Origin of the sequence: Tomitella fengzijianii (assembly GCF_007559025.1) — a bacterium.
GTDB classification, from domain to species: Bacteria; Actinomycetota; Actinomycetes; order Mycobacteriales; family Mycobacteriaceae; genus Tomitella; species Tomitella fengzijianii.
On the sequence record NZ_CP041765.1, the window covers coordinates 2,579,706 to 2,637,376 of the forward strand.

Here is a 57,671-nt window from a genome sequence, read left to right on the forward strand (position 1 = left end):
CACCAGCTCGACGTACTCGCCGCCGTGGGCACGGATGCGGTCGCGCTTCTGCTTGGGGGTGTTGGTGGGCACGTAGATCCGGCCGCGGATGCCCAGCGACCGGCACGCGTAAGCGACGCCCTGCGCGTGGTTTCCCGCGCTGGCGGCCACCACGCCCGACGCGCGCTCGTCCTCCTCGAGCTGCACCATCAGGTTGAACGCGCCGCGGATCTTGTAGGAGCGGACCCCCTGCAGGTCCTCCCTCTTGAGGAACACGCGGGCGCCGGTCGCCGCCGACAACCGCTCGCAGTACTGCAGCGGCGTGCGCACGACGACGTCGGCGATGCGCGCGGCGGCCGCCTCGATGTCGCCCGCCGCGGGCAGCTCGCCCCGCCCGCCGCGCACCCCGGAACCTGCCTGCATCTGCTCGTTGGTCGTCACAACCCCCGATTGTCGCACCACCCGCGGGCGCCGCGGCAGTCCGGTCTCAGGCGCCCAGGCAGCTCGCGCCGAGCAGCGCCTTGAGGTCCCCCATCAGCGCCGAGGTGGGATCGACTCGCAACCGCTCGTCCAGGCGGAACAGGCGCACCTTGCCGCCGTCGCCGCTGACCAGCCGCAGGTGCACGTCCGAGGTGCCGGGGTGCCGGGTGAGCACCTGACGCAGCGTCTCGACCTTGTCGGGCGTGCACATGCGCGTCGCCATCGTGACCGCCAGCGGCCGCGCCACGCCCACCGAGGACAGGTCCGGCACCGCCAGGTCGTTGACGATGAGCGACCGTCGCTCGTCGCGCTCGGAGATGCGCCCCTTGAGCAGGACGATCGCGTCGTCGGCGACGTCCATGCCCAGCACCGAGTAGGTCTTGGGGAAGAACAGCACCTCGATGCCGCCGGTGAGGTCCTCGAGCTGTGCCGACGCCCACGGCAGGCCCTGCTTGTTCACCCGCCGGTTCACCGACGAGAGGATGCCGCCCACCGACACCTGGGTGCCGTCCTTGACCTTGCCCTCGAGGATCGCGGGGATCGACGTGTCCGACTGGGCCGCCAGGACATGCTCCACGCCGTTGAGCGGATGGCCGGTGACGTACAGCCCGAGCATCTCGCGCTCGAGCGCCAGCCGGTGCTTGGTCTCCCACTCCTCGTCGGGTACGGGGATGTCGAACACCGACGAGTTCTCCTCCGCGGCCCCCGCCCCGCCGAACAGGTCGAACTGGCCGATCGCCTCGGCCTTCTTGGTGCCCATGACGGAGTCGACCGCGTCGGCGTGCACGAGCAGCAGCCCCTTGCGCGGATGCCCCAGGGAATCGAATCCGCCCGCCTTGATCAACGACTCGATGGCCTTCTTGCCGCACGCCGCCGCGTCCACCTTGCCCAGATAGTCCGAGAACCCGGTGAACGCGCCCTTCTCCTCGCGCGCCGCGATGATCGAGGCCACCACGTTGGTGCCGACGTTGCGCACCGCCGAGAGGCCGAAGCGGATGTCCTCGCCGACGGAGGCGAAGTAGGTCCCGGACTCGTTGACGTCCGGCGGCAGCACCGTGATGCCCAGGTGGCGGCAGTCCGCCAGATACACGGCCGCCTTGTCCTTGTCGTCGCCCACCGAGGTGAGCAGACCCGCCATGTACTCGGCGGGGTAGTTGGCCTTGAAGTAGGCGGTCCAGTACGACACGAGCCCGTAGCCGGCGGCGTGCGACTTGTTGAACGCGTACCCGGCGAACGGCAGGATCGTGTCCCACAGCGCCTTGATGGCCTGCTTCGAGTAGCCGTTGTCCTGCATGCCCTTCTCGAAGCCCTCGAACTCGGCCTCGAGCACGGACGCCTTCTTCTTGCCCATGGCACGGCGCAGGATGTCCGCTCGGCCCAGCGAGTACCCGGCCACCTTCTGCGCGATCTGCATGATCTGCTCCTGGTAGACGATCAACCCGTAGGTGTCTGCCAGGATCTCCTTGAGCGGTTCCTCGAGCTCGGGGTGGATGGGCGTGACCTGCTGGCGCCCGTTCTTACGGTCGGCGTAGTCGTTGTGGGCGTTCATGCCCATCGGCCCGGGGCGGTACAGCGCCAGCACCGCCACGATGTCCTCGAACCCGGTCGGCTGCATACGGCGCAGCAGGTCGCGCATCGCCACGCCGTCGAGCTGGAAAACGCCCAGCGTCTCGCCGCGCGCCAGCAGCTCATAGGTCTTGGCGTCGTCCAGCGGCAGGGTGTCCAGGTCCAGCTCGACGTCGCGGTTGGCCTTGAGGTTGTCCAGCGCGTCGCCGAGCACCGTGAGGTTGCGCAGCCCCAGGAAGTCCATCTTGAGCAGGCCGATCGCCTCGCACGACGGATAGTCCCAGCCCGTGATGATCGCGCCGTCCTGCGCGCGCTTCCACAGCGGGATCGCGTCCATGAGCGGTTCCGAGGACATGATCACCGCGCAGGCGTGCACGCCCGCGTTGCGGATCAGGCCCTCGAGTCCCAGTGCGGTGTCGTAGATGGTGCGCACGTCGGGGTCCGTCTCGACGAGTGCGCGCACCTCGGCGGCCTCCGCGTACCGCTCGTGCTCCGGGTCGGTGATGCCGGCGACGGAGATGTCCTTGGCCATGACCGGCGGCGGCAGCGCCTTGGAGATCCTGTCGGCGATCTGGAAACCCGGCTGGCCGAAGTGCACGCGGGCCGAATCCTTGATGGCTGCCTTGGTCTTGATGGTGCCGAAGGTGATGACCTGGGCCACCTTGTCCTCGCCCCAGCGATCGGAGGCGTAGCGGACCATCTCGCCGCGGCGGCGGTCGTCGAAGTCCATGTCGATATCGGGCATCGACACGCGCTCCGGGTTGAGGAAGCGCTCGAACAGCAGGCCGTGCGGCAGCGGGTCGATGTTGGTGATGCCCAGCGCGAAGGCGACCAGCGACCCGGCGGCGGACCCGCGGCCCGGCCCCACGCGGATGCCCACCTCGTGCGCGTGCCGCACCAGGTCCCCGACCACGAGGAAGTAGGCGGGGAACCCCATCTGCTCGATCACGCCGATCTCGTAATCGGCGCGGTCCAGGTAGGCCTGCGAGGGCCCGGACGGGAAGCGGCCGCGCAGCCCGGAGGCGACCTCCTCGCGCAGCCACGAACCCTGCGTGTGCCCCTCGGGCACCGGGAAGATCGGCATCCGGTCGTGGTGGGCCCACACCTGCTCGTAGGACTCCACGCGCTCGGCCACCAGCAGGGTGTTGTCGCAGGCGCCGGGGACCTCGTCGTCGAACAGCGCCCGCATGTCGGAGGCGGGCTTGAGGAAGTAGCCGTCGCCGTCGAACTTGAACCGCGTCGGATCGTTGAGCGTCTTGCCCGTCTGCAGGCACAGCAGCGCCTCGTGCGTCTGCGAGAAGTCCTGTTTGACGTAGTGGCAGTCGTTGGTGGCCAGCGGCGGGATGCCGAGCTGCCGGGAGATGTCCATCAGCCCCGAGCGCACGCGGCGCTCGATCGACAGTCCGTGGTCCATGACCTCCATGAAGAAGTTCTCTTCGCCGAAGATCTCCTGCCACTTCGCCGCGGCCTCGAGCGCCTCACGCTCGTGCCCCAGGCGCAGGCGGGTCTGCACCTCGCCCGACGGGCAGCCGGTGGTGGCGATGATGCCCTCTGCGTGCTCGGCGATGATGTCGGCGTCCATGCGGGACCACTTGCCCAGCTGCCCCTCGATCGAGGCCAGCGAGGACAGCTTGAACAGGTTGCGCAGGCCCGTCGCGTTGCGGGCGACCATCGTCATGTGCGTGTAGGCGCCGCTGCCGGAGACGTCGTCGGACTTCTGGGACGGGTCGCCCCACTTGACGCGCTTGGTGTTGAAGCGGGACTCCGGCGCCACATAGGCCTCGATGCCGATGATCGGCTTGATGTCCGCCTTGACGGCCTGGTTGTAGAAGTCGCTGGCGCCGAACATGTTGCCGTGGTCGGTCATGCCGACGGCCGTCATGCCGAGCCGGTGCGCTTCCGCGAACAGAGCGTCGGTCTTGGCGGCGCCGTCGAGCATCGAATACTCGGTGTGGTTGTGCAGGTGCACAAACGAGCTGGAATCCCCCGACTTCACCGCATCCGCCACGTCCTGCCCGGTCCTTTCGCCGACTGCGCCCGGCCGACGGAGACCACCGCCGGCTTCCGCCGAGTCTAGGCCGTCGGCGACGGCGGCGTCCCACCCTGTCCTCGCGGCGGATGGGCCTCCGCGGTCACTGCAGGTACTGCACCGTCGGGCGCACCGCGAAGCTGCCGAACACCGCGTCCGCGGGCAGCGCCTCCACCGCCAGGACGCCCGGGCGGGCGGACACCGCGCGCAGTTCCTCGAGGTCCGCGAGCACCACCAGGGCCACCACGCACGCGCACCCCCCGCGCAGCCCGTCCACCACCGCCGCCGCGATGTCCCCCCGCGCGGCGGTGTCCCCCCGTGCTGCGGTGTCCCCCCGTGCTGTGGCGGGATCCGTACGCGACTCGACGATATCGGCCGCCCGGGACTGGGCACGCTCGACCATCGCCGCCGGGTCGTCTGTGGCCGGAACCTGCACGGTGGTCACGGGGGTCTGCGCACCGTCCACGGGTACGTGGCCGAGCACCTCCGAAATGCGCACCGGCGCGACCACGCTCGCCGCCGTGTCCGGGACCATTCCGTGGCCGAACGAGACCAGCGCCCAGTGTTCAGCGTCCGGCGGGCTGTGTTCGGCGTCCGGCGGGCTGTGTTCAGCGTCCGGCGGGCTGTGCGGCTGAAGGGTCTCCGCCGCGCGTGCGGAGTACTCCTGGGCGGTCTCGCCGCTGTCGGGACCGAGCGAATCGGTCGTGACGGGCGGCGGCGGGATCGGGTTGGCCCGGCCCAGCAGGAACACCGCGATGATCACGGCGACCACGACGAGCACCGTCCACGCTTCCGCGGGGAGGCGCCGCAGCACCGTCACGCCGCCTCGCGCAGCACGTCCAACCCGTACTGCAGGTCCTCCGGGTATTCGCTGGTGAACTCCACCCAGCGGCCGTCACCCGGGTGGGTGAACGCCAGCGAGCGGGCGTGCAGCCACTGGCGCTCCAGGCGCAGCCGCCGGGCCAGGGCCGGGTCGGCTCCGTAGGTCGCGTCACCGCAGCATGGATGGTGCAAGGCGGCGAAGTGCACCCGAATCTGATGGGTGCGTCCCGTCTCCAGGTGCACGTCCAGCAGGCTGGCCGAGCGGAAGGCCTCCACCGTGTCGTAGTGGGTGACGCTGTGCTTTCCGTCGGACCGCACCGTGAACTTCCATTCGTTGCCACGGGCATGCCCGATGGGCGCGTCGATGGTGCCGCTGGACGGATCCGGGTGGCCCTGCACCAGGGCGTGGTAGCGCTTCTCCACGGTGCGCTGCTTGAACGCCCGCTTGAGCAGGGTGTAGGCAAGTTCCGAGGTGGCCACCACCATGACCCCCGAGGTGCCCACGTCCAGCCGGTGCACAATCCCCTGCCGTTCGTGCACGCCGGAGGTCGAGATGCGGAACCCCGCCGCGGCCAGGCCGCCGACCACAGTGGGGCCCGTCCAGCCGACGCCCGCGTGCGCCGCGACGCCGACGGGCTTATCGACGACGACGATGTGCTCGTCCGAATACAGGATGTCCATCCCCGGGACCGGCTCGGCCTCCACGGCGAGCGGGCGTTCCGGTTCCGGCATGTCCACGTCCAGCCACACGCCCGCGCGCAGCCTCTCCGACTTGCCGCAGACGGTCCCGTCGATCCGTACCGAACCGGACTCGGCCAGGTGCGCCACAACCGTGCGCGAAAGCCCGGTCAGGCGGGCGAGCGCGGCATCGAGCCGCATCCCGTCCAGCCCGTCCGGCACGGGGATCGTGCGTGTGTCAGGCATCGCGCCGCAGGTCCTTTCCCTCGGTGGTGTCGTGAGGCCCGGTGGTGTCGTCAGGCCCGGTGGTGTCGTCAGGCCCGGTGGTGTCTGCACCGGAGGGCTCGTCTTCACCGGGCGGCTCGGCGGACGCGGCGGATGCCGCGCCGTCCTGCGCGGCGGCGCCGTCGCCGGCGGGATCGTCCGCGGGCCGCTGCTGCGGCTCCACCCCGAACAGTGCCAGCGCGGCCAGCAGGATCGCGCCGACGGTGATCCCTGAATCGGCGAGGTTGAACACCGGGAACGAGCCCACCGCGATGAAGTCGACCACGTGCCCCTCGAGCGGGCCCGGCGCGCGGAAGATCCGGTCGACGAGGTTGCCGAGCGCACCGCCGAGCACCAGCCCCAGGCCCACGGCCCACCACGCCGAGGTGAGCCTGCTGCCGTACCGGATGATGCCGGCCACCACCAGCAGCGCCACTATCGTCAGCACCCAGGTCATGCCGGTGGCCATCGAGAAGGCGGCGCCGGGGTTGCGGATCAACGCGAAGCGGATGTCGTCGCCGATCAGCGGCACCGGCCGCCCTGGCGTCATCTCCGCGACGACGATCACCTTGGTGATGATGTCGAGCGCCAGGACGACCACCGCGATCACGGCGAGGATCAGCGTGCGGTTGACGCGGCGGCCGCTCCCGTCCCCGGGGCCGCCGCCCTGGCTACGGGTCCGCTCGCCGGTCATTGTCTGCACGCCCCGTTCACCCGATGTTCCCTCGCTCACCGTTCCATCATCCCCTACCCCGCGTTCCGCGCCCGTGCACGGCCTCTTCCGGACTCCGCCCCGCACATGCCACGGTGGCGCCGCCCGCGCGGGCGGCGCCACCGTGACTGCTGCGATGTTCCGGGATCAGGCCGGGCAGGCCGGGCTCTGCACGCCGACCACCGTGGCGAGGCCGCAGACGAAGTTGCCGTCGAGGCGCCACTGTCCATCGACCGCGATCAGCGTCGCCTCGCCGGTGTTGGTCTGGCCGTCGAAGTTCGCGCTGAACGGCACCGAGAGCACGTCGCCGTTGGGCGGCAGGATGGGGCCGACGACAGCGATGTCCTTGAGCGAGCCGTCCGCCTTGGCCGCCTCGACCTTGTCCGAGAGGGTCTGGATCAGCTGGGGGTCGGCCTCGAGCCCGGTCACCAGGTCCTGCTTCTGTTCGACGGGCACCGCAGGGTCCAGCGCGGTCTGCAGCTGCGCGTTGAGTTCCTCGACCGTCGGCGTGGGCGGCAGCGCGCTGTCCTGGGCGCCGTCCGCCGCGCCGGTGGTCTGCTCCGCCGCCGCGGTGGTGGTGGGCGTGGTCGTGTCGCCGCCGTCCGAGCCGCAGGCGGTCAGGGTCAGGGCGATGGCGGCACCCGCACCGAGTGCGGCAGCGGTTTTACGGAGTTTCACAGGCGAGTCCTCGAGGTAGTTCGACCGGGTCGTTTCCGGTCCTGCGAGCAGGTCCACCCGACGCGCGCCCGCACGGGCGGTGGCCGACGCCGACCCCCGCCGACCCGGCACGCGCGTCGGAATACTCGTACCACTATGCCAAATCGGTCCCGGTGCCCGTCGGATCCGTGTCGTCCGCCACAGTCCACCGCTCCGGCCAGTCCAGGCTGGCGACCGGATCCGCGGCGACGAGGGAGGCGTCCGACTCGGGCAGCGTGACGACCGGGCCCGGCCCGGAGCTGCGGGTTTCGAACCGGACGGTGACGACGCCGTGGCCACTCCCCTGCACCCAGCCGTGGCCCCGATCCGCGTGTCGGACATCGTCACCGGCGCTCAGCGGCCGCCGGGCCGCGGCGCGCGCAGCCCCCATGTCGCCGCCACCGTCGCCGAGCACGGCTCCGTCGCCATCGCTGTCGCTGTCACTGTCACCGCCGCCGTCACCCGGCTCACCGGCTTCCGCGGAGTCGAACTGCGGGAACAGGACCGTCTGCTGCAACGCTGTCAGGCCGGCGAAGCCCACACCCACCAGGCGGATCGGCCCCACCTCACCGGGGTCGACGGCCGCCTTCTGCGCGGCGGCGATGAGCACCGCCCGGTCCGTCGTCGCGTAGCCGAGGGTCTTCGAACGGGTGACGGTGGACATGTCGGACTTGCGGAACTTGGCGATGACCGTCCGGGCGCCCCGCCCGTCGTGCAGCAGCCGCCGATGGGCCGCCTCACCCGTCTTCTGGACCGCATCCCGGATCTCCCGACGGGTGAGCAGGTCCGCCGCGAACGTCGTCTCCGCGCTGACCTGCTTGGCCTCCGCGCGCTCGGCGACGGGCCTGTTGTCGACGCCGCGCGCGAGCGCGTGCAGCGCCGGCCCCACCGTCGACCCCAGCAGCGAGACCACCTCCGCACGGCCGAGCGCGGCGAACTGCCCGATCGACTCCACCCCCACCTTGCGCAGCCGCTCGTCTGCGACCGGCCCGATGCCCCACAGACTGCGCACCGGCAGCGGGTCCATCACCTCCCGTTCCCGGGCCAGCGTGATCACCTTCTGCCCGCGGGGCTTGGCCAGGCCGGACGCGATCTTCGCCACCTGTTTCCCCGAGCCCGCCCCCACCGAGGCGACGAGGCCCGTCTCGTCGAGGACGGCGTCGCGCAGGCGGGTGCAGAAGCGTTCGACGTCGTCCGGGTCCGCGCCCTCGAGCTCCCCCGGCTCCGCGAAGGCCTCGTCCAGCGAAAGCTGCTCGATCACGGGGACGAGTCCGCGCACCACGGCGAACACCCGTCGGCTCGCCAGCCTGTAGAGCCTGCCGCGGGGCGGCACCACCACGGCACGCAGGCCCACGAGGCGCCGCGCCTGATGCATGGGCATCGCGGAATGCGCACCGTAGGCACGCGCCTCGTAGCTGGCCCCCGCGACGACCCCGCGCGGGCCCGCACCGCCGACGAGCACCGGACGACCACGGAGCGTGGGCCGTGTCAGCTGCTCGACGGAGGCGAAGAACGAGTCCATGTCCATGTGCAGCACCCAGCGCTGCGGGCTGGCCCCGTCACCCGTCACCACTCGATCATCGCCGCCGATCGGTCATCGCCGCCTGGCGGCCGGCCCGCTCAGGCCCTGACCAGCACGGCCCGCACGCCCTCGCCCAGTTCCACCGCCGAGTCGACGCCGTCGACCCCGCCGAAGACCAGCTCCGTGGCCAAGACCTCACCCGCGATGAGGTCGCCGTGGATGCGGGCGCGCTCCGCGAACCGCGCGGGCACGTCCAGGGTGAGGCGGATGCGATCCGAGATCTCCAGGCCCGCGCTGCGCCGTGCGTCCTGCAGCTCGCGGATGCGGTCCTTCGCCCAGCCCTCGGCCTCCAGCTCCTCGGTCACCTCCGTGTCCAGCACCACGAGCCCGCCGCCAGCGGGCAGCGCGGCGGTGGAGTCTTCCTCGGCGGCGACGAGCCTGCTCGTGTACTCGCCCTCGGCGAGATCGATTCCCGCCGCCACGACCGTGCCGTCAGGCCGCTCGGTCCAGTCGCCGGACTTGACCGCCTTGATGGCCTTCTGCACATCCTTGCCCAGGCGCGGGCCCGCCGCCCGAGCGTTGACGACCAGCTCGAACCTGCCATGCGTGTCGACGTCCGTGGTGAGCTCGACGTTCTTCACGTTCACTTCGTCCGCGATGAGGTCCGTGAACGGCCGCAGAGCCTCGGCCCCCTCGGCGGCCACGGTCAGGGTGCGCAGCGGCAGGCGCACGCGCAGTCTGTTGGCCTTGCGCACGCCCAGCGCCGCCGAACACACGCCGCGCACGTCGTCCATGGCCGCCACCAGCTGCGGGTCCGCGGGTAGAACGCCCGGCTCCGGCCAGTCGGTGAGATGCACCGAGCGCCCACCGGTGAGTCCGCGCCAGATCACCTCCGAGGCGAGCGGCAGCAACGGCGCCGCCAGCCGGGTGAGCACTTCGAGCACGGTGTGCAGCGTGTCGAACGCGTCGGGCTCGGCGTCGCTGCCCGCCCAGAATCGCGGCCGCGAGCGGCGCACGTACCAGTTGGTGAGCGCATCGCAGAAGCCCCGCAGCAGATCGCACGCGCGTGCGACGTCGAAGTCGTCGAGCGCGGCCGTCATCTCGTCCCGGCACAGCGCGAGCTTGGCCAGGATGTACCGGTCCAGCATGTGCTGCGAGTCGGTGCGCCACTCGCCCGGGCGCTCCGCGTAGAGCTGCAGGAAGCCCCACGAGTTCCACAACGGCAGCAGCGCCTGCCGGACGCCCTCGCGGATGCCCTGCTCGGTGACGACGAGATTGCCGCCGCGCAGGATCGGCGACGACATCAGGAACCAGCGCATCGCGTCGGAGCCGTCGCGGTCGAACACCTCGGAGACGTCCGGGTAGTTGCGCTTGGACTTGCTCATCTTCTGGCCGTCGTCGCCGAGCACGATCCCGTGCGAGACGCACGTGCGGAACGCCGGCCGGTCGAAGATCGCCGTCGACAGGACGTGCAGGGTGTAGAACCAGCCGCGGGTCTGCCCGATGTATTCGACGATGAAGTCGCCCGGGAAGTGCGAATCGAACCATTCGCCGTTGTCGAACGGATAATGCACCTGCGCGTACGGCATCGACCCGGAGTCGAACCAGACGTCGAGCACGTCCGGGATGCGGCGCATCGTCGAGCGTCCCGTCGGGTCGTCCGGGTTGGGCCGGGTGAGCTCGTCGATGTACGGACGGTGCAGGTCGGCCGGCCGCACCCCGAAGTCGCGTTCCAGCTCGTCGAGGCTGCCGTACACGTCCACCCGCGGGTGCTCGGCATCGTCGGACACCCACACGGGGATCGGCGTGCCCCAGTACCGGTTCCGCGAGATCGACCAGTCGCGCGCGCCCTCGAGCCACTTGCCGAACTGCCCCGGACCGATGTGCTCCGGATACCAGGTGATCTGCTCGTTCAACTCCACCATGCGGTCGCGGAACTCGGTGACCTTGATGAACCAGGACGACACCGCCCGGTAGATCAGCGGGTTCCCGCAGCGCCAGCAGTGCGGGTAGGAGTGCTCGTAGGTCTCGTGCCGCACCAGCCAGGCGCCGTTGCGGCCGGTCGGCCCGGAACCGGCCTTCAGGTCGCGGATGATCCGCGGGTTGGCGTCGAACACCAGCTCGCCCGCGTAGTCGGCCACCTGCGCGTCGAAGCGGCCGCGGGCGTCCACCGGCGTGACCGGCGTGATGCCGGCGGCGTCGGTCACCACCTTGTCGTCCTCGCCGTAGGCCGGGGCGATGTGCACGATCCCGGTGCCGTCGTCGGTGGTGACGTAGTCCGCCGCCAGAACGCGGAACGCGTTCTCGGCGCCCGTGAAGTACGGGAACGGGGGCAGGTAGCGCAGCCCCAGGAGCTCCTCGCCGGCGAAGCGGGCGAGCACCTCGGGCTCCTCCCCCAGTTCCTTCGCATACGCGCCCACGCGCGCCTCCGCCAGCAGTGCGCGCCGCCCCTCCGGCCCCGCCACCAGCACGTAGCCGACCTCCGGATGCACGGCGGCCGCCATGTTGGACGGCAGCGTCCACGGCGTCGTCGTCCACACCAGCAGGTGCGCGCCGTCGAGCTCCTCGAATGCGCCCGCGCCATTGCCGTCGATCCGGAACCCCACGGTGATCGCGGGATCCTGACGCGACTTGTAGACGTCGTCGTCCATCCGCAGCTCGTGGTTGGACAGCGGGGTCTCGTCGCGCCAGCAGTACGGCAGCACCCGGTAGCCCTCGTAGGCCAGGCCCTTGTCGTAGAGCTGCTTGAACGCCCAGATCACCGATTCCATGAAGGTGACGTCGAGCGTCTTGTAGTCGCGCTCGAAGTCCACCCAGCGCGCCTGCCGCGTGACGTACCGGCGCCATTCGTCGGTGTACTTGAGCACCGACGTCCGGCACGCCTCGTTGAACGCGGCGATGCCCATGGTGTCGATCTGCGACTTGTCCGTGATGCCCAGCTGGCGCTCCGCCTCCAGCTCCGCCGGCAGGCCGTGGGTGTCCCATCCGAAGCGCCGGTCGACCAGCTTGCCGCGCATGGTCTGGTAGCGCGGCACGATGTCCTTGACATACCCCGTGAGCAGGTGGCCATAGTGCGGCAGCCCATTGGCGAACGGTGGGCCGTCGTAGAAGACGAACTCCTCGGCTCCCGCACGCCTGCGCATGCTCTCCTGGAACGTGCCGTCCGCGGCCCAGAACGCGAGCACGCGCTCCTCCATCGCCGGGAAGTCGGCGGAGCCCGTGCTGTGACCGCCGGTGAGGTCGACACGCGGGTAGGCGGCGCCGGCGGGGGCGGGATGGACGGGATCGGTCACTTTCAGGCTCCCTACGTGCCAGTTTCCTCGTGTACCCGCGTTGCGGGCCACCTTGACTCGGCACGGGGACGACGCTGTTACGCCGCGGTACCACCCCGCTTACCCGTCCGTGCGGGGCACGGGCGGGTCGCTCTTCAGGGGCTGTGACGGGCCCGCCCGTCCGGGTCTACTGGGCGGCCGACGCCGACCCGCAGCGCGGGCCGGCGTGCATGCCACTGTTCTTCCGGAGGCTCCCCGGTGATGGCCGGATCAACGCCGCGACCCCCTGCAGGGAGCCGGTCTTCCGCCGACTCTAGTCGGTCTCGTCCTGCGCTCCGTGGCCGGCCGGGACTTCGTCACCGTCGTCGTCGGCGTCCTCGCGCGCATCCCGGCCCGCACCGTCGTCCGCCGAGTCGGCGTTCGTGGCGCGCCTGCCGCGGACGATGTCGACCACCAGCAGGACGAACCCGACGATGCACACGCCGATGCACGCCCACGCGAACGCCACTGAGCTGATCACCAACGCGACGACCAGGAGGACGAACCCGACGAGGGTGACGACCAGGGCTGCGATCAGCATCGGATCCTCCTGAATCTCCGGCGGCGCAGAACGGGCGTAGGACTACTTGCGGTCACGGACCTCGGACGAGTTGCCCACCGGCGCAGCGGAACCGCGCTGGTTGAGCTCCTCGAGCTGTCCCTCCAGGTAGGTCTTCAGGCGGGTCCGGTACTCGCGCTCGTAGGTGCGCAGGGACTCGATCTCACCCTCGAGCTTGGTGCGCTGCTCGTTGATGGTGCCCATGACCTCGGTGTGCTTCTTCTCCGCGTCGGCCTGCAGCGCGGTGGCCTTGTCCTGGGCCTGCTTGAGCTGGTTCTCGGACCTCGTGCGCGCGTCGGCGAGCAGCGCCTCGGACTTCTGCCGGGCCTCGGCCAGCATGGAGTCCGCCTTGGTGCGGGCCTCGGTGACCATCTTCTCCGAGTTGGCGCGGGCGTCGGAGACCAGCTTCTCCGACGTGCTGCGCGCATCGGAGAGGGTCTTGTCCGACTCGGTCTTCGCGTCGCCCGTGAGCCTGTCCGCCGTCTCCTGCGCCAGCGCCAGCAGCTTCGCGGCCTGCACGTGGGCGGCCTCGGTGGCGGCGGCGGCCGAGGCGCCGGATGCGGCGCCGGACGACGTGCCCGACGAGGAATCCTTGACGTCGGCGGTGACGCCGGACGAGGAGGACCCCGTCGAGGCGGGCGTGGAAGTCGAGGCGGGCGCAGGCGTCGGAGCCGGCGCCGCAGCAGCCGACGTGCCCGACGTCCGGGCGGCCGACGAGGCCTTCTTCTCGGACTCGGCAAGCTCGGATTCGAGCTCGGAGACCCGCTGCGACAGGTCCGAGTTCTCCTCTACGAGCCGGGACAGCTCGGCCTCGACGAGGTCGAGGAATTGATCTACCTCGTCCTCGTTGTAGCCACGCTTGCCAATGGGCGGCTTGCTGAACGCCACATTGTGGACGTCGGCCGGAGTAAGCGGCATTGGAGTGTTCCCCTATCGCATACATGGGCAGCCGAGAGAGTCCCGGCCATCGCAGTTCACTGCCGCCCATCCTGTCACATCAGGTCACGATCGTGCATCACGAACACCGCTCATGCGTACATGAAACGGCCCACGACGCTGATGAGGACGAACAGGATCAGCATCAGCACGAGGATGGACAGGTCCAGCCGGACCTGCCCCATGCGCACCGGCGGGATCAGCTTGCGCAACAGTTTCACCGGCGGGTCGGTGATCGTGAAAAGCAGCTCGAGCAGCACCACGAGGATCCCCTTGGGATGCCAGTCGCGCGCGAACGAGCGGATGAACTCCACGATGACGCGGCCGATGAGACAGAACCAGAAAATATAGAGCAGGACGTAGACGACCTCGAGCGCAGCCATGCCCATCACTCTGCCCGAACGGGCCCGCGCACCCCTCGCCGGGTGACCGGCGAGGCCGCCCCGCGCCCGGTGCGGGCGCCTCTCCGGGGCACGACGCGCGGCACCCCCGCCGCGCGTACGCGACGGGGGTGCCGGCGGGCGGATCTCACTTGGAGTAGAAGCCCGTCTCCACGAGACGGCGGCGATCCTCAGCCGAGACATCGATCTCCGCGGGTGAGAGGAGGAACACCTTCGTGGCCACCTTGTCGAATGAGCCACGCAGGGCGAATGCAAGGCCTGCAGCGAAGTCGACGAGCCGCTTCGCGTCCGCATTGCTCATCTCGACGAGGTCCATGATGACGGGCACGCCGTCACGGAACTGCTCGCCGATCGTGCGCGCCTCGCCGTAATCGCGCGGGCGGAGCGTCGTGATCTTCGCCATGCCGCCGGACTCGTCGAACAGCGACGCGGCCCGCCGCGTCTCCACACGGGGCTCCGGCCGCGAGTCCATCGCCAGCGCGCCGCGGGTCCCCGCCATCGGTGCCGGCCGGGGGCCGCCGCGCGCCGGGACCGGCTCGAGCCGCCCGCGCCCCGGCGCATAGCGGTCGTCGTCGTAGCCGCGGGGACCGGCGGGGTAGTCGCCGCGCATGCCGTCGTAGTCCCGCTCGTACTCGTCGTAGCCGTCGTCCAGCCCCCGCCGCGGACCGCCCGGCTCGTCGAGGTAGTCGTCGTCGAAGTCCTCCAGCGGCACCATCCCGAAGTACGCCTTGAACTTTTGCAGGCTGCTCATCGAATAGACCTTCCTTGCTGCGGCGGATCGTGGCTGGGCTGTGGACTGTCGTGTTCTGTGGACGGAACGCCCCGCGGTCTGCTGGGAAGGCCGGGCTCTCCGTCGTTCATGGCGAGACTATCGGCCGCGCGCCCATGATCGCGGTACCGACACGCACACAGGTCGATCCGTGCGCGATGGCCGATTCGAGGTCGCTGGACATGCCCGCGGACAGCCCCGCGGCCTGCGGATGACGTGTGGTGAACGACTCCCGGATCCCGGCCAGACGGGCAAAGGCGGCGTCCGGCCCGGCCTGCCGCGGCGCCACCGCCATGAGCCCGGCGAGCCGCACGGATTCCGCCGCCGCCACCTGGTCCGCAAGCTCGTCGAGGCCTGCGGCGGGCACGCCGCCGCGCGCCGGGTCGCCGTCGATGCTCACCTGCAGATAGACCTCCAGCGGCGACGTCCGCTCGCCGGCGTCCAGCGCTGACGCCGCCGCGCGTGCCAGCGCGTGCGCAAGCCGGACCGAATCGACCGAGTGCACGGCATGCGCCCAGCGGGCCACCGCCCGCGCCTTGTTCCGCTGCAACCGTCCCACCATGTGCCAGCGGGGCGCCGCGACCGCGTCGCCTTCTCCGTCCCCGGCCAGCAGCCTCGCGCAGTCCGCCGCCTTGGGGCCGGCCTCCTGCTCACGCGATTCGCCGAGGTCCGTCGCCCCCGCCCGCGCGAGCATCGCGGCGTCCGAGGCCGGGAAGTATTTCGTCACCGCGATCAGCGCCACCGAATCCGGTGCGCGGCCGGAAGCCGCGCACGCCCGCGCGATCCGCTCCCGCGTCGCGGTGAGCGCCCCGGCCAGTTCCGCAGCGCGGTCGGCGGGCCCCGTCGGCGCGGTCACGACGCCCCGCCCGCGGACGGGCTCCAGACCACCCCGGCAAGGCGCCCCGTAGGCGCGCCCCGCCGGTGGCTGAAGAGTGTCCGTTCCTCGATGGTGCAGCGCGGGTCCACGACCACCGACTCGACGCCCGCCGCGCCCAGCTGCCGCGCGACCCCGGCGCGGATGTCCAGCCCCGTCGTCCCCTTCCGGGTCCGGCAGGCGCTGCCCGGCAGATGCTCCTCCACATCCGCCTGCATGTGGGGCGGCACTTCATAGCACCCGCCGCACGCGGCAGGCCCCAGCAGCGCCCCGATCCGTTCCGGCCGAGCGCCGAGACCGACCATGGCCTCGATCGCCCGGGGGACGATGCCGATGCGCGCGCCGATCCGGCCCGCGTGGACCGCCCCGATCACGCCCGCGTCCTCGTCCGCGAGCAGCATCGGCACGCAGTCGGCCGTCAGCACCACCAGTGCGAGATCCGGCACGGAGGTGACCAGCGCGTCCGTGACTTCCACCGGACCTTCCACGGGCCCGTCCACCACCGTGACGTTGCGGGAGTGCACCTGCTCCATCCACACCAGACGCGGCGGCCGGAGACCCAGCGCGCCCGCGAGCCGCGCACGGTTCGCCGCGACCGAACGCGGGTCGTCCCCGACGTGCTCGCCCAGGTTGAACGACTCGTAGGGGGCCGCGGAGACCCCGCCGGCGCGCGTGGTGAAGACCATGCGCGCCGGCCGGCTCTCGGGTGTCGCTCCGGTAACCGTCCTCACCTCCGCATGAACGGCGGGACGTCGACGTCGTCGTCCAGGTCGTCGATCACCTCGCGCTCCGACCCGCCGCGCTCGGACCCGCCGCGCGCCGCCCCCCCGCGGGGACCTGCGTCCGAACCGGACGCATGCGCGGGGAAGGTCACCGGCTGCGGGCGGTCCGACCCGTCGGCGGCCGCCCCGGCACGCGTCTGGCCGATCTGCCCGGCGCGGCCCGCGTCGATCGTCGTGCGACCACGCGACTCGACCCCGGCGTCGATCTGCTTGTTCTGCGGTGCGCCGCCGTCGAACCCCGCGGCGATGACCGTCACCCGGACCTCGTCGCCCAGCGAATCATCGATCACCGTGCCGAAGATGATGTTCGCCTCGATGTGCGCCGATTCCTGGACCAGCGAGGCGGCCTCGTTGATCTCGAACAGGCCCAGGTCGCTACCGCCGGCGATGGAGATGAGCACGCCGTGCGCGCCGTCCATCGACGCCTCGAGCAGCGGAGAGTTGATCGCGGACTCCGCCGCCTTGAGGGAGCGGCCCTCCCCCCGCGATGAGCCGATGCCCATCAGCGCGCTGCCCGCCCCCGACATCACCGACTTCACGTCCGCGAAGTCGACGTTGATCAGGCCCGGTGTGGTGATGAGGTCCGTGATGCCCTGGACGCCGTTGAGGAGCACCTCGTCGGCCGACCGGAAGGCGTCCATCAGGCTCACCGCCGCGTCCCCGAGCTGCAGCAGGCGGTCGTTGGGGATGACGATCAGCGTGTCGCAGGACTCGCGGAGCGTCGTGATGCCGGCCTCGGCCTGCCCGCCCCGGCGCTTGCCCTCGAACGAGAACGGGCGGGTGACGACGCCGATGGTCAGCGCACCGAGCTTGCGCGCGATGCTCGCCACCACGGGGGCGCCTCCGGTGCCGGTGCCGCCGCCCTCGCCGGCGGTGACGAAGACCATGTCGGCACCCTTGATGAGTTCCTCGATCTCGTCCTTGGCGTCCTCGGCCGCCCTCCGCCCCACCTCGGGGTCGGCGCCGGCGCCGAGCCCGCGCGTCGAGTCGCGGCCGACGTCGAGCTTGACGTCGGCATCGCTCATGAGCAGGGCTTGCGCATCGGTGTTGATGGCAATGAACTCCACCCCCTTCAGTCCCTGCTCGATCATCCGGTTGACAGCGTTGACCCCACCGCCGCCGATTCCGACGACCTTGATGACGGCGAGGTAATTGTGCGGGGGCGTCATGTGCTCTCGCCTTCCATGTTGCTCGATCTACGTCAGTCTTCCCGAAGCGTCCGGCGCTGCGACTGCGAACTCCGCGTGGCGGCGATTCGCACATCCGACCCGAAAACCCTCAACCTGAACCAAAGGGTTAGAGTTATGTCAAGTACCGAACTATGCGCAGACGCTATGCATCACCGACCGCTGTTGCCAGGAGGCGCGCCGAACACTCCGGAGTTTGCGTCCCGGACCATCGCCGTGCGCGGCCCGGCGCTCACTTCGTGGTGGGCAGATTGGGACTCGACACGTCGATCGTCTGCCCCGGCTGATGCAACACCGCGAGCGCCACCGGGGCCTTGAGCCCGCTCCGCTCCACACTCCCCCACACCAGCGTGCGACCGTCCGTCAGACCGAAGGAGATGTCCGACGGCGAACCCACGTCGATCGACGTGATCTGCCCGCGGAGCTCCGGCGGCAGCCCGCCGACCGTCTGCAGCACCGCACGGAGCAGCTCCGCGTCGCCGGGATCGGCCATCGTGATCTTCGGCAGCCCCGGCGGCGGCGGTTCGGCGGCGAAGTCGACCCCGAGCTTGTCCAGCAGGTGCGGGCCGTCGCCGGAGTCCCGGTATGCGACGGGGACCCGCTCCATCACGTCGACCCGGATCGTGGACGGGAACTCCCGGTGCACGCTCACCTCGGCGACGCGCGCGATCCCGGCCACCCTGTGTGCCGCGGCGGACGTGTCCACCTGCATCAGCGGAGTCCCCTCCGGCACCGCGAGCGCCGCGACCACCTCGGGCTCGGACAGTCGATCCGTCCCCGTCACCTCGATCGCGCCGACCGACATCACCGGGGTGAGCCACAGCACGCCGACGGCGGCCAGCAGCACGGTCAACGTGGCGGCCGCGGCCAGCAGCACCCGGTTGCGGCGACGCGCCGGCAGACGCGGGCGACGCGGCACACGCCTCACGGGCGCCCCCGGCTCCCGGCGGAATCGTCACGCGCCGCCGACCCCAGGGCCGTCAGGATCTCGGGGCCCGTCATCGTGACGTCCCCGGCGCCCATCGTGATCACCAAGTCGCCCTCACGCGCCAGCTCCGCGATCTGCGCGGGCGCCGCGGACAGGTCGGGCTGGAAGTAGGCGGTGGTCGTGATCTTCTCGGCGATGAGCAGGCCGCTGACCCCGGCCACCGGCCGCTCCCGCGCGCCGTACACATCGAGCACGACGACGATGTCGGCCAGGCTGAGCGCGGCCGCGAACTCCGCCGCGAATGCCGCCGTCCGCGAGTACAGATGCGGCTGGAACGCCACGATCACGCGGCCGCCCGCATCGCTTCCGGCCGGCCCGACCATGTCGCGCGCCGCCCGGAGGACGGCCTCGACTTCGGTCGGATGGTGGGCGTAGTCGTCGACCACGCGCACCCCGGCGGCCTCGCCGCGAAGCTGGAAGCGGCGGTGGACACCGCCGAAACCGGCCAGGCCGTCGAGCGCCCTGTCCAGCGACGCGCCCGCCTCCCGCGCGGCGAGCAGCGCGCCCACCGCGTTGACCGCCATGTGGCGGCCCGCCACGGCAAGCGTCATCGCCCGCGGATGGTCTTCGCCCGCGACCCGCAGCTCGCCGACGCCGCCCGCCCCTGTCGCCGACCACTGCGCCAGGTGGGCCGCCACCGGCACCGGGCCGGTGTAAGGGGTGTGCGCGAACTCCGAGCTGTAACCGAGGACCCGGACCCCTTTGGAGAGCGAACGCTCGGCGAGGGCCGCCGCGCCGGGGTCGTCGAGGCAGGCGACCAGCACGCCGCCCGGCACGATGCGCTCGACGAAGTCGTCGAACACCTGACGGTAGGCCTCGAGCGAGCCGTAGTGGTCGAGGTGGTCGACGTCCACGTTGGTCACCACCACGATGCGCGGCCGGTACTGCAGCAGCGATCCGTCGCTTTCATCGGCCTCCGCGACGAACACCTCGCCCGTGCCGTGGTGGGCGTTGGTGCCGGACTCGTTCAGCTCCCCGCCGACGACGAACGACGGGTCCATCCGGCAGTGCTGCAACGCGACCACGACCATCGACGTGGTCGAGGTCTTCCCATGGGTGCCGGTCACCAGCAGCGAACGGTATCCGCGCATCAGCGCCGCCAGAACCGCCGGCCGCAGGAGCACGTCGATGCCCCGCGCCGCCGCCGCCACGAGCTCGGGGTTGTCGCGCGGGATCGCGCTCAACGTCGAGACGACCGACGTGGGCCCGCCGGGAAGCAGGTCCAGGGCCTCGGCCGAATGCCCTATCCGGATGCGGGCTCCGCCGGCGCGCAACGCCAGCACGCCCCGCGACTCCTTGGCATCGCTCCCCGACACCTGCCCGCCGCGGGCGAGCAGGATCCGCGCGATCCCGGACATTCCGGCCCCGCCGATCCCGATCATGTGCACGCGTTCGAGGTGCGGGGGAAGCGCCGCGCGCTCCGCGGCCTCGTCCGCCGCGAGCGGGTCCGTGTCCCTGTGCACCGGTCCTGCCCCTCCGCTCACCGGTCCTGCCCCTTCAGGTAGCGCCCACCGGATTCGCCCTCGCCCACGGAGGCTCCACCCCTTCGGTCCCCGTCTGCGGCGACGTCACCGTCCGGCACCTCACCGGCCGCGCCGCCGCGGGCGGTCTCGACGACGATCCGGGCGATCCGCCGGGCGCTGTCGCGGTGACCGGCATCGCCCGCCGCGTCCGACATCGCGGAGAGACGCGACCGGTCGCGCAGCAACGGCACCAGGCGGTCCAGCACCGCCTGCGCCGACAGCTCGGAGTCCCGCATCAGCATCCCGCCGCCCGACTCCACCACCGGAAGCGCGTTGAGCTCCTGCTCCCCGTTGCCGTGCGGCAGCGGTACGTACAGGGCCGGCAGCCCCACCGCGGACACCTCGGCGACGGTCATCGCGCCTGCGCGGCAGATCACCGCGTCCGCCGCCGCGTAGGCCAGGTCCATCCGCGTGATGTACGGCACCGCGACGTAGTCCGGGCCGCCCTCGGCGCGCTCCACGCTGACGGAGTTCTTGGGCCCGTGCGCATGCAGCACGCCGATGCCCGCGGCCGACAGGTCGCGGGCCGCCTCCGTTACGGCCGTGTTCAGCGAATGCGCCCCCTGCGAGCCACCGAAGACGAGCACGGTGGGAGCATCCGGATCCAGCCCGAAGCTGGCCCGTGCCTGCGCGCGCAGTGCGCCGCGGTCCAGGTCGGTGATGGCCCTGCGCAGGGGGATCCCCACGACCTCCGCGCGCGGCAGGCCCGAGCCGGGGACCGCCGCGAGCACGCGGTCCGCCCCGCGTGCCCCCACCTTGTTGGCCAGGCCCGCGCTCGCGTTCGCCTCGTGCACGATGACGGGTGTGCGCCGGCGCCCGCCGACGAGGCCGGGCCGCGCCGCCAGATAGGCGGGCAGAGCGACATATCCCCCGAAGCCCACGACCACGTCGGCCTGGCAACTGTCGAGGACGGCGCGCGTCCTGCGCACCGATTGCCGCAGCCGCCCCGGCAACCGGGCGAGATCGGCGCTGGGCTTCCGCGGCAGCGGGACCGGCGGGATGAGCTCGAGGGGGTAGCCGCGCTCGGGCACCAGCGTGGTCTCCAGACCGCGTTCGGTACCGAGCACGGTGACCCGCGTCCCCGGGGCGAGTTCGGACACCGCATCCGCCACGGCGAGCGCGGGCTCGACGTGGCCGGCCGTCCCGCCGCCCGCCACCACGACGGACAATCTGGCATCCGATCCGGTCACCACCGGTCTCCTCGCTTCCTGCTTTCAGGGCCGCCGCGCTGGAACTGCGACGGCGCACCCTGCGGCCTGCGTGCACCCGCACCTGTGCGGCCGGGATCGCCGCGCCCGGGCGTCCCCGCTCCGCCGTGCTTGGCCGACGATCCGCCGGGCGCCGCTCCACCCCGACGATACGGTGTTCCGCCGACCGGACGGCCGTGGGTGCCGCGGGCCTGGCGGGCCCGCGACTCCCTCGCAGCCTGGGACCCGCGCACCTGACCGGACCGGGGCCCGCCGGCGCGCGCCGCGGCCTCGGCCCGCTGCCGACGCATGTGCTGCTGGGCGCGCTGTGCCCGCTCACCCCGGGTCGCGGCGCCGACAAGTCCGCTGCGCTCCGGCCGGTACGGCTCCGGCAGCGGCAGCCGCAGCAGCTTCGGCAGCCGTGATTCGCGGCCGGACCGCAGTGCGGCGACCGCCTCCGGCTCGTGCCTGGCCGCGTTGGCCATCAGCCCGAACGCTGCGAGGGTGACGGTCGTCGACGAACCGCCGGCCGAGATCAACGGCAGCTGCAGGCCGGTGACCGGCAGCAGGCCCACCACGTAGCCGATGTTGATGAACGCCTGCGAGATGGTCCACGCGGTGACGCCGGCGACGAGCAGCCGCAGGAACGGGTCGGCCGAGCGGAGCATGATCCGCAATCCGGCGTACGCGAACAGCACGAACAACGCGATGACGACGAGGCAGCCGATCAGACCCAGTTCCTCGCCGATGATCGCGAAGATGAAGTCGTTGTGGGAGTTGGGCAGGTAGTTCCACTTGGAACGGCTCTGGCCCGGCCCTCTGCCGAACAGGCCCCCGTCCGCCAGGGAGAACTTGGCCTGCAGCGCCTGATAGCCGCCGTGCTGCGGATCCGAACTCGGGTTGAGGAAGGACTGGATGCGCTCGACGCGGTACCCGGCGGAGAGCCCCAGCACCAGTGCCAGCGCGCCGCAGATCGCGGCCAGGACCGCGAACGACTTGACGGACAGCCCGGAGAACCAGAGCAGCGCGCCGACGATGATCGCCAGGGCGATCGTCGTCGAGAGGTTCGGCTGCAGCATCACCAACGCGAACGTGAGCACCGAGACGAAGCCGAGCCGCAGCCGCGGGTCGCCGAGCAGGCCCGGCATCGTCTTGCCGCGCGTGAGGATGTGCGCGCCCCAGATCACCAGGACCAGCTTCATCACCTCGGACGGCTGGAGCGAGAACGGCCCCAGGTCGATCCAGCGGCGGGCTCCCTGGACCTCGACGCCGATGCCGGGGACGAGGACCAGCACGAGCAGCAGCAACGCGATGCCGATGCTCGGCGTGGCGAGCCTGCGCACCCAGGACACGGGAAGACGCATCGCCAGGTAGAACAGCATCGCCCCGATGATCGAGTACATCAGCTGGCTGTTGAACATGCTGTACGCCGAGCCGTCCTCGGTGTACGAGGCCACGCTGGACGCGGAGAGCACCATCGCCAGGCCGGACAGGGTCAGCAGAGCCGTGACGGTGACGACCAGGTGGAACGACATCAACGGGCCGCTGAGCCACACCGCGATCCCGCTGCGGCCTTCTGCGGCCTTCCCGCCGGACACGGCCTTCCCGCCGGACACGGCCTTCCCGCCGGACACGGCCTTGCCCGCGGCGGCCTTGCCGCCCGCAGGTCCGGCCGCGCGGTCCTTCCGTCCTCGTCGCGCGGCCGCTCCGGATCGCCCTGATGCCACGGGGCCGCTCACCCGCCCGGGTGGAGTCGCGTCACGGCGGCGGCGAACCGATCGCCGCGATCGGCGTAGTCACGGAACATGTCCATCGAAGCCGCGGCCGGCGCGAGCAGGACCGTGTCCCCCGCGCGCGCGTATCCGGCGGCGGCGGAGACGACTACGTCCATCACATCGGAGTCCGCAGCGGGAGGTCCCGTCACGACGGATCCCGTGCCCGCGCGGGACGGGTTGCTCGAACCGATCACCTCGTCATCTTCGCGCGCCAGGACCTCGGTGACGGGGACGTCGGGCGCGTGTCGCGAGAGGGCGTCCGCGATCACAGCGCGGTCACGGCCCATCAGCACGACGCCGGCGAGCCGCGGCGCCACAGCGGCGACCAGATCGTCCACGGACGCGCCTTTGAGCAGGCCGCCGGCGATCCACACCACACTGCGGCGCCCGGCGATCGAGGCGAGGGCGGCATGCGGGTTCGTCGCCTTCGAATCGTCGACGTATTCGACGCCGCCGACGGTGGCGACCAGGGCGGCGCGGTGCGGACCGACCGTGTGCGCTTCGAGCCCCGCGGCGACCGCGTCCCGTCCGACGCCGGCGGCCCGGGCGAGGGCGGCCGCCGCCAGCGCATCGAGGACGCCCGCGGCTCCGCCCGGCACTATGCGGTCCGCGGCGACGAGCACGACGGGGTCCTCGGATCCGCGGGCGGCGAACGCGCAGTCCACGAGCACTCCGTCGCGCACACCCAGCTCCCCGGGGGCCGGCGGCCCGAGCCGGAAACCGACCGTCCGCCCGGCCGTGGACACGCCGCGCAACCCGGCCGCGACCGGGTCGTCGAGTCCCACCACTGCGACCCGACCGCGCAGCACCTGCGCCTTGGCGTGCGTATAGGCGTCCATGCCTCCGTGCCAGTCGAGGTGATCCTCGGCGATGTTGAGCACCACTGCGGCGTCCGGCACCACCGACGGCGCCCAATGGAGTTGAAAGGACGACAGTTCGACGGCCAGCACGTCCACCCGGCGCTCGGCGGCCAGCGCGTCCAGGATCGGAAGTCCGATGTTCCCGCAGGCCGCGGACGGGACGCCCGCCGCCTGCAGGATCGAATGCAGCATCGACGTGGTGGTGGTCTTGCCGTTGGTGCCGGTGACCGCAAGCCACCTGCGCGCGGGCCCGTACACCTGCGCCCGGTCGCAGCGCCATGCCAATTCGACGTCGCCCCACACCGGCACGCCCGCGCTCTCGGCCGCGGCGGCCAGCGCGTTGCCCGGCCGCCAACCGGGACTGGTCACCACCAGTGCGTGGCCGGACACCGCCGCGGCGGCGTCGGCGGCGCTGTGCACGCCCGGCTCCGCCACGGCGCCGTCGTCCACCAGCGTCACGGACGCCCCGAGAGCGTTCAGGGCCCGCGCGGCGGACCGGCCGGAGACGCCCGCACCCGCGACGAGGACGGAACGTCCCGCCAGCTCCCGCGGATCCGCCGGCCCGCCCGCGTGGTGGACGGGCGCCGTCACGAGCCGACCGCCGTCAGGTACTCGCCGTAGAACAGCGCAAGCCCGACCGCACTTGCGATGCCCGCGAGCAGCCAGAAACGGATGATCACCGTGGTCTCCGGCCAACCGCCCATCTCGAAGTGGTGGTGGAACGGAGCCATCCGGAACACGCGGCGCCCGCTGGTACGGAACACCGCGATCTGGATGACCACGGATGCGGCCTCCGCGACGAAGAGCGCGCCCAGTACGACGGCGAGAAGCTCGGTCTTGGTGGTCACCGACAGTCCGGCGATGAGGCCGCCGAGCGCCAGCGATCCGGTGTCGCCCATGAAGATCTTGGCCGGCGCGGCGTTCCACCACAGGAATCCCAGGCAGGCGGCGCCCGCGGCGGCGGCGATCAGCGCCAGGTCCAGCGGCTGATCGACGTGGTAGCAGCCCACCGCGGCCTCGGCGTCGCTCCGCGAGCACGCATTGCGGTACTGCCAGAACGTGATGATCACGTAGGCGCCCAGCACCATGGACATGGCGCCCGCCGCGAGGCCGTCGAGGCCGTCGGTGAAGTTGACCGCATTGGACCACGCGCTGACCAGCACCAGGCAGAAGACGACGAATACGACGCTGTTCATGGTGACCGTGTCGATGTCCCGGACGTACGACAGTGCGGCGTCGCCTTCGGTGTACACCCAGCGCAGGACGAGCACCGCGAAGATGACGGCCGCGATCAGCTGGCCCACGGTCTTGGCGGTCTTGTTCAGGCCGAGATTGCGCTGGTTGCGCACCTTGAGGAAGTCGTCGAGGAAGCCGACGATACCCAGCACCGTCGCCAACCCGAGCACCAGCAGCCCCGACGCGGAGGGTCCTTCGGCCTCCAATGCGATGCCGACCAGGTGCGCGCACCCGTAACCGGCCCACATGCCGACGATGATCGCGACGCCGCCCATCGTCGGGGTGCCCCGCTTGGCCCTGTGGCTCTCCGGGCCCTCCACCCGGATCTCCTGGCCGAAGCCCTGACGCGAGAACACCTTGATCAGCAGCGGCGTCAGAAGTATCGCGACCAGCAGCGCGACGCCGCCGGAGATGAGGATCAGTCTCACCGGTGCTCCCCCTCCTGCGCCAGCAGCGACTCCGCGACCGACCACAATCCGACCGCCTGGGATGCCTTCACCAGCACGATGTCGCCGGGCTCCACCTCGGCGCGCAGCAGAGCGAGCGCGGCGTCGGCGTCCGCGACCAGCATCGCCTCGTCGCCCCAGGACCCCTCCATGACGGCGCCCTTGTGCAGCGCCTCCATGGTGCGGGACGAGCCCACCGCCACGATCTTCGACACGTCGAAACGCACCGCGGCGCGCCCGATCGCATCGTGCTCGACGATCGCGTCGTCGCCTAGCTCCGCCATCTCGCCGAGCACCGCCCAGGTGCGCCGTTTGCCGCGCGGCGGCATCGGCACGCCGTGTTCGGGCGCGTTGCGCGACATCGCGGCGAGGGCGCGCAGCGCCGCCCGCACGGAGTCGGGGTTGGCGTTGTAGGAGTCGTTGATGACCGTGACCGCGTCCGGGCGGGTGCGCACATCCATCCGCCGGGCCGAGGAGGCGTGGGCTGCGCTCAGCGCCGCCGCCACCTGCGGCACGCTTGCGCCGCATTCAAGGCCGACGGCCGCCGCGGCCAGCGCGTTGCCCACCTGGTGCTCGCCGTGCACCGCGAGGGTCACGGGCGCGGACCCCGCCGCGCATTCCAGGGTGAACGCGGCCCGCGCCTCACCGTCGAGGACGACGTCGGCGGCGCGGATGTCGGCGGACGCCGACAAGCCCACGGTGACCACCCGGGCCGCAGTCCGCGAAGCCATCGCGGCGACGCGGGTGTCGTCCGCGTTGAGTACTGCCACTCCCCCGTCCGCCGCGGCCGGCAACGACTCGACCAGCTCGCCCTTGGCCTGCGCGATGGCCTCGCGGGAGCCGAACTCACCGAGGTGGGCCGTGCCGACGTTGAGCACCACGCCGATCCGCGGCGGCGCGATCTCCGCGAGCCTGCGGATGTGCCCGACACCGCGTGCGGACAGTTCCAGCACCAGCGACCGGGTGGACTCGTCGGCATGCAGCGCGGTCCACGGGTGCCCGAGTTCGTTGTTGAAGGACCCGGGCGGCGCCACGACCGGGCCGAGCGGCCGGAGCACGGCGGCGATGAGGTCCTTGGTGGAGGTCTTGCCCGACGAGCCGGTGACGCCGATGACGTCCAGTCCCGCCGCGGCCAATTCCGTCACGCTCCGCCCCGCGAGCCGCCCCAGCGCGTCGAGAACCGCGGCGGCCGAACCGTCCACATCGTTGTCGAAGGTCGCCGCGCCGGCGACGACGAGGTCGGGGCGCGGTTCCACGACTATGGCCGGCACCCCCACCGCGCGCGCAGCAAGCACCGCGACCGCCCCCGCTTCGGCGGCGGCGGCCGCGTGATCGTGGCCGTCGGACCTGGCCCCGCGCAGGGCGAGGAACAGCCCGCCCGGCGTCACCTTGCGGGAGTCGAACTCGACGGTGCCCGTCACCTTCGCGTGCGGGTCCGGCACATCGGCCAGCCGCCCGCCCACTGCATCGGCGACCTGCGCCAGCGTCATCGGAATCACTCGTCGCCCTCGTTCTCCGCCATCGTGTTCGACCGTCGCGCCGGATCGCCGGCGCCGTCCATTGCGGCCGGCGGCGCGTGCCGCCCGATCGCCGCCGCCACCACGTCCCTGTCGTCGAACGGGTGGATCAAGCCGGCCACGTTCTGACCGGCCTCGTGCCCCTTGCCGGCGACCAGGATCGTGTCACCCGCCCGCGCCCAGCCCGCGACCAGGTCGATCGCCGCGGCGCGGTCGCCTTCCTCTCGGACCTCGGCACCGCCGCCGTCCCGCGCTGCCTCGCGCGCGCCCTCGAGCAGCGCGGCCCGGATCGTCGCCGGGTCCTCGCCTCGCGGGTTGTCGTCGGTGACCACGACCAGGTCCGCCCCCCGGGCCGCGACCGCGCCCATGAGCGGCCGCTTGCCCGCGTCGCGATCTCCGCCCGCGCCCACCACCACGGCGAGCCTCCCGGACGTCTGCGCCCGCAACGTGGCGATCACGGCCTCCAGCGCTCCGGGCTTGTGCGCGTAGTCGACCACGGCGAGGAAGGGCTGGCCGCGGTCGATGCGCTCCAGCCTGCCGGGTACCGCGACCGACGCGAGCCCCCCGGCGGCCGTTCCCACGCCGACACCGACCGCGTCGAGGATCGCGAATGCCACGAGCGCGTTGGCGACGTTGAACCGGCCCGGCAGCGGCAGCGTCACGGCGGACTCGCGGCCGCCGGGCCCGCGCACCGCGAAGTGCTGCGCACCGGTCCTGTCCACGGCGGACTCCCCCGCGTACCACTCGGCGGCCACGTTGGTCTGCGACTCCCCCGCCGCCTCCGACTCCGTGCACACCGTCGCCGTGGACACGGGCGGCTCGGACCGTGCCAGTTCCGCCATGCGGCGGCCCCACCGGTCGTCCACGCACACGACCGCCGCAGCTGCGCGCACACCGGAGCCGGGGGCGAACAAGCGCCCCTTGGCCGCGAAGTAGTCCTCCATGTCGCGATGGAAGTCGAGGTGGTCCTGCGACAGGTTGGTGAACCCCGCGACCGCGAAGGAGCAACCGTCCACGCGCCCCAGCGCCAGCGCGTGGCTGGACACCTCCATGACCACCGCATCCACCCCCTGCTCGACCATCACCGCCAGCAATGCCTGCAGGTCGGGAGCCTCGGGGGTGGTGAGCGAACTCGGCGTCCGGCGGCCGTCGATCCGGGTCTCCACCGTGCCGATCAGGCCCACGCGGTGTCCGGCGGCCATCAGGCCGGCCTCCACCAGATAGGAGGTCGTCGTCTTGCCTGCCGTCCCCGTCACGCCGATGAGGGCGACGGCATGCGACGGATCGCCGTAGACCGTCGAGGAGACCGCCCCCAGCACTGCACGCGGATCCTCGTGCACCAGCAACGCGACCGCGTCCGCGGCACCGGCGTCCTCGATCATCCGCGCGCCCGCAGGGTCGGTCAGCACCGCGGCCGCGCCCCGGGACACGGCCTCCGCAACGAAGGCGGCCCCGTGCACGCGACTGCCGGGAAGTGCGGCGAAGAGGTCTCCCGCGGCCGTGTCCTGCGCACGCAGTCCCACGCCCGTGACCGTCACCCGCGCCGGGTCGCCCGGCGTGGCGCCGGCGACCGGAGCGATCGTCGCGGGGTCGATGCCCGCCGCCGCGCACACATCCGCCAGCGCCGTACGCGGCGGGTGCGCGGGGCGCAGCCGCCCTGAACCCAGTTCCTCTGCCACCGAGGGCGGCCTCCCTTCTGTCTCTCGCAGCCGTCGTCCGGCCCCTGCATCCAACGTCGCGCCCGCATCGGGTGCAGGCGCCCGACCGTTCCCGTGGACAGGCCCGATCCGGACGCGCCGCCGGCCCGGGGCCGCTCGGAGCCCGTCAGGGCGGCGAGGGCGATTCCGCCGCGCGCGTACGACGACTCAGATTACCGGCACGCGGCCACCGCCCCGACCGCGCCGCACCGGTCGTCGCCGGGATGTGATCCGCAGCGCATCCGCCGCGACGCCGACGGCGCGCGGTCATCCGGCCTGCAGGATGAGCTTGGGCGCCGGCGGTGACAACGGCACCTGCTCCCGCTGCAGCAGCCACGAGGCGATGTCGTGGAACAGCGGCGCAGCGGACATGCCGCCGGAACCGTCCGCGCTGCGTCGCGGCCGGTCCATCATCACCGCCACGACGAACCTCGGATCCTGCGTAGGAGCCATACCTGCAAAGGTGATCCAGTATTCGGAGTTGGAATAGCACCCGCAGTCCGGGTCGATCTGCTGGGCCGTGCCCGTCTTCCCCGACACCTGATATCCCTCGACCGCAGCGGGCACGCCCGTACCGCGCTGGTTTCCGCCGTCGTCCTGGACCACGGCGCGGAACATGTCGCGCACCGTGCTCGCCGTCTCCGGGCTGACCACGCGGACCGGATCCGGAGCCTCGGGCGTCGTCACCTGCCCGTCGGGCCCGACGACCTTCTCGACGATCCGCGGCGGCACGCGAAGCCCGTCGTTGGCGATCGTCTGGTACATGTCGGCCATCTGCAGCAGCGTCATCGACAGGCCCTGGCCGATCGGCAGGTTCGCGAACGTCCCCGCCGACCACTGGTCCTCCGGCGGCACGGAGCCGGCGCTCTCGCCGGGCAGGCCCACCCCCGTGCGCTGACCGAGCCCGAACTTCTTGACCATCTCGGCGAAACGATCCTGCCCGACGCGTTGCGCCAGCATCAGGGTGCCGACGTTCGAGGACTTGCCGAAGATGCCGGTGGTCGTGTAGGGCGCTACACCGTGCGGCCACGCGTCCGCCACGGTGACCCCGTCCATCGTGATCGAGCCCGGCACCTGCAGCACCTCCTCCGGGGTGGTGAGCCCGTACTCGATCGCCGCCGACGCCGTGATGATCTTATTCACCGAGCCCGGCTCGAACGGAGTGGTCACGGAGATGTTGCCCAGTTCGGCGTGGTCGTTGGCCGGGTCGCCCACGCCGATCGACGGATCGAACGTGTTGTCGTTCGACATGGCGAGCACCTGCGCGGTATCGGCGTCGAGCACCAAGGCGGAAACGTTCTGCGCGCCGGAGGCGTCCTTGGCCTTCTGGACGGCGTCCTGGACGAAATACTGCAGGTCGGAGTCGATGGTGAGCTCGACCGTGGACCCGTTCTGCGCCGGGTGCACGTCGCGCACGCTCCCCGGGATAACGTCGCCCCCCGAGCCGCGGTCGTAGGTCTTCGACCCCGCGGTTCCGGCCAGCATCGATTGCATGGACGATTCCAGCCCGACCAGTCCGCTGCCGTCCCATCGGGTGGCGCCGATGATGTTGGCGGCCAGCGCGCCGCCCGGATACTCCCGGATGTTGTCCGGGTCGCTGCCGATCTTGCCGAACTCCGAGGTGATCTTCGAGGCCTTGCGCGGGTCCACCTGACGCGCGAGATAGACGAACTGCTTGCCGGAGCTCATCTCCTTCCGCAACTCGCGCGCGTCCACCTGGTCGCCCAGTTCGGCGCTGATCATCGCCACCGCGTCGTCGATGTACTCCTCGACCGTCGGCGCCTCCGGGTCCTTCGTGTGGGCCTCGGTCAGCTCATCGCGCACTCGCGCGGGCTGGAACGTCAGCGCCCGTGCGTCGACGGTGTAGGCGAGCGGCTTGCCATTGGTATCGACGATGTCGCCGCGGGTGGCCGGAAGCTTGGTCGTCACCGTGCGCTGACTCGCGGACTGCGCGGACAACTCGGGTGCGCGTACCACCTGCACCCACATCAGCTTGCCCACCACCGCCACCAGCATCAGCGTCATCAGTCCCGCTGCGATCCGTGTGCGATGCCGGAAACTCCAGCCGTGCTTCCCCGGCCGGTTGGGGCGCGCCGCGGCGCCGGACGGGCGGCCTCCGGCGCGCGGACGGGCCGGGTGCGGGCGGCCCGGGCGTCCCTGCTGCCTTCCGCGGCCTTGGCCACGCGGGTGTCCGGACGACGGTGTCACTTGCTGCGGCCCCCTGCTCTACTCGTGGTTCGACTCCGGTGCGCATCGGTGGACCGGCCCGCGGTACGGCGCGTTCATCGACCCGCTCAGTGTGCACCTTCCACCGGCGCACCTGCGGGACCATCGGACCCGCGAGCCGCGTCCGCCGGCGGAATAACGGGAGCCGCGTCGGCCGGCGGCAGCACACCCTGCGCAGGCGGGGCGTCCACGTGGCCTCCCGCGGGCGGGGCGCCTGCCGCCGGGTCCTCCGGGGCCGGTGACTGAGCCGGGTCCGCGGGCGGCGTGACATCCGCGACGGCCGGGCCGGGCGGCGTGGGAGCGGCCATCACATTCGCGTCCGCCGGTGGAATCGGTGCCGCGTCGGCGGGCGGCAGCACACCTTGCGCCGACGGCGCACCCGCGCTGGGCGCGACCGTGTCCGGCACGACGGGGACACGCGCGAGATCTCCAGGCTTGGGGCCCTCCGCGGGCTTCGGTTCGCCACGGACCGTCACTGAACCGTCCGGAGCCACCACCAGCCTGGCGACGTCCTCGGACTGCACCATGCCCAGTTCGGCGGCCTTGCGCGCCAGCTCGGGGGCGGAGTTGCCGGCCTGCACGACCTTCATCAGCGACTCCTTCTGGTCCTCGAGTCGCGTGTTCTGCTGGTGCGCGTCGGCGATCTGGTACGAGCGAGCCGTGGCGTTGGTCGTCAGCCACAGGGTGATGCCGATACCGGCGAGGAACAGCAGCATGACGAAGACGACGAACGGGATCCGCCGGGCGAGCTCGCGCGGTCCGGCGAGCCGCAGCGCCGTCTCGGCCTCGACGGCGCCGCCCGGACCGGCCCCGCGCCGATGGCGCCGGTCGTACGCCTTGCGCGACGCGGCGGAGGTGCCGCTGCCGCGGCGCCCGGATCGCCGTCCGGTGTCGGGACGCGGTGAATGCGACCGCCGGGACGGTTCCGAGCGGCTCTTGGCACGGGTCGTGACTGTGGTCGTCATCTCAGCTCCCAGCAATCCGTCGGGCACATCGCAACCGGACCGGGGCCGACCGCGGATTCTCGGCGATCTCTTCTTCCGTGGCGCGTTCGGCGCCTCTGGTCACCAGCTGGAACTCGGGCCCGGTGCCCGGCAGTTCCACCGGAAGGTCCTGGGGACTCCGCGAGCGCGACCGTTCGGCGAGAGCGCGTTTGACGATGCGGTCCTCCAGCGACTGGTACGCCATGAATGCGACGCGGCCGCCGACCGTCACAGCATCCAGCGCCGCCGGCACCGCCGCCCGCAGCGAGTCCAGCTCGCCGTTGACCTCGATCCGCAACGCCTGGAAGGTGCGTTTCGCCGGGTGACCGCCTGTCCGCCGCGCTGCAGCAGGGATCGCCTCGTAGAGGAGTTCGACGAGCTGCCCGGTGGTACGGAACGGAGCGCTCTCCCGCCGCCGGACGATCGCTGCGGCGATCTTGGCCGCGAAACGCTCCTCGCCGTACGTGCTGAGGATGCGGCGCAGGTCCGCCACCGTATACGTGTTGATGACGGTCGCCGCTGTGAGCTCGGACGAGCCGTCCATGCGCATGTCCAGCGGCGCGTCGACCGAGTACGCGAATCCCCGCTCGGCCTCGTCGAGCTGCAGCGACGACACGCCCAGGTCGAACAGGATCGCGTCGACCCCGCCCCGCGCGGGGATGCCGACGCTGTCGAGCGCCTCGGCGATGCCGTCGTAGCGGGTGTGCACGGCCGTGAAGCGTCCGGCGAACCCGGCCAGCCGCCGGGTGGCCGTGGCGATCGCCTCAGTGTCGCGGTCCAGACCGATCACCCGCACGCCGGGGAAACGTTCCAGGAAGTACTCGCTGTGGCCGCCCATTCCCAGCGTGCAGTCGACGAACACGGCGTCGCCGCCGGCCGCGTCGATGGCCGGCCCGAGCAGTTCCACCGCCCGGCGGAGCAGCACGGGGACGTGGCCGAACTCGCCGGAACGCCGCTGTGCGCCGCCTGTTCCGTCGGTCATCGTCTGCTCCAAAGGTCCGTGCTTGGCTCTGCTGCCGGTCGTTCTGCCCGTGCGTGCCGCGAAAAACGCAGAGGCGAATGTCCTGGGGTCTCCGGCCGACCGTGCCTGGCGTTGGGGAAGTACGTCAGGACCGTTCGGGCGGAGGCCTCGTGACATTCGCCGAGACCGCGCCGAGCGATCAGGCTGCGCTCAGAAGATGCTGCCGAGCGATTCATCGCGCGCCTGCGAGTAGTTCTCTTCGTTCGCCTCCAAGTAGTTCTGCCATGCCTCGGCGTCCCAGATCTCCAGGAACGTCACCGAGCCGATGACAACGCACTCACGCGAGAGGTCCGCGTACCTGCGGTGATCCGCCGAGAGCGTGATCCGTCCTTGGCCGTCCGGACGCTGCTCGTCGGTTCCGGCGGCGAGAGCACGCACGAACGCCCTCGCCTCCGGGTTGGTCCGGGATGCGGAAGCAGCCCTGGTGGCCAACTCGAGGAACTCGTCCCGTGGGTACACGGCAAGGCTGTGATCCTGGCCCTTCGTGACCATGAGACCTCCCGCCAGTGCATCGCGGAACTTCGCCGGCAGCGTCAGCCGGCCCTTCTCGTCGAGCTTGGGTGTGAAGGTTCCGAAGAACATCCGACACCTCCGACTCGACCGCCTCCCGCACATCCGGACCGGATCACTCCGGGCCCTCCGTGCCTGAAGACCGTTGGCGAACGCCTCGATGGCGTCCCGCTGGCACCACAGTACCCCACTTTCCCCCACTTTCAACCTGAAACACGGTGCCGATCGCACTGACCGCACAGAACAACCAGGTGATGGGGGCTTTCTACGGTGGAGCGACCCCCCTGGCCGGCGCTTATGCGCGGGCGGCGCAATTACGAGCCCGGCCGTGTATCCGCAGCTCAGCGCAATCCTCGGACGCCCGGTGCACGATTCCGTCACCCGAATCGACGCAACTCAGCGGTGCACCGGCACGACGGTGGCGGAAAGTGGGGGATCGGGGTGGGGCGAAGTGGGGCGAGGGGGAAGCGGTGGCGGAACGACGCAGAGGAGGCGGGAGCGGCGCGGCGCGGCGCAGGACGAGGTGGGAGGCCACCCCGTGCGAGGGCCGGACGGGGCAAGGCTGGACGGGGGCAAGGCTGGACGGGGCGAGGCGGCGCGAATGCCGGCGCGACGCGTGGCGAACACGTGCAGGCAGAAGATCACCCGGGCGCGAGGCCGTCCATCATGGCCCCGCGCCCGGGTGATCGGTATTGAGCTGAGTCTCTCGGCAGTTCAGCCTTCGAAGCGTCGCCGGAAGCGCTCCTCCATCCGCTCGGTGAAGCTGCCTGCGGCTTTGGGCTTGCTGAATCGGCCTTTGACGCCTTTGGTGCCCTTGGCGCCGCCGCCCTTTCCGTGGCCGGCGCCTGCACGGCCGGGCGCAGACGGCGAAGCGGGAATCTTGTCGCGCCCCCACGGCGTACCGAGCATGAGCATCACAGCGCCCAGGAACATCACCACGAACCCGATGACGGCGAGTACGGGGAAGCCTCCGATGTGCAGCGCACTGGTGGCGACCCCCACGATCAGGAGCGCGAGCCCGACCAGCGCGATGAATACCGCCTGGATGCGCCGCTTTGCGTTGGGGGTGCCGAAACGGCGCCCCCGGACCTGCGAAGCGAACTTCGGGTCTTCCTCATACAGAGCATTCTCGATCTCGTCGAGCATCCGCTGCTCGTGCTCGGAGAGTGGCACGGCACCTCCCCCGGCTTCTCGTCCTGGCGTTCAGCTGCCGAACCGAACACACCAGCACCCGTCCATTACGGGCGCCTAACACCGATAATACTGTTCGGCATCGGACCGTACCACCGAATACCCCACTCCCCGGTTCGAATAAACCGTCGGCGCCGCGCCGCGCCGTCGCCCCGCGCCCCGACCGTGTCACCCTGCCCGCAAAAGGGGGTGGCCGGCACCGCGACCGGAGTCCGACGGCCCGACGCCGGCCAGGTGCGACTCGACGGCGTCGAGGAAGTCCCTCACCGCACCCGCCAACGCATCCGCCGCCGGGCCGTCGACTCTGCTTGTGACCCCGGCCTCGACTGCGGCCCTCGTGGCCGAGAACTGCGCGAAGTGGTCGGCCCACGCCTTCCACCCGGGCCCCACCGAAGCCAACCGCGCCCAGGCACTGCGGGACGCACCCCTGCGCGGACGAGGGGGCGGCGACGACGCCAGGACCGCGGCCGCCCCGCGCACGGCCGCGACATAGGACGTCACGAACCGCTCCGCGGGCCGGTCCTCCGCACCGCACAGCGCCTCCGATAGGAGCGAGTCCGCCCGGCCGAGCAGCTGCGCCGCGCGCGGAGACCGCGAAGGCGACGGCGCAGCCCCGCCGATTCCGCGTGGCGCCGCCGTGCACGGCCCGCGGCCGCCTCCCGCCGCTTTCACGGCACCGGCAGCACGCGCAGTGGTTGCAGCGCCGGCAGTGGTTGCAGCCCCGGCAGTGGTTGCAGCGCCCGCGCTCATCGCCCTCATCGCGTCCTTCGCGCTCATCGCTTCTCCTTCGTCTCCGTCGCGCCCGCCCTCGAGCCACTCGACCGTGCGATTCCGGGGCCTGCGGTACCGTTCCTGCGTCGGGCGACACCCGTCCGACACCCGCCTCACGTACGCCCGACGCACGGACCGCAATGCGACCCGCTCCGACCCGGCCCGCCACCCATGGAAGGGACCCGATGCCCGGTACGACCCGCTTCCCTCGGGCCGCACCGGACCATCCGGCATCGAACAACGGTTCGATGTCAACAATGCTAAGCGGCGCCTCCGACAACTTTGCCGCCCCACAGGAAGTTCACCGGTCATGAGCCTGATCGTCACCGAGATCCCGGCTCAGGTCCTGCGTACCCGGCTCTTCGAGGCGCTTGCGGTATACGTGGCGGCGATGGACTACCCGCGCGGAGTCGAACACAGTCGCGCACCGATGTGGGCCGAGCACATGCTCCGGGAGGGATGGCGGGCGGTCGCCGCCTTCGAGGTACCGGACGCGGAGTCCGGCGGCGGCGCGGGCGGCACTGCGGTCGGTGCACCCCGACCGCCGCAGGTCCCCGATTCGGCCGAGCTGATCGGCGTCGCCTACGGGTACCGCGGCGCGCCCGCATACTGGTGGGACCGGCAGGTGCGGTCTGCGCTGCGCGACGCCGCCGGCCGGCAGGGCACGGAATTGATGGCCGACTACTTCGAGCTCACCGAGATCCATGTGGCACCGTCCGCGCAGGGGCGGGGCATCGGCGCCGCGATGCTGACGCGGCTGCTGTCCGGCCGGACCGAGTCCCGGGTCCTGCTGTCGACGCCTGAGGTGCCGGGCGAAGAGAACCGCGCGTGGCAGCTGTACCGCAGGATGGGGTTCGAGGACGTCCTTCGGCATTTCCGGTTCCTCGGCGACCGCCGCGATTTCGCCGTCCTCGGCCGCGCACTGCCGCTGCCCTGAACGCCGCGGCGGCGAAGGCGCTGCCGCGGGAGCGGCCACGCAGCACGGCCCGGGACTCCTCGCGGACGAGTGGCCCGAGATCCCGATAACCTGTCCTGGTGTTGGATGCGATCGTCGTAGGCAGCGGCCACAATGCACTCGTCGCGGCCTGCTATCTCGCCCGGGAGGGATGGTCGGTCGAGGTCTTCGAGCGGGACACGGTCCCCGGCGGTGCGGTGTCGACGGTCGAAAGGTTCCCCGGTCACCTGGTCGACCGCGGGTCGTCGGCGCACCTGATGATCCGGCAGAGCGGCATCATCGAGGAACTGGGCCTGGCCGACCACGGCCTGTCCTACATCGACTGCGACCCGTGGGCGTTCGCCCCGGCGCCGCCGGAGTCGCCGGACCGCCCGGGCATCGTGTTCCAGACCGACCTGCCGGCCACCTGTGCCTCCATCGAGGCCGCGTGCGGCGCGCGCGACGCGGACGCCTACCGCCGGTTCGTCACCGAGTGGGCTCCGCTCGCCCGCAGCGTGATGCGCGCATTCGCCCGCCCGCCCGGGGCCGCGGGACTGTCGCGCGCGTTCGGCCCGTTGGGCATGCCCGCGTTCCTCGGCGGCGGGCACCCGCCCGCCGCGCTGGCGCGCAGGTTCCTGTCCACCGGCGATGCGCTGCTCGACTACTACTTCGACGACGAGCCGCTCAAGGCCGCGCTCGCCTGGTTCGGGGCGCAGTCGGGGCCGCCGATGTCCGAGCCCGGAACCGCACCCATGGTCGGCTTCGCCGCCCTCATGCACCGGATGCCGCCGGGGCGCGCGGTCGGCGGCAGCGGCGCACTGACCACCGCACTCGCCGCCCGGCTGCGGGCCGACGGGGGAACGCTGACGACGGGCGACGCGGTGACCGCGCTGCGCCGGACGGACTGCGGGTGGGCGGCGACCACCGAGCACGGCCGGACGGTGCGCGCCCGTACGGCGATCGCCGGATGCCACATCCTCACCACCGTCGACCTGCTGACGGAGGGTGGGGCGCTACCCGAATCCGCCGCGGCGGAGCTGCGCCGCGGGATCCGCGTGGGCCCCGGCATCGGCATGGCCGTCCGATTGGCGACCGACTCGCTTCCCGCGTATCCCTCCGCGCCGGACGATCGGCCGGGTCCCGGCGTGCACGCGGGCCTGCAGCTGCTGGTCAGCGACCGGGCACATCTGCGCACCGGGCATGCCGCCGCCCTCGCGGGCAGGCTTCCGCCGCGCCCGGCCGCGCTCGCGATGACGTTCAGCGCACTGGACGCGTCGCTGTGCCCGGAGGGTCGGCACCAGATGACGCTGTGGTCGCAGTGGCATCCGTACCGGATCGCCGACGGGACGAGGTGGGAGGACGTGGCCGAACGGGAAGCCGACAGGGTGGTCGACGAAATCGAGCAGTACGCACCCGGAACGCGCGAAACGGTGACGGACCGCTACGTGCAGTCTCCGCTCGGGCTCGAACGCGAGCTGGGTCTGGTCGGCGGGAACATCATGCACATCGAGATGTCGCTCGATCAGATGCTGGCCTTCCGCCCCACCCCCGGGCTCGCCGGGCAACGCATGAGCGGCATCTCCCCCGCCCCGGGCCGCGACGACCCCCTTGCCGGGCTCTATCTGACCGGAGCGTCGACGCACCCCGGCGGCGGCGTCAGCGGGTACAGCGGCCGCTCCGCGGCCCGGCTCGCCCTCCGCGACGCCCGGGCGGGCGGTCTCCGCCGTCTGCTTCCGGCCGCCCGCGGCCGCACCCGCCGCGCGTAGTCGGCGCCGTCGCCACAGGCGCCGTCTCGGCCACCGCCGTTCGCACTGCCACGTCGGGCGCACGGCCCGCCTGATCCCCCGCACGGAGCGGCCTTCACGCGACGCAAGGCGTGCCACTCCCACGTTCGCCCGGACGGACCTGGCACGATGACTGCCGTGCCCATCACACTCCGGCCAGTCCCGTCGCGCATCCGCACCGCATCGCACACCGGGGCGGACTCCCCCGCGCCACCTCGCGGTCCCCGCTCACGGGTACCGCGCCGATCGCGGCGCACCATGGCCGGCGTGCTTCTGCTCGCGGTGCTGCTCCCGCTGCTCAGCGGCTGCCTGCGGGTCCAGGTGACGATGGGCGTATCGAAGAACGACGAGGTGACCGGCCATATCGTCGCGGCGACCATCCCGAAGTCCGGGGAGGACCGGGGGCCGCAATTGACCGTGCCGAAGGGGCTCGAGGACAAGGTCCGCGTGCAGGACTACCGGCAGGACGGCTACGTGGGCACGGAGGCGTACTTCCGCGAACTCACATTCAGCGAGGCGCGGGATCTGGGCCGGATGATGCCCGACCACAGCAGGGACTTCGGTCTGACGTTCACCCGCACGGGTGACACGGTGACCTTCGACGGGCGCGCAGACCTGTCGAACGTGCCCGAGGGCGCCGACGTGGAGATCAGCATCAACTTCCCGACCCGGCCGGCCACAACCGACGGCACCCGCGGCTCCGACACCGGCGTCACCTGGAAGCTGCCGACGGGGGAGGAAACGAGCATGCACGCCGTCGTCAACTACGAGGATCCGGCGTCGAAGGGGCTCACCTTCTGGGTCTCGATCGTCGCGGTCATCGCGCTGGCGGCAGCCGCGCTGGCCGGATACGTGGCGTGGCGCAGCAGGGACACCTCACCCAAACCCGGACGGTGACCGCCGGAGCGCCCTGCGGCGGTCAGCCCGCCGCGGGCGCCGCGACCAGCCCGAGGTTCTGCAACACTTCGCGCGTGGCACGCGAGAAGTTGAGCGTGATGAAGTGCAGCGCGGGGACCCCCTCGGCGATCAGCCGCTCCGCCATCCCGGTCGCGAACTCGATGCCGATCTCGCGCACGGCGGCGCGGTCCTCCTGCGGCCCCGACCCCGCGGCCGCGGCCAGCCTCTCCTCCAGCAGCGGGGGGAGCGCGGAACCGGAGAGCTCCACCATCCGCCGCACGGAGCGCAGCGACGTGATGGGAAGGATCTCCGGGATGATCGGCTTGGCGCCCTGCTCCGGGTCGGCCGCCGCGATCCGGTCGCGCAGCCGCAGGTAGTCGTCCACGTCGAAGAACACCTGGGTGATCGAGTACTCCGCACCCGCGCGCAGCTTGCGCACCAGGTAGCGGGTGTCATGGTCGAGGTCCGGTGAACGGTGGTGCCCCTCCGGGAAGGACGCGACGCCCAGGTGGAAATCGCCCAGCTCGCGCACCAGGTGGACCAGTTCCTCCGCATAGTGCACGCCCTCGGGATGCGCGCACCACTCCCCCAGCGGATTCCCCGGCGGGTCGCCGCGCAGGGCGAGGATGTTGCGGATGCCCTTGTCCGCGTACGAGCCGACCATCGCACGCAGCTCGTCGATGCTGTGGTCCACGGCCGTCAGGTGCGCGACGGGGGTGAGGGTCGTGTGCTCCGCGATCTCGCCGGTGATGCGCACCGTGCGGTCCCGGGTGCTGCCGCCGGCGCCATAGGTGATCGAGACGAACGCGGGCCGCAGTTGCTCGAAGTCCCGCACCGTCCGCCACAGCCGTGCCTCGGCCGCCTCATCGCGTGGTGGAAAGAACTCGACCGAGAAGGGGGTGGTCCCGGAGTCGTGCGCAGCGATGCTCTCGACGACGGACGGCATGCCCGTCACCTGCAAAGCCATGTGTTTCCCCCGATCGCACCGATTCCCATTGCACGATCATAAGGTCAGCGGGAGGCAGGCCACCACGCCCGAGCCCCGCAGTGATCTCCGACACGCATCCGTGGCGCGCCCCACATCCGGGTGCGACGTAGAGTTTTCCGCGTAGCGCGCATGCGCGGGACCGCGCCGGCCGGTGCGCCGCCCCACTGCACCGCCCCGCGATCACCTGGTCGCCGCGGCGCACAGTCTGACGCTGCACACCTAGGAGGCTGCCCTGACAACCGGAGAAGACTCGCTCGGACCACGCGCGGAGGCCGACTCCCCCGCCGCGCAAGCGAACGAGGGCGCGGCGGTGCGCGATGCGGTCGATGCCGCGCTCCGCGATTTCTTCGCGTCGCGCCGTCCCGTCGTCGCCGGCGTCGGCGCCGAGTTCGCCGAGGCGGCGGAGCTTCTCGAGGAGTTCGTGCTGCGCGGAGGCAAGCGCATGCGCCCACTGTTCGCGTGGACAGGCTGGCTCTGCGCCGGCGGGGACGCCACCGGCGACAGGGCCGACGCCATGCTCCGGGCGTGCTCGGCTCTCGAGCTCGTGCAGGCGTGCGCCCTGATCCACGACGACTTCATCGACTCGTCCGATACCCGCCGAGGCCATCCGACCGTGCACGTCGACGTGGCCCGGCGCCATCGGGCCGTCGGCTGGACCGGCGACTCCGATCATTTCGGCGCGGGTGTGGCGGTGCTGCTCGGCGACCTCGCACTCGCGTGGGCGGACGACATGCTGCGCGAAAGCGGCCTGCCGTCCGACGCCCACGCGCGGATCTCACCGATGTGGTCCGCAATGCGCACCGAGGTGCTGGGCGGCCAGCTGCTCGATGTCATCACCGAGTCGCGCGGTGACGAGTCCTTCGACGCGGCGATGCGCGTGAACCGGTTCAAGACCGCCGCCTACACGGTGGAGCGCCCGCTGCAGTTGGGCGCGAGCGCCGCCGACGCCGACGCGGAGATGCTCGACGTCTTCGGCGGCCTCGGCATCGACCTCGGGATCGCCTTCCAGTTGCGCGACGACCTGCTCGGAGTCTTCGGAGACCCCGCCGTCACCGGAAAACCGTCCGGCGACGATCTGCGCGAGGGCAAGCGCACGGTGCTGCTCGCGCTCGCGCTCGCCGAGGCGGACTCCGCCGATCCGGACTCCGCAGCGCTGCTGCGCAGCAGCATCGGCACCGATCTGACCCATGCGCAGGTGGCGGGACTGCGTGAGATGATCTCGGGGCTCGGGGCTGTCGACGAGGTGGAGCGCATGATCGCCGAGCTGACCGACCGCGCGCACGCCGCGCTGGACGGCAGCGGCGCCACCGGGGACGGTGCGCTCCTCCTCCGGTCGATGATCACCGCCGCCGCGCACCGGCGCCTGTGATGCGCACCGTCGTCGGCCCGTCCACCCGGATCGTGGTGGTCGGAGCCGGGCTGTCCGGGTTGTGCGCGGCGCTGCACCTGCTCGGCGCGGGACGGCAGGTCACCGTCCTCGAGCGCGACGCCGCGCCCGGCGGCCGGATGGGGGTCCTCGACGGCCCCGGCTACCGCGCCGATTCCGGCGCCACCGTGCTCACGATGCCCGAGCTGATCGACGACGCGCTCGCCGCCGTCGGAATGACACGCGCCGACGCCTCACCACCACTGCGCCTGACCCGCCTCACCCCCGCCTACCGCGCCCGTTTCACCGACGGGACGGTCTTCGACGTGCACAGCGACCCCGAGGCGATGACGGAGGAGGTCGCCCGCGTGTTCGGCGCCGCCGAGGCCGAGGGCTACCTCCGGCTGCGCGCGTGGCTCGAGCGCATGTTCACCGCGGAGTTCGACCGCTTCCTCGACTCCTCCTTCGACTCCCCCCTGGACCTCGTCGGCTCGCCCGGTGCGCTCGCGGACCTGGCCCGGGTGACGGCGCTCGGCGGGTTCGGCCGGCTGGGCCCACGCGTCGCCCGCCACATCCGCGACCCGCGCCTGCGGAGGGTGTTCACCTTCCAGTCGCTGTACGCCGGTCTCGCCCCCCGCCAGGCGTTGGCGGTGTACGGCGCGATCCCGCACATGGACACCTCGCTGGGCGTGTACTTCCCCCAGGGCGGCATGCACGCGGTGTCACGGACGCTCGCCGACGCCGTCATCCGAGCGGGCGGGGCCATCGAGTACTGCGCACAGGCACGCTCGGTGGACATCGCGGACGGCCGCGCCCACGCGGTGCTCACCTCCGACGGCCGCATCCATGACTGCGACGCACTGGTGATGACACCGGACCTGCCGGTGACCGACGCGCTGCTCGCCTCCGCGGGGGCGCCGCGCCACCACGCGCTCGCCGGCGGGCGGTTCCGCCGGACGCGCTGGTCGCCGTCGGCCGTGGTGCTGCACGGCACGATCCCCCGCGGCACCGCCGGTCCGGTCGCCGACGCCTGGGACCGCCCGCACCATCACACGATCGACTTCGGCGGCGCGTGGGAGGAGACGTTCGCGCAGATTTGCGCGCGCCCCGGACGCGGTTCGCTGATGGCCGACCCGTCCTTCCTGCTGACCAGGCCGGGGCTGACCGACCCCGGCCTGGACGCGGAAACCGCCGCCGGCCCCCGGGAGCTGATGTCGGTCCTGGCGCCGTGCCCCAACCTGCACAGCGCACCTCTGCCGTGGGACGAGCTGGGACCGTCGTACGCCGGCGACATCCTCGCCGTCCTCGAGCGGCGCGGGTACACCGGCATCTCCGATCCGGCCCGCGGGCTGCGCGTGGACCATGTGTTCACCCCTGCCACCTGGGCGGCACAGGGAATGGGCGCGGGCAGCCCGTTCTCCGCGGCGCACACCTTCCGGCAGACCGGACCGTTCCGGCGCCCCAACCTGGTGCGCGGGCTCGAGAACACCGTGCTCGCCGGATGCGGCACCAACCCCGGGGTGGGCGTGCCCACGGCGCTCATCTCCGGGCGCCTGGCGGCCGAGAGGATCATCGGCGGCTCGTCGCGCCGCCGGATGCACCCGGAAGGCGCCGAAGACCGCTCCGGTAATGTGAGCCGCTCACGTCCATCCGCCCCGGACCCCGCACCGGGGGGCACACAGGGGGCTGATCAGCGCTGATGAACCCGCGCCCCCTGACATCGCACCCTTCGGCCCGGGCGCCGGAGACCGCCGCGCCCGGCCAGGCCCCGGCGGCCGGCGCCGCACCCACCGTCGCGGAGCGTGTGCGGCAGGCCGCGGCATTCGTCGTCCACGGCCCCGGACGCATGGCTTGGCCGGGTTTCCTCGGCGTCGTCCTGATGGTGTTCGGCGGATTCGGATCGGGTGCACTGCGCAGGCAGGACCCGCTGCTCGACACGGTCTTCCTCTCCTGGCTGCGCTACGGGCACGGGAAGATCGTCGCCGGTGCGCTCGTCTACATCGGTCTCGTGCTCATGTTCTATTCCTGGGTGCGGATCGGCCGGGCGGTGCGAGCCGGCGGATTCACCCCGGCGCAGCTCGGCGGCCTCGCGGTGGCGTGGGCCGTGCCGATGCTGTTCTCCGTGCCGCTTTTCAGTCGCGACGCGTACTCGTACCTGGCGCAGGGGGCTTTGCTCCGGGACGGCTTCGACCCGTACGACGTGGGCCCTGCGGTCAATCCCGGGCCGCTGCTGGACAACGTCAGCACGGTGTGGACGACGACCACCGCGCCGTACGGGCCCGCGTTCATCCTGATCGCCCGCGGCGTCACCATGATCACCGGCGACAACGTGGTCACCGGGACCATGGCGCTGCGCCTGGTGATGCTGCCCGGCCTTGCGCTGCTGCTGTGGGCGATACCGCGGATGGCGCGCAACCTGGGCGGGTCGCCCGCCATAGCCATGTGGGTGGCCGTCCTGAACCCCTTGGTGCTCGTGCACCTCATCGGCGGGGTGCACAACGAGCTGCTGATGGTCGCGCTGCTCACCGCCGGCATCGTCGCGGTGCTCGAACGCAAGCACCTGCTGGGCATCGCGGTGATCTCCCTCGCCGTCACGGTGAAGGCCACCGCCGGCGCCGCACTGCCGTTCATGGTGTGGATCTGGATGCGACACCGGCGCGAGGACCGCGAGCGCGACGCCGAGCAGCCGCGGTGGTTCCCCGAGTTCCTGCGCACCGCCGTCCCGTCGGTACTGGTGTTCGCCGCCGTGTTCGCGGCGGCCACACTCGCCGCGGGCATCGGGGTGGGCTGGATGACGGCGCTGTCCGGCGCGAACAAGATCATCAACTGGCTTTCCCTGCCGACCGCGAGCGCGCAGCTGTACACCGTCGCCACGTCCTGGTTCACGGGCGTCGGGCTCGCCCCGGTACTGGAGATCGCGCGGCTGATCGGCGAAGCGGCGCTGGTGGTGATCGTCGTGCTGGTCGTCGCCCGCTTCCGCAACTCCGTCCATGAGGCCATGCACGGCGTCCTGTACTCGATGATCGCCGTGGTCGTGCTCTCCCCGGCCACGCTGCCCTGGTACTACACCTGGCCGCTCGCGGTGGCCTCCGGCCTCGTCGTCTCCGGGCGGGCGATGTCGATGGTGGCCGCGTTCAGCGTGTTCACCATGCTGATCTTCCGGCCCGACGGCTCCATCGGGATGTACCAGTGGTACCACGTGCTCCTGGCCGCCGGCTGCGCCGCAGTGGCCGCGATCGCGCTGCACCGCGAGGATCCGCTCCGGCTGCGCGGGTTCCTGCGGGGCCAGGGCGGGGCGCCCGTCGCCGGCGTCGCCCGCGGTGGGGACGGCTGATCCCGTGCTCGACGACACCCTGCGCGCCGCCGGCATCGCCGCCGGGGAACCGACCCTGCGCAGCTCCTACGCCCACTGCCGCAGAATCGCGGCCGCCCACGGCAAGAGCTACCATCTGGCCGCGCGCATGCTCCCGCCGCGGCGGCGCCCGGCCGTCAGCGCGCTCTACGCTTTCGCGCGCGGCGTCGACGACCTGGTGGACCTGCCTCAGGCCGGCGTCCGCCCCGCGCAGCTGTCGGCCCGCCTCGAGGCCATCGACACGGCGATCACCGACGCCCTGACCCGGTCCGACGACGCCTGCGCGACGGTGGGCATTCCGCACGTGGACGGCAGGGTGTCGGCGGCCTTCCTCAACACTGCCCGCGCCTACCGGATCGACCCGGCACTGTTCTCCGCGTTCCTCGGATCGATGCGGATGGACATCCCCGGCACGGACGAGCATGTCGCCCACTACCCCACGATGGCGATGTTGGAGACGTACATGCACGGCTCCGCAGCCGTGATCGGGTTGCAGATGCTCCCCGTGCTCGGCGCCGGCCCGGAGGCGGCCGAACCCGCGGCCGCCCTGGGGTGCGCCTTCCAATTGACGAACTTCCTGCGGGACGTCGGCGAGGATCTCGACCGGGGCAGGATCTACCTGCCGCTCGACGAGTTCGCGGAGTTCGGGGTGGACGCCGACCGCCTCTTCGAAACGCGGCGCTCGGGGCGCCCCGACGCGGCGGTGCGCGCCGCACTGGCACACTTCGCCGAGCGCGCACGCGATCACTACCGGCGGGCGGAGCCCGGTGCCGCGATGTTGGCTACGCGGCAGCGGATGTGCGTCCGGGCCGCCACCGCCGTGTACGCGGAGATCCTCACCTCCATCGAACGCGGCGGCTACCGCGTGTTCGACAGGAGGACCGTCGTGCACCCCGCGCGTCGGTGCCTCCTGGCCGCTCGCGCCGCCTGCCGCCCGGAGCCGACGGCGACCGGTTCCCCCACGCCGGTCAGAACGCCATCGCCTGCGCCCGGCGCACCACCTCCCGGGCATGATCTCCCCTCAGCACGTCGGCGGGCCGGCCGGGCAGCGACGGGTCGTCCGTGAACAGCCAGCGCAGGATCTCACCATCCGAATAGCCGCCGTCCCGCAGCAGGGCGATGGTTCCGGGAAGCGACCGGACGACCTTTCCTCCCTGCCCGTCGTCGGTCAGGAACCCGGCAGGCACGCCGACGACCCCGTGGCGGCGGATCGCGATGAACTCGTGCCTGCGCAGCATCTCGTGGGTATGGGTCACGGGAACCGACAGCAGTTTGGCCACATCCGGCAACTGCAGCAGCTCCACCGACTCGTCCAGCAGGTCTTCACAGACGGGAAAGGTGCTCACACCACCACGGTAGCGGTATGGCCCGGACCGCACCCGGGCCCGCCCCCGGCGTAGCGGATCATCCCGCATGCCGAGTAACGGATAACATGGTTGGCCGGTCCGGATCCAGGAGGTGCACTACTTGAGCCCTAGAGTCAGTCGGCTCGTCGGCGCGGTGCTCGACAACCGCTACCTCATCGAGGCGCCGATCGCGCGCGGCGGGATGTCCACCGTGTTCCGCGGGACCGACCAGCGCCTGGGTCGGCAGGTGGCGGTCAAGGTGATGCACGCCGAATTCGCTGCGGACCCGGCGTTCGTGTCCCGCTTCGAGTTCGAGGCCCGGTCGGTGGCCGGTCTCAAGGACCCCGGGCTGGTCTCGGTCTACGACCAGGGAATCGACGGCGATCACGCTTTCCTGGTGATGGAGCTGGTGCGGGGCGGTACGCTGCGCGAGCTCCTCCGCGAGCGCGGCCCCATGCCCCCGCACGCGGCCGCGGCCGTATCGCGGCCCGCCCTCACCGCACTTGCGGCGGCGCACCGCGCCGGCCTGGTCCATCGGGACGTCAAGCCCGAGAACGTGCTGATCTCCGACGACGGCGACGTCAAGCTGGCGGACTTCGGGCTGGTGCGCGCCGTGGCCGGCACCAACTCGACGTCCAGCAGCGTCATGCTCGGCACGGCCGCGTACCTGGCCCCGGAACAGGTCAGCACCGGGCACGCCGGGCCTGCCTCCGACGTCTATGCGATGGGCGTGCTGCTTTTCGAGATGCTGACGGGGCGCACGCCGTTCACCGGCGACACGAACCTCGCCGTCGCCTACCGGCGCATCGAAGAGGACGTGCCACCACCCGGAAGCGTGATCGCAGGCGTCCCGCGCGAGTTCGATCAGTTGGTGCGCCGCGCCACCGAGCGCGACCCGGCCGACCGGTTCCAGGATGCCGCGCAGATGGGCGCGGCGCTAGATTCGGTCGCCACCCGCCTGCACCTGCCCCGCTTCCGCGTCCCCGCACCGCGCAACTCCGCGCAGCATCGCTCGATGGTGGTGCCGCCGCCGCGGCCGCAGCCGGAGGAGGCGACGACCGCCCTGAGCGCCGCACGCCCGGACCACGACGCGGACGGCGGCTCCGACTCGACCACCGTCCTGCCGGCCGGGGCGGCCGCCGCGGGTGCCGCGGGTGCCGCGGGTGCCGCGGGTGCGGCCGCCGCTGCCGCTGCCGACGCAGGAATGGCCGCACCTGAGCCCTGGGCGCCGGGCGGCGACGGGCCGTCCGAGACCCGCCGGTACACCGCGATGCACCCGCGTGCCGATGGTGCCGACGGCGTGGACGGCGTGGGCGGCGAGTACGGGCAACAGCACGACGCCGCCCCCGGCGACGCGGCCGCGGCGACGGAGCGGCCTTATGACGACACGGCCACCCACCAGCGGCGCCGCTCCCGCCGGTCGGCCACCGTATGGGCGGCCCTGATCGCGGTGCTCGCGATCCTTCTGGGCGTGGCCGGATGGTGGTTCGGTTCCGGGCGGCTGACCACCGTGCCCGCCACCGCGGGCATGGACAAGGCGGCCGTGCTCGCCGCCGTGCAGGATGCGGACCTGGACCCGGAGGTGCGCGGCGTCTACTCGGACACCGCCCCAGTCGACCAGGTGCTGGGCATCAACCCCTCCGGCGGCACCCGCGTGAACCGCGGGTCGACGATCACCGTCAGCGTGTCGCTCGGACGGCCGTCGATCCCGCAGATCACCGGGAAATCGACCTTCGACGCCGTCATGGCGCAGCTGAAGGAACGATCCCTCGAGCCCACCCGGGGCTCGGACGAGTACAGCGTCACCGTCGCCGCCGACCACGTGATCCGCATCGACCCCGGGCCCGGCACCGTGGTCCCCGTGGGCTCCGCGGTCACTGTCACGGCGAGCAAGGGGCCGCCGCCCGTCCACATCCCCGACGTCGCCGGCAAGACTCCGGAGGAGGCGACGAAGCTGCTCGCCGACACGCATCTGCGCGTCGGCGGGCAGCGGACCGCCTTCGATCCCGGCGTCGACGGGGGCCGGGTCTCCGGAACCGACCCCGCCCGCGGCAAGGTCGTCGACGCCGACAGCCGCGTCACCCTGATCGTCTCGAACGCCATCTCCGTCCCCGACGTGTCCGGCAAGTCGCCCGCGGCCGCACGGTCCGCTCTCGCGGACGCCGGCATAGAAATGGTCGACGGCGGCACGGTGTCCGGCACCGACGCGCGCGCGGGGACCGTCGGGAAGACCGCGCCCGCCGCGGGCGAGCGGGTCGATCCCGCACACGCGCAGGTGACGGTCTACGTCTCCGACACCACCGTCGTACCGAATCTCGTCGGCGACACGGTGGGCTCCGCCCGATCGACGCTGGCCGGCCTCGGAGTCGACGCGCGTGTGCGTCAGCTCCTCGACTCGGACAACTCGCTCGTCATCGCGCAGTCGCCGTCCTCCGGCACCCACATAGAGCCGGGCGCGACGGTCACCGTCACCGCCGTGCCTTGACGGCGGGCGGCGGGCCTGCGCGGCAGGTCAGCCGCGCAGCATCTCCGCCACCAGGAACGCGAGCTCCAGCGACTGCTGCGTGTTCAGCCGCGGGTCGCACGCCGTCTCGTAGCGACCGCCCAGGTCCATGTCGGAGATCGCCTGAGCGCCGCCGAGGCACTCGGTGACGTCCTCGCCGGTCAACTCGATGTGGATGCCGCCCGGGTGCGTGCCCAGCCGGTTGTGCACCTCGAAGAACCCCTGAACCTCGTCGACGATCCGATCGAAATCGCGGGTCTTGTAGCCGGTGGAGGACTCGTGGGTGTTCCCGTGCATCGGGTCGCACTGCCAGATCACCTGGTGGCCGGTCGATTCGACCTTCTCGACGATCGCCGGAAGGACGTCGCGCACCTTGGCGTTGCTCATGCGGGATACCAGCGTGAGGCGGCCGGGCCGGTTGTCCGGGTCCAGCCGCTCGACGTACTCGGCCGCCATTTCCGGCGTGGTGCCGGGCCCGATCTTCACCCCGATGGGGTTCGACAGCAGCTCCGCGAAGGCGATGTGCGCGTCGTCGAGGCCGCGCGTGCGCTCGCCGATCCACAGGAAATGCGCGGACAGGTCGTAGAGGCGAGGCTGCTCCGAGGTCTCCGTGTCCAGCCGCAGCATGGCGCGCTCGTAGTCGAGGACGAGCGCCTCGTGGCTGGCGTAGATGTCCGAGCTGTACAGCGCGGGATCGGTGACCCGGCAGGCGTCCATGAACCGCAGACCGCGGTCGATCTCCCCCGCCAGCGCCTCGTACCGGGCGCCGGCCGGCGAGGTCCGGACGAATTCCTGGTTCCAGTCATGTACCTTGCGGAGGTCCGCCATGCCCGAGCTGGTCACGGACCGCACCAGGTTCATCGCGGCGGCCGCGTTGGCGTACGCGCGCACCAGGCGGGACGGGTCGTGCACGCGCGCGGCCGCGTCCGGCGCGAATCCATTGACCATGTCGCCGCGGTAGGACAGCAGACCCAGTGCGTCGGTATTGGCCGATCTCGGCTTGGCGTACTGCCCGGCCACGCGGGCGATCTTGACCACCGGCATGCTCGCGCCGTAGGTGAGCACCACGGCCATCTGCAGCAGCGTGCGGATATTGCCCCTGATGTGCGGCTCGGTGTTGTCCGCGAAGGTCTCCGCGCAGTCGCCGCCCTGCAGCAGGAACGCCTCGCCCCGCGCCACCTCCGCGAGCTTGTCCTGCAGCGATTGCACCTCTGCGGGAACCGTGATGGGCGGCACCGATTCCAGCACGGTGCGCATGGCCCGCGCGTGGTCCGGGTCCCACCCGGGCTGCTGGGCGGCCGGCCTGGCCAGCGCCGCGTCCAGCTGCTCGCGCATGCTCTGCGGCAGCGGAGGGAGATCGGGCAACAGGTCGATGGGCACGTCGACAGTCCAGTTCACTCCCCCAGCCTATGCGGCTACGGAAGCGGGGCGCATGCGAGGCCCTCAGAAACCCGGAAACTCACCCGAGCGCGGCGCCTGTCGGATGACCGCCCGCCCGGGACGCCTCGATGGCGCGGAACTTGGCCAGGTTGTGCCGGGCGTCGGCCAGCGCGTCGTGCGCGTCGCCGGGTGCGGGCGGCAGCACGGGGCTCCCGCAGTCCTGCCACCGCTGCTTGAGCTCGCGGGTGAAGCGCGGCATGTACCGCGGGAGCGCCGTCATGTCGCCCCACAACTGACACAGCACGACGTGGTCGTAGGCGCCCACCCAGGCCCAGAGCTCGATCTCGCCGGGGCGGACGCGCTGCGGGTCGCGCCCCTCCAGCAGAAACCCGGCGAGGTCCTCCCGGATGCGGCTGCGGGAACCGTAGGCCTTCGACGACGGCGACGGAAGCTTGTCGAGGACGTTCGCCCGCACCCATCGGCCGGCGCGCGTCGGATCGAATTCCGTGGACACCGCGTAGAACTCGCGGCCGTCCTCCGCCACCACCCCGATGGACACCAGCTCGATGGTGGTGCCATCCTCGATGAACTCGCAGTCGTAGAAGTAGCGCACCCACTCACAATAGTGGCGCGCCTCGCCCACCGGGCGCCGGGTCAGCTCGCTTCGGTATCCGGGATGCGGGGGTGCAGGGCGGCCACGCGCGCATCGTGTGCACCGGTTCCGCCGACCGGCGCCGGGCCGCCGTCCTTCAAGCTGGCGGCGTAGATGTCGACGTACTCCTGCTCGGAGAGGTTCATCAGCGCGTACATGATCTCGTCCGTCACGGCCCGCTCGATGAACCTGCTGCCCCCCAGCCCCTCGTAGCGGCTGAAGTCCAGCGGCGCGCCCACCCGTACCGTGATCTTGGTGGGCCGGTAGCTCTTCGAGCCGATGGGATTCATGATGTTCGTGCCCATCATGGCCACGGGGATCACCGGAACCCCGCACTCGAGCGCCATGCGCGCGATCCCGGTCTTTCCCTTGTACAGCCGCCCGTCCGGTGATCGCGTGCCCTCCGGGTACAGGCCCAGCAGCTTGCCCTCCTCCAACACGCGACTGGCGGTGCGCAGCGCGGCCTGCGCGGCCTTGCCGCCCCTGCGGTCGATGGGCACCTGGCCGGACGCCGAGTAGAAGAACCGGTTGAGGCGCCCCTTGAGCCCGGGGGTGGTGAAGTATTCGCTCTTGGCCAGGAAGGTGATCCTGCGCGGCACCATCAGCGGCAGGTACAGCGAGTCCACCACCGCCAGGTGGTTGCTCGCCAGGATCGCCGGGCCGTCCACGGGGATATTCTCCAGGCCCTCGATGCGGGGACGTCCGAGCACGCGCAGCAGTGGACCGATCAAGATCTGCTTGAACAGCCAATACCACATGCGCCACTCCTCCGTTTGCCTGATCGCCCGACCTCGATGGCCCCCGGATACTCTACCGAGCTGCGGTGCACGTCACCACAGAGGCACCGCCGCGGCCCGCAGAGCGCGGGGCCCACCGACATGCGGCGGAACACACCCGTCGACGCCCCCATTGTGCGCCACATCATGGCGCTTCGGCCCCCCCGCCGCCGATCCGGTCCGTCCCCGACGCCGCGGCGTTCCGGCGCGCCAGCTCGGCGGCGCCGACCATCGCCGCCGCGACTCCGAGCTCGCTGCGTCTGATGCGCGCGAGTCGCCTGTGCCCCGCCCCGGTGACGAGCCCCGCATACACCCGGCGCGCGTCGTCGAGGAACAGCGGCGCTGAAGTGGCGACGCCGCCCGCGACGACGATCAGGTCCGGATCGAAGACGTCCGCCACGATCGACAGGCCCATCCCCAGCCAGTACGCGAAGTCCGCCATCGTCTCGAGTGCCACCGGGTCCCCGGCGGCCGCGGCATCGGCAACAGCCGCACCGGTCACGCCGTCGGGGGCGCGCCGAAGCTCCGACGGCCTGCCCGGCTCCGCGGCCAGCAGCTCCGCGGCCGTCGCGGCCAGCGCCGTCCCGCTGCAGTACCGCTCGAAGCACCCCGACTTGCCGCACGCGCACTGGCGGCCCCCGGGAACCACCTGCAGGTGCCCCAGCTCCGGGGCCACGCCGTTGGAGCCCCGGTAGAGACGGCCGTCGACGAGCAGTGCGGCGCCGATCCCGGTACCGATGGCCAGTACGGCGACGTTCTCCCCCGCCCCCGCGGGCCCGAAACGCGCCTCGCCCCACGCGGCCGAGTTCGCGTCGTGCTCCAGGAAGACCGGCAGGCCTACGCGGGGCGAGATCCGGGCCGGCACCGCCGCATCCCGCCAGGGCAGGTGCGGCGCGAACCGCACCGTCTGCTGATCTCGGGAGACGAAGCCCGCCACAGCCAGCCCCACCGCGGAAACCGCATGCCGCCCGGACAGTTCCCCGATCACATCGACGAGCGCCTCGTCGAGTGCGCCGGCATCGGTGGGCGTGTCCACCGAGACCGCGTCGACGACGGCGCCCGTCGGGTCCACCACTGCTGCGCGCAGGTTGGTGCCGCCGATGTCGATTCCGATCGCATGGTCCAACCCGGCGGCCTGGCCCGGTCCGGCGCCGTGCGCGTCGCCGGATTCGGTGTCGAGGTCCGGATCGCTCACGTCATCCCCTCACCCGGGGGCGCCTCGACCGTGACCGCGATGGGCTCGAAGCGCGGCGCGCGGCGCGCCGGCTCCTCCTCCGGCGCACCCGTGTCGTCCGTTCCACCCTGCGCCTGCCGGCCGGCCGCCGCGCCGTCGCTGGCGGCGTCGTGACCTGCGGCGCCGTGACCTGTGGTGCCGTGACCTGTGGTGCCGTAATTCGCAGCGTCGTGATCTGCGGCGTCGTGATTTCTGAGCGAATCGGCGAGGAGGTCGCGCAACGCGGTCAGCAGGGCGACCCCCTGCGTTCCCAGTGCCGTCAGCAGCGGGTGCTGCTCGCCCTTCGACAGCGCGACGAGCGCACAGAGCGGACACCAGGTGCATGTCGCCTCGGGCGCGCCGGGCCCCGGCGAGATCTGCGCCACCAACGGCGTCACCGCCCCGAGGAACGAGGCGAGCGCCTCACGCACCTCGTCGCTGATCTGTGCGGCCGCACCCTCGGCACCGTGGCCCCGGGTGCTGTACTCGGACTCGGTCACAGCGGCCACACCTCAGGGTCCGGCCGGAAACGGATGCGCAGGACGCCGTCACCCAGTGCGCCGTCCTGCACCGCGCACCTGCGCAGCACCGGCGCCAGCGGCACGCGCCGCCGCACGCCGCCGGCCGTCAGGATCAGGTCGTCGCCGGCCCTGCCCGCCTGCACCGTGTCGGCGAACGGCAGCCGCACCGACAGCGCGTACACCGATTCGAGGCCTGATCCCGACTCGAGGCGCACGCTTGTCGCCGGCGCGCACCCGCCTCGCTCACCGATCGCGGTGGCGCCGCCGGCATCCGGTGCCGGGCCGGCGTGCACGTCCAGGGCCCCCAGTGCGCCGGAGAGCCGCGCGAGCGCCTCCACGCCGACAGGCTCGTCCTCCGCCTCGGGTACCCGCACGACGCGGACGCCTTCGTAGGCCTCCGCCTCGTCCGCGCTGCGGGAACGGTTGATCACCACGGAATGCATCGGCGGCCCCGCCAGCGCCAAGGCTGTGAGTATGCGGCGGGTCTCCGCGGTGGCCACCGCACCGGGCGCCGTGACCACCGTCACTGCGCTGCGCGCAGGATCGCCCACGAGAGAATCGATGCGCGAAGCCGAAGCGTCGAGCTGCTCTGCGGCACCCACCGCCGCAAGCATGCGGGCCGACGACGGGATCCGGCCCAGGCGTCGGTGCCTCGGCCAGAGCCTCTCGAGGTACGCACCCAGAGCCGACGGCGTCTCGAACATCCGCAAGGCCGCCCCCGTGGGCGGACAATCGATCACCACCCGGTCCCAGCGGCCGCTACCGGCGAGCTCCGCGATCTCAGCCATACCCAGGAATTCCTGCACGCCCGGCACGATGGTGAGTTCCTCCGGCAACAGCTCCCCCGCCGTCGCCGCGATCCGGGCGCCGGTCACCGTTCCGACCAACGACCTCCACCTGCGCGCCGCGAGCTCCACGGTGTCCAGCTCACGGAGCTCGAGTGAGCCGCCGCCCGTTGCCGCGGTCGGCCCGCTCCCGGGGAGGACGTCGACCCCCGCGGCGCCGGACTCGCCGGCGTCGGACTCGCCGCTGTCGGACTGCAGGGGCGCGCCGCAGCAATCGGCACCGAACACGTCCCGCAGCGAGTGGGCCTCGTCCAGGGATGTCACCAGCACCCGCTCGCCCGCGCGCGCGGCCGCCACCGCCGACGCGGAGGCGATGGTCGACTTGCCCACGCCGCCTTTCCCGACCACGAAATGCAGCCGGGTCTTTGCGACGTCGTGCTCGCTCAGGCCTCCACCCGCTTCTTCAATTCGCCCAGCGCCGTGTTGATGATGACCTTCTCCGCTTTGCGCTTGAGCAGTCCGATCATCGGAATGTGCAGGTCTACCGCCAGCTCGTACACCACCTCGGTCCCGCCGTCGCGGGGCGTCAGAACGTAGGAGCCGTGCTGCGACTTCTGCAGTTGTCCCTCGACGAGTTCCCAGCTCACCGACATGCCGTCAGCGGCCCAATCGTAGGCCAGCACGTAGGTGTCCTTGACCATCCCGGCATCCATCACGAACCGCGCCGTGTGGATGCGGCCGTCGTCGCCGGTCTCCAGGACCTCGACCGACGTCACTGCCGACACCCATTCCGGGTAGGCGGCGAGATCGGCGATGGTCGCCATCACCACGCCCGGCGACTCAGCCACGGTGATCGCACCGCTCGTACTGTCTGCCATCGTCAGAAACGTTTCCTCTCCATCGGCTCCCGCAGCCACGGCTCCCGCCGCCGCGGTGCCGAACCGCGGGCCGTCCGGAATCATCGTCGGCCACTCCGAAGTCGCTGCCGCCCGGATGCTGCCGATCCGGCTGGAATCTACCTTGCCGTGCGATGCCCCGGCGGCTCCCCCGCAGCCCTGCCCGCTTCGAGGATCGACTTGATCTCGAACATCATCCGTCTCCCGGCGACCCTGCGACGACGGTTCTCCGCCGCCAGGCCGCCGGCGGGGGCCGACGGCCGCATCGCCTCGGCATGCAGAAAATAGTGGAGCACGACGCCGTCGAGCGCCGGCTCGAGCCACACCTCCATCGTCCCCTCGAGTGGCCCGGCGACGGTCCAGCGGACGCCCTTGTCGCCGCGGTCCTCCCGGACCTGGAGCTGCAGATCCGGCCACCAACGCCGCCAGCTGCGCGCGTTGCGTACCGAGACGGCCGCGTCGTGCGCCGGGGCGGCGATGAATCCCTGATCCGCGACCTGGATACCTGTCACGGATTGAGCATCACACAACAAGGTGAACGAGCACACATCGCCCCCGTGCGCAGGGCCGCCCACTCCTGCCGCCGTCCGTCCGCAGGCGACGGTTCCGCGCCGCAGGCCGCGGACACCGCACAACCGGCAGGGCGCGCGGGTTAAGCTGCCTCAAGGAATGGTGACCGTCGAGTCAGGAGTCCGGTACGGCCGTGTCCGTCCGCGGCCCGGTCGGCCACCCTGGATCAACGGCCCCCTACAACTCGGCCCAGATTTTTCGGCAAGGAGTTCGGCGCACTCGGATCGGCCTTCGGCATTGCGACCCCGGCACTGGCGAACCCGTCGCGCGCGGCGATCTTCGGCGCTCGAGAGGACCTCAGGTGCAAGAATTCACGACTCCGGCGGCATTCACGATCGCCGACGACGCCTCGGCCGTCGACGCGGTCTTCGACTTCGGCGCGACCGACCCCGCGCTCGCGGTGTTCGACCGGCTCATCGACGGCAGGTGGACCGCGGTGCGCGCCGACGACTTCGCGGCGCAGGTGCGCGGCGTGGCCAAGGGGCTCGTCGCCTGCGGTGTGGAACCCGGTGACCGGGTGGCGCTCATGTCCGCCACCCGGTACGAATGGTCGCTGCTGGACTACGCGATCTGGGCCGCCGGGGCGACCACGGTCCCCGTCTACGAGACCTCCTCCGCCGGCCAGGTGGAGTGGATCCTCGAGGACTCGCAGGCCAAGGTCCTCGTCGTCGAGCACGACCAGCACACCGCGACCGTCGCGCAGATCCGCGACGCGGCGCAGGCCCTGGACTCGGTCTTCCAGATCGAGCCCGGCGGCGACACCCCCGACGGCGCCGTCGCACACCTCACCGAGCGCGGTGCGGACGTGGCGGACACCGTCATCGACGACCGCGTAAGCGGCCTCACCGCGGAGAGCCCCGCGGTCCTCATCTACACCTCAGGCACCACCGGCCGCCCCAAGGGCTGCCGGCTGACGCACCGCAATCTCCTGGCTGAATCCGAGGGCGCCATAGCGGCGTTCCACACCGAGCTCCGCAGGGGGCGCCGCACCCTGATGTTCCTGCCTATGGCGCACGTCCTCGCGCACGCGATCAGCATCGCAGCCTTCCAGAGCAAGGTCACGCTCGGGCACTTTTCCGACATCCCCACGCTGGTCCCCACGTTCGGGAAGTTCAAGCCCAATTTCATCCTCTCGGTGCCGCGCGTGTTCGAAAAGGTCTACAACACGGCCCGCCAGAGCGCGCACGACGACAGCCCGCTCAAAGGGCGGATCTTCGACCGTGCCGACGATGTGGCGGTCGCCTGGAGCCAGGCGCAGGCCGACGGCGGCGCGGGGCTGCTCCTGCAGGCCCAGCACGCGCTTTTCGACAAGCTCGTGTACTCCAAGCTGCGTGCGGCACTGGGCGGCGAATGCGAGGTCGCCATCTCCGGCGGTGCGCCGCTCGGCGCCCGGCTGGGCCACTTCTTCCGCGGCATCGGCGTGACCATCTACGAGGGCTACGGGCTCACCGAGACCACTGCGGCCGTCGCCGTGAACACCATCGACCACATCAAGGTGGGCACCGTCGGCCGTCCTCTGCCGGGCAACTCCGCGCGCATCGCCGAAGACGGGGAGATCCTGGTGAGCGGCCCCGTCGTGTTCAACGGGTACTGGCGCAACGAGGACGCCAGTGCCGAGGCGCTCGAAGACGGCTGGTTCCACACCGGCGATCTGGGCTCGCTCGACGCGGACGGCTACATTTCCATCACCGGCCGCAAGAAGGAGATCATCGTCACCGCAGGCGGGAAGAACGTCGCCCCCGCCGGGCTCGAGGACAGCCTGCGCAGCCATCCGCTGATCAGCCAGGCCATGGTGGTGGGCGATAAGAAGCCGTTCATCGCGGTACTCATCACCATCGACGAGGACGCATGGCCCGCGTGGAAGGAACGCAACGGGAAGACCGGCGACGCCACCGTCGCCGATCTGACTGCCGACCCCGACCTGGTCGCGGAAATCGACGGCGCAGTCAAGGCCGCCAACCGCACCGTCTCACACGCCGAGTCCATCAAGAAGTTCCGGATCCTGCCGAAGGACTTCTCGGAGGAGACCGGCGAGATCACTCCGACGATGAAGCTCAAGCGCAATGTCGTCGCCGAGTCGTACGCCGGGGACATCGAGGCGATCTACTCGAAGTGACCCGCTTCCCGGCCGTTCCCGCAGCACAGGGGAACGGCCGGGACGATCGGGCAGGTGACGGCCCGGCCGTTCACAAGAGTTCGCGCAGCCGTCC

At 71.6% G+C, this 57,671-nt stretch carries 49 protein-coding genes (2 of these 49 cut by a window edge); 9 read left to right on the top strand and 40 right to left on the bottom strand.

What is annotated here, in order from left to right; genetic code table 11:
• The 29 genes from ilvA to FO059_RS18965 form a co-directional block, all read right to left on the bottom strand.
• Window positions 1-402, bottom strand: partial view of a threonine ammonia-lyase IlvA gene (gene ilvA / locus FO059_RS11690; protein ID WP_143910697.1) — the start only. 945 nt of this gene lie to the left of the window's left edge; 402 of the gene's 1,347 nt are visible here — the first part of the coding sequence; its start codon is at window positions 400-402; the stop codon falls past the left edge of the window.
• A 64-nt stretch (window positions 403-466) separates the two neighbouring features.
• Window positions 467-4,033: a DNA polymerase III subunit alpha gene (gene dnaE, locus FO059_RS11695; RefSeq protein ID WP_268892828.1), complete on the bottom strand. Its 3,567-nt coding sequence runs from the start codon at window positions 4,031-4,033 to the stop codon at window positions 467-469.
• Between the two features lie 124 nt (window positions 4,034-4,157).
• Window positions 4,158-4,874 (bottom strand): hypothetical protein, encoded by a 717-nt coding sequence (locus tag FO059_RS11700; RefSeq protein ID WP_143908961.1) that lies wholly within the window; start codon window positions 4,872-4,874, stop codon window positions 4,158-4,160.
• Window positions 4,871-5,800, bottom strand: a complete 930-nt coding sequence (locus tag FO059_RS11705; protein WP_143908963.1) for an RluA family pseudouridine synthase — start codon at window positions 5,798-5,800, stop codon at window positions 4,871-4,873. Before FO059_RS11705 ends, FO059_RS11700 begins: the two co-directional genes overlap by 4 nt.
• Window positions 5,793-6,512: a signal peptidase II gene (gene lspA / locus FO059_RS11710; RefSeq protein ID WP_143910699.1), complete on the bottom strand. Its 720-nt coding sequence runs from the start codon at window positions 6,510-6,512 to the stop codon at window positions 5,793-5,795. The genes FO059_RS11705 and lspA overlap by 8 nt, the downstream gene beginning before the upstream one ends.
• Before the next feature lie 165 nt (window positions 6,513-6,677).
• Window positions 6,678-7,208 (bottom strand): hypothetical protein, encoded by a 531-nt coding sequence (locus tag FO059_RS11715; protein ID WP_143908965.1) that lies wholly within the window; start codon window positions 7,206-7,208, stop codon window positions 6,678-6,680.
• A 133-nt stretch (window positions 7,209-7,341) separates the two neighbouring features.
• Window positions 7,342-8,796, bottom strand: a complete 1,455-nt coding sequence (locus FO059_RS11720; RefSeq protein ID WP_268892830.1) for a DNA polymerase IV — start codon at window positions 8,794-8,796, stop codon at window positions 7,342-7,344.
• Between the two features lie 50 nt (window positions 8,797-8,846).
• A complete protein-coding gene (ileS, locus tag FO059_RS11725; protein WP_268892831.1) occupies window positions 8,847-12,041 on the bottom strand; it encodes an isoleucine--tRNA ligase in 3,195 nt (1,064 codons plus the stop codon).
• Between the two features lie 292 nt (window positions 12,042-12,333).
• Entirely contained in the window at window positions 12,334-12,600 is a 267-nt protein-coding gene (locus FO059_RS11730; protein ID WP_143908967.1) for a hypothetical protein, read from the bottom strand.
• Window positions 12,601-12,642: 42 nt separating this feature from the next.
• Window positions 12,643-13,536 (bottom strand): DivIVA-like cell division protein Wag31, encoded by an 894-nt coding sequence (gene wag31, locus FO059_RS11735; protein ID WP_143908969.1) that lies wholly within the window; start codon window positions 13,534-13,536, stop codon window positions 12,643-12,645.
• A 110-nt stretch (window positions 13,537-13,646) separates the two neighbouring features.
• On the bottom strand, window positions 13,647-13,937 hold the full coding sequence (locus FO059_RS11740; RefSeq protein ID WP_143908971.1) for a YggT family protein: 291 nt from the start codon (window positions 13,935-13,937) through the stop codon (window positions 13,647-13,649).
• 145 nt (window positions 13,938-14,082) lie between these two features.
• Window positions 14,083-14,706 carry a cell division protein SepF gene (locus tag FO059_RS11745; protein ID WP_143908973.1) on the bottom strand — a complete coding sequence of 208 codons (624 nt, stop codon included), beginning with the start codon at window positions 14,704-14,706 and terminating at the stop codon, window positions 14,083-14,085.
• Window positions 14,707-14,812: 106 nt separating this feature from the next.
• Window positions 14,813-15,580: a YggS family pyridoxal phosphate-dependent enzyme gene (locus FO059_RS11750; RefSeq protein WP_233266700.1), complete on the bottom strand. Its 768-nt coding sequence runs from the start codon at window positions 15,578-15,580 to the stop codon at window positions 14,813-14,815.
• The gene (gene pgeF, locus FO059_RS11755) at window positions 15,577-16,284 is read right to left on the bottom strand and encodes a peptidoglycan editing factor PgeF (RefSeq protein WP_143908977.1); all 708 of its coding nucleotides are present in this window, start codon (window positions 16,282-16,284) and stop codon (window positions 15,577-15,579) included. Before pgeF ends, FO059_RS11750 begins: the two co-directional genes overlap by 4 nt.
• Before the next feature lie 41 nt (window positions 16,285-16,325).
• Window positions 16,326-17,549 (bottom strand): cell division protein FtsZ, encoded by a 1,224-nt coding sequence (ftsZ, locus tag FO059_RS11760; RefSeq protein ID WP_143908979.1) that lies wholly within the window; start codon window positions 17,547-17,549, stop codon window positions 16,326-16,328.
• A gap of 250 nt (window positions 17,550-17,799) precedes the next feature.
• On the bottom strand, window positions 17,800-18,495 hold the full coding sequence (locus tag FO059_RS11765) for a cell division protein FtsQ/DivIB (protein ID WP_233266701.1): 696 nt from the start codon (window positions 18,493-18,495) through the stop codon (window positions 17,800-17,802).
• Window positions 18,492-19,937, bottom strand: coding sequence for a UDP-N-acetylmuramate--L-alanine ligase (murC, locus tag FO059_RS11770; protein WP_233266740.1), 1,446 nt, complete (start codon window positions 19,935-19,937; stop codon window positions 18,492-18,494). The genes FO059_RS11765 and murC overlap by 4 nt, the downstream gene beginning before the upstream one ends.
• 98 nt (window positions 19,938-20,035) lie before the next feature.
• Window positions 20,036-21,268, bottom strand: coding sequence for an undecaprenyldiphospho-muramoylpentapeptide beta-N-acetylglucosaminyltransferase (murG, locus tag FO059_RS11775; RefSeq protein WP_143908983.1), 1,233 nt, complete (start codon window positions 21,266-21,268; stop codon window positions 20,036-20,038).
• Entirely contained in the window at window positions 21,265-22,800 is a 1,536-nt protein-coding gene (ftsW, locus tag FO059_RS11780; protein ID WP_143910703.1) for a putative lipid II flippase FtsW, read from the bottom strand. Before ftsW ends, murG begins: the two co-directional genes overlap by 4 nt.
• Before the next feature lie 200 nt (window positions 22,801-23,000).
• Window positions 23,001-24,491, bottom strand: coding sequence for a UDP-N-acetylmuramoyl-L-alanine--D-glutamate ligase (murD, locus tag FO059_RS11785; RefSeq protein ID WP_372497881.1), 1,491 nt, complete (start codon window positions 24,489-24,491; stop codon window positions 23,001-23,003).
• Complete coding sequence (gene mraY, locus FO059_RS11790) at window positions 24,488-25,564, bottom strand: phospho-N-acetylmuramoyl-pentapeptide-transferase (RefSeq protein ID WP_143908985.1); 1,077 nt, start codon at window positions 25,562-25,564, stop codon at window positions 24,488-24,490. Before mraY ends, murD begins: the two co-directional genes overlap by 4 nt.
• On the bottom strand, window positions 25,561-27,081 hold the full coding sequence (locus FO059_RS11795) for a UDP-N-acetylmuramoyl-tripeptide--D-alanyl-D-alanine ligase (protein ID WP_143908987.1): 1,521 nt from the start codon (window positions 27,079-27,081) through the stop codon (window positions 25,561-25,563). The genes mraY and FO059_RS11795 overlap by 4 nt, the downstream gene beginning before the upstream one ends.
• Window positions 27,078-28,778 carry a UDP-N-acetylmuramoyl-L-alanyl-D-glutamate--2,6-diaminopimelate ligase gene (locus FO059_RS11800; protein WP_143908989.1) on the bottom strand — a complete coding sequence of 567 codons (1,701 nt, stop codon included), beginning with the start codon at window positions 28,776-28,778 and terminating at the stop codon, window positions 27,078-27,080. The genes FO059_RS11795 and FO059_RS11800 overlap by 4 nt, the downstream gene beginning before the upstream one ends.
• 285 nt (window positions 28,779-29,063) lie before the next feature.
• The gene (locus FO059_RS11805) at window positions 29,064-30,821 is read right to left on the bottom strand and encodes a peptidoglycan D,D-transpeptidase FtsI family protein (RefSeq protein WP_143908991.1); all 1,758 of its coding nucleotides are present in this window, start codon (window positions 30,819-30,821) and stop codon (window positions 29,064-29,066) included.
• A gap of 269 nt (window positions 30,822-31,090) precedes the next feature.
• The gene (locus FO059_RS11810; RefSeq protein WP_143908993.1) at window positions 31,091-31,987 is read right to left on the bottom strand and encodes an FtsB family cell division protein; all 897 of its coding nucleotides are present in this window, start codon (window positions 31,985-31,987) and stop codon (window positions 31,091-31,093) included.
• Between the two features lies 1 nt (window position 31,988).
• Window positions 31,989-32,987, bottom strand: a complete 999-nt coding sequence (gene rsmH / locus FO059_RS11815; protein WP_143908995.1) for a 16S rRNA (cytosine(1402)-N(4))-methyltransferase RsmH — start codon at window positions 32,985-32,987, stop codon at window positions 31,989-31,991.
• A gap of 189 nt (window positions 32,988-33,176) precedes the next feature.
• Window positions 33,177-33,608, bottom strand: a complete 432-nt coding sequence (gene mraZ, locus FO059_RS11820; protein WP_143908997.1) for a division/cell wall cluster transcriptional repressor MraZ — start codon at window positions 33,606-33,608, stop codon at window positions 33,177-33,179.
• Between the two features lie 642 nt (window positions 33,609-34,250).
• Window positions 34,251-34,709 (bottom strand): DUF3040 domain-containing protein, encoded by a 459-nt coding sequence (locus tag FO059_RS11825; protein WP_143908999.1) that lies wholly within the window; start codon window positions 34,707-34,709, stop codon window positions 34,251-34,253.
• Between the two features lie 186 nt (window positions 34,710-34,895).
• Complete coding sequence (locus tag FO059_RS18965) at window positions 34,896-35,810, bottom strand: SAV_6107 family HEPN domain-containing protein (protein WP_328592901.1); 915 nt, start codon at window positions 35,808-35,810, stop codon at window positions 34,896-34,898.
• On the opposite strand from FO059_RS18965, the gene FO059_RS11835 reads away from it, so the two are divergent.
• The 3 genes from FO059_RS11835 (at window position 35,809) to FO059_RS11845 (ending at window position 39,113) form a co-directional block, all read left to right on the top strand.
• A complete protein-coding gene (locus FO059_RS11835) occupies window positions 35,809-36,435 on the top strand; it encodes a GNAT family N-acetyltransferase (RefSeq protein WP_143909003.1) in 627 nt (208 codons plus the stop codon). The genes FO059_RS18965 and FO059_RS11835 overlap by 2 nt on opposite strands.
• 98 nt (window positions 36,436-36,533) lie before the next feature.
• Window positions 36,534-38,198 carry a phytoene desaturase family protein gene (locus tag FO059_RS11840; RefSeq protein WP_143909005.1) on the top strand — a complete coding sequence of 555 codons (1,665 nt, stop codon included), beginning with the start codon at window positions 36,534-36,536 and terminating at the stop codon, window positions 38,196-38,198.
• Between the two features lie 276 nt (window positions 38,199-38,474).
• Window positions 38,475-39,113, top strand: coding sequence for an LppM family (lipo)protein (locus FO059_RS11845; protein ID WP_143909007.1), 639 nt, complete (start codon window positions 38,475-38,477; stop codon window positions 39,111-39,113).
• 22 nt (window positions 39,114-39,135) lie between these two features.
• Here FO059_RS11845 and metF read toward each other — a convergent pair whose 3' ends face one another.
• Window positions 39,136-40,080, bottom strand: a complete 945-nt coding sequence (metF, locus tag FO059_RS11850; protein ID WP_143909008.1) for a methylenetetrahydrofolate reductase [NAD(P)H] — start codon at window positions 40,078-40,080, stop codon at window positions 39,136-39,138.
• Window positions 40,081-40,411: 331 nt separating this feature from the next.
• Between metF and FO059_RS11855 the strand changes: the two genes are divergently transcribed.
• Genes FO059_RS11855 through FO059_RS11870 form a run of 4 tightly spaced genes read left to right on the top strand, consistent with a single transcriptional unit; the run spans window position 40,412 to window position 45,885 of the window.
• Window positions 40,412-41,470, top strand: coding sequence for a polyprenyl synthetase family protein (locus FO059_RS11855; RefSeq protein WP_233266703.1), 1,059 nt, complete (start codon window positions 40,412-40,414; stop codon window positions 41,468-41,470).
• Window positions 41,470-43,167, top strand: coding sequence for a phytoene desaturase family protein (gene crtI / locus FO059_RS11860; protein ID WP_143909012.1), 1,698 nt, complete (start codon window positions 41,470-41,472; stop codon window positions 43,165-43,167). Before FO059_RS11855 ends, crtI begins: the two co-directional genes overlap by 1 nt.
• Window positions 43,167-44,801 (top strand): alpha-(1->6)-mannopyranosyltransferase A, encoded by a 1,635-nt coding sequence (locus tag FO059_RS11865; RefSeq protein ID WP_199256989.1) that lies wholly within the window; start codon window positions 43,167-43,169, stop codon window positions 44,799-44,801. The genes crtI and FO059_RS11865 overlap by 1 nt, the downstream gene beginning before the upstream one ends.
• 4 nt (window positions 44,802-44,805) lie before the next feature.
• A complete protein-coding gene (locus FO059_RS11870; protein ID WP_233266704.1) occupies window positions 44,806-45,885 on the top strand; it encodes a phytoene/squalene synthase family protein in 1,080 nt (359 codons plus the stop codon).
• On the opposite strand, the gene FO059_RS11875 is transcribed toward FO059_RS11870, so the two are convergent.
• Window positions 45,788-46,165: an Rv2175c family DNA-binding protein gene (locus tag FO059_RS11875; RefSeq protein WP_143909014.1), complete on the bottom strand. Its 378-nt coding sequence runs from the start codon at window positions 46,163-46,165 to the stop codon at window positions 45,788-45,790. The two genes, FO059_RS11870 and FO059_RS11875, sit on opposite strands and share 98 nt — an antisense overlap.
• Before the next feature lie 121 nt (window positions 46,166-46,286).
• On the opposite strand from FO059_RS11875, the gene FO059_RS11880 reads away from it, so the two are divergent.
• Window positions 46,287-48,650 carry a Stk1 family PASTA domain-containing Ser/Thr kinase gene (locus FO059_RS11880; RefSeq protein ID WP_233266705.1) on the top strand — a complete coding sequence of 788 codons (2,364 nt, stop codon included), beginning with the start codon at window positions 46,287-46,289 and terminating at the stop codon, window positions 48,648-48,650.
• A 27-nt stretch (window positions 48,651-48,677) separates the two neighbouring features.
• Here the strand turns inward: FO059_RS11880 and FO059_RS11885 are convergent, their stop codons facing one another.
• The 8 genes from FO059_RS11885 to FO059_RS11920 form a co-directional block, all read right to left on the bottom strand.
• On the bottom strand, window positions 48,678-50,066 hold the full coding sequence (locus FO059_RS11885) for a class II 3-deoxy-7-phosphoheptulonate synthase (protein WP_143909016.1): 1,389 nt from the start codon (window positions 50,064-50,066) through the stop codon (window positions 48,678-48,680).
• A gap of 61 nt (window positions 50,067-50,127) precedes the next feature.
• The gene (locus FO059_RS11890) at window positions 50,128-50,661 is read right to left on the bottom strand and encodes a polyadenylate-specific 3'-exoribonuclease AS (RefSeq protein WP_143909017.1); all 534 of its coding nucleotides are present in this window, start codon (window positions 50,659-50,661) and stop codon (window positions 50,128-50,130) included.
• A 41-nt stretch (window positions 50,662-50,702) separates the two neighbouring features.
• The gene (locus FO059_RS11895) at window positions 50,703-51,458 is read right to left on the bottom strand and encodes a lysophospholipid acyltransferase family protein (protein ID WP_143909019.1); all 756 of its coding nucleotides are present in this window, start codon (window positions 51,456-51,458) and stop codon (window positions 50,703-50,705) included.
• A 163-nt stretch (window positions 51,459-51,621) separates the two neighbouring features.
• Entirely contained in the window at window positions 51,622-52,602 is a 981-nt protein-coding gene (locus tag FO059_RS11900) for an ROK family protein (protein WP_143910708.1), read from the bottom strand.
• A gap of 65 nt (window positions 52,603-52,667) precedes the next feature.
• The gene (locus FO059_RS11905) at window positions 52,668-53,189 is read right to left on the bottom strand and encodes a hypothetical protein (RefSeq protein ID WP_143909021.1); all 522 of its coding nucleotides are present in this window, start codon (window positions 53,187-53,189) and stop codon (window positions 52,668-52,670) included.
• Entirely contained in the window at window positions 53,186-54,403 is a 1,218-nt protein-coding gene (locus FO059_RS11910) for an ArsA family ATPase (RefSeq protein WP_158726375.1), read from the bottom strand. Before FO059_RS11910 ends, FO059_RS11905 begins: the two co-directional genes overlap by 4 nt.
• 35 nt (window positions 54,404-54,438) lie before the next feature.
• Entirely contained in the window at window positions 54,439-54,873 is a 435-nt protein-coding gene (locus tag FO059_RS11915) for an SRPBCC family protein (protein ID WP_143909025.1), read from the bottom strand.
• Between the two features lie 137 nt (window positions 54,874-55,010).
• Window positions 55,011-55,403: a polyketide cyclase / dehydrase and lipid transport gene (locus FO059_RS11920; protein ID WP_199256990.1), complete on the bottom strand. Its 393-nt coding sequence runs from the start codon at window positions 55,401-55,403 to the stop codon at window positions 55,011-55,013.
• A gap of 359 nt (window positions 55,404-55,762) precedes the next feature.
• Here FO059_RS11920 and FO059_RS11925 point away from each other — a divergent pair, with 359 nt between their 5' ends.
• On the top strand, window positions 55,763-57,577 hold the full coding sequence (locus FO059_RS11925; protein ID WP_143909027.1) for an AMP-dependent synthetase/ligase: 1,815 nt from the start codon (window positions 55,763-55,765) through the stop codon (window positions 57,575-57,577).
• A 70-nt stretch (window positions 57,578-57,647) separates the two neighbouring features.
• On the opposite strand, the gene FO059_RS11930 is transcribed toward FO059_RS11925, so the two are convergent.
• A protein-coding gene (locus FO059_RS11930) for a glycosyltransferase family 4 protein (protein ID WP_143909029.1) crosses the window boundary here: on the bottom strand, window positions 57,648-57,671 show its 3' end. Its footprint extends 1,101 nt past the window's final position; 24 of the gene's 1,125 nt are visible here — the last part of the coding sequence; its start codon lies off the right edge, out of view; its stop codon occupies window positions 57,648-57,650.

Coding starts and splice junctions, on each gene's coding strand:
- FO059_RS11705 (WP_143908963.1), bottom strand. CDS start 5,800: ATGCCTGACACACGCACGATCCCCGTGCCGGACGGGCTGGACGGGATG.
- pgeF (WP_143908977.1), bottom strand. CDS start 16,284: ATGGTCTTCACCACGCGCGCCGGCGGGGTCTCCGCGGCCCCCTACGAG.
- FO059_RS11740 (WP_143908971.1), bottom strand. CDS start 13,937: ATGGCTGCGCTCGAGGTCGTCTACGTCCTGCTCTATATTTTCTGGTTC.
- FO059_RS18965 (WP_328592901.1), bottom strand. CDS start 35,810: ATGACCGGTGAACTTCCTGTGGGGCGGCAAAGTTGTCGGAGGCGCCGC.
- mraZ (WP_143908997.1), bottom strand. CDS start 33,608: ATGTTCTTCGGAACCTTCACACCCAAGCTCGACGAGAAGGGCCGGCTG.
- FO059_RS11745 (WP_143908973.1), bottom strand. CDS start 14,706: ATGAGCAGCCTGCAAAAGTTCAAGGCGTACTTCGGGATGGTGCCGCTG.
- FO059_RS11865 (WP_199256989.1), top strand. CDS start 43,167: ATGAACCCGCGCCCCCTGACATCGCACCCTTCGGCCCGGGCGCCGGAG.
- FO059_RS11835 (WP_143909003.1), top strand. CDS start 35,809: ATGAGCCTGATCGTCACCGAGATCCCGGCTCAGGTCCTGCGTACCCGG.
- FO059_RS11810 (WP_143908993.1), bottom strand. CDS start 31,987: ATGACGACCACAGTCACGACCCGTGCCAAGAGCCGCTCGGAACCGTCC.
- lspA (WP_143910699.1), bottom strand. CDS start 6,512: ATGACCGGCGAGCGGACCCGTAGCCAGGGCGGCGGCCCCGGGGACGGG.
- FO059_RS11730 (WP_143908967.1), bottom strand. CDS start 12,600: ATGCTGATCGCAGCCCTGGTCGTCACCCTCGTCGGGTTCGTCCTCCTG.
- ftsW (WP_143910703.1), bottom strand. CDS start 22,800: ATGTCGTTCCACCTGGTCGTCACCGTCACGGCTCTGCTGACCCTGTCC.
- FO059_RS11805 (WP_143908991.1), bottom strand. CDS start 30,821: ATGACGCTGATGCTGGTGGCGGTGGTGGGCAAGCTGATGTGGGTGCAG.
- FO059_RS11895 (WP_143909019.1), bottom strand. CDS start 51,458: ATGTGGTATTGGCTGTTCAAGCAGATCTTGATCGGTCCACTGCTGCGC.
- ftsZ (WP_143908979.1), bottom strand. CDS start 17,549: ATGACGCCCCCGCACAATTACCTCGCCGTCATCAAGGTCGTCGGAATC.
- crtI (WP_143909012.1), top strand. CDS start 41,470: ATGCGCACCGTCGTCGGCCCGTCCACCCGGATCGTGGTGGTCGGAGCC.
- murC (WP_233266740.1), bottom strand. CDS start 19,937: ATGATCGGGATCGGCGGGGCCGGAATGTCCGGGATCGCGCGGATCCTG.
- wag31 (WP_143908969.1), bottom strand. CDS start 13,536: ATGCCGCTTACTCCGGCCGACGTCCACAATGTGGCGTTCAGCAAGCCG.
- rsmH (WP_143908995.1), bottom strand. CDS start 32,987: ATGACCGACGGAACAGGCGGCGCACAGCGGCGTTCCGGCGAGTTCGGC.
- metF (WP_143909008.1), bottom strand. CDS start 40,080: ATGGCTTTGCAGGTGACGGGCATGCCGTCCGTCGTCGAGAGCATCGCT.
- FO059_RS11915 (WP_143909025.1), bottom strand. CDS start 54,873: ATGGCAGACAGTACGAGCGGTGCGATCACCGTGGCTGAGTCGCCGGGC.
- FO059_RS11845 (WP_143909007.1), top strand. CDS start 38,475: ATGGCCGGCGTGCTTCTGCTCGCGGTGCTGCTCCCGCTGCTCAGCGGC.